This is a genomic window from Candidatus Zixiibacteriota bacterium (genome assembly GCA_029860345.1).
Taxonomy (GTDB): Bacteria; Zixibacteria; MSB-5A5; order GN15; family FEB-12; genus JAJRTA01.
On sequence record JAOUBJ010000011.1, the window covers coordinates 1 to 57,671 of the forward strand.

At 54.0% G+C, this 57,671-nt stretch carries 43 protein-coding genes and 1 tRNA gene (1 of these 44 running past the window's edge); 27 read left to right on the forward strand and 17 right to left on the reverse strand.

What is annotated here, in order from left to right; genetic code table 11:
- Nucleotides 1-160 precede the first annotated feature (160 nt).
- Nucleotides 161-2,734 carry a hypothetical protein gene (locus tag OEV49_11645; protein ID MDH3891728.1) on the reverse strand — a complete coding sequence of 858 codons (2,574 nt, stop codon included), beginning with the start codon at nucleotides 2,732-2,734 and terminating at the stop codon, nucleotides 161-163.
- 349 nt (nucleotides 2,735-3,083) lie between these two features.
- Here OEV49_11645 and OEV49_11650 point away from each other — a divergent pair, with 349 nt between their 5' ends.
- The 11 genes from OEV49_11650 to OEV49_11700 all read left to right on the forward strand — a co-directional run bounded on the left by OEV49_11650 (nucleotide 3,084) and on the right by OEV49_11700 (nucleotide 18,556).
- A complete protein-coding gene (locus OEV49_11650; GenBank protein MDH3891729.1) occupies nucleotides 3,084-3,653 on the forward strand; it encodes a peroxiredoxin family protein in 570 nt (189 codons plus the stop codon).
- Nucleotides 3,654-4,379: 726 nt separating this feature from the next.
- Nucleotides 4,380-4,718 carry an STAS domain-containing protein gene (locus OEV49_11655; GenBank protein MDH3891730.1) on the forward strand — a complete coding sequence of 113 codons (339 nt, stop codon included), beginning with the start codon at nucleotides 4,380-4,382 and terminating at the stop codon, nucleotides 4,716-4,718.
- Nucleotides 4,719-4,804: 86 nt separating this feature from the next.
- Nucleotides 4,805-5,224, forward strand: coding sequence for an ATP-binding protein (locus OEV49_11660; GenBank protein MDH3891731.1), 420 nt, complete (start codon nucleotides 4,805-4,807; stop codon nucleotides 5,222-5,224).
- A gap of 33 nt (nucleotides 5,225-5,257) precedes the next feature.
- A complete protein-coding gene (locus OEV49_11665) occupies nucleotides 5,258-7,519 on the forward strand; it encodes a SpoIIE family protein phosphatase (protein ID MDH3891732.1) in 2,262 nt (753 codons plus the stop codon).
- Nucleotides 7,509-8,081, forward strand: coding sequence for an NUDIX hydrolase (locus tag OEV49_11670; protein MDH3891733.1), 573 nt, complete (start codon nucleotides 7,509-7,511; stop codon nucleotides 8,079-8,081). The genes OEV49_11665 and OEV49_11670 overlap by 11 nt, the downstream gene beginning before the upstream one ends.
- On the forward strand, nucleotides 8,078-9,547 hold the full coding sequence (locus OEV49_11675; protein MDH3891734.1) for an ATP-binding protein: 1,470 nt from the start codon (nucleotides 8,078-8,080) through the stop codon (nucleotides 9,545-9,547). The genes OEV49_11670 and OEV49_11675 overlap by 4 nt, the downstream gene beginning before the upstream one ends.
- Nucleotides 9,522-10,862: a sigma-54 dependent transcriptional regulator gene (locus OEV49_11680; GenBank protein MDH3891735.1), complete on the forward strand. Its 1,341-nt coding sequence runs from the start codon at nucleotides 9,522-9,524 to the stop codon at nucleotides 10,860-10,862. Before OEV49_11675 ends, OEV49_11680 begins: the two co-directional genes overlap by 26 nt.
- Nucleotides 10,863-11,221: 359 nt before the next feature.
- A complete protein-coding gene (locus tag OEV49_11685; protein MDH3891736.1) occupies nucleotides 11,222-12,970 on the forward strand; it encodes a BamA/TamA family outer membrane protein in 1,749 nt (582 codons plus the stop codon).
- A 26-nt stretch (nucleotides 12,971-12,996) separates the two neighbouring features.
- On the forward strand, nucleotides 12,997-13,629 hold the full coding sequence (locus OEV49_11690) for a hypothetical protein (GenBank protein ID MDH3891737.1): 633 nt from the start codon (nucleotides 12,997-12,999) through the stop codon (nucleotides 13,627-13,629).
- A gap of 119 nt (nucleotides 13,630-13,748) precedes the next feature.
- Entirely contained in the window at nucleotides 13,749-15,530 is a 1,782-nt protein-coding gene (locus OEV49_11695; GenBank protein ID MDH3891738.1) for an ATP-binding protein, read from the forward strand.
- A 20-nt stretch (nucleotides 15,531-15,550) separates the two neighbouring features.
- On the forward strand, nucleotides 15,551-18,556 hold the full coding sequence (locus OEV49_11700; protein ID MDH3891739.1) for a tetratricopeptide repeat protein: 3,006 nt from the start codon (nucleotides 15,551-15,553) through the stop codon (nucleotides 18,554-18,556).
- Between the two features lie 333 nt (nucleotides 18,557-18,889).
- Here the strand turns inward: OEV49_11700 and OEV49_11705 are convergent, their stop codons facing one another.
- The gene (locus OEV49_11705; protein MDH3891740.1) at nucleotides 18,890-21,199 is read right to left on the reverse strand and encodes a hypothetical protein; all 2,310 of its coding nucleotides are present in this window, start codon (nucleotides 21,197-21,199) and stop codon (nucleotides 18,890-18,892) included.
- A 242-nt stretch (nucleotides 21,200-21,441) separates the two neighbouring features.
- On the opposite strand from OEV49_11705, the gene OEV49_11710 reads away from it, so the two are divergent.
- A complete protein-coding gene (locus OEV49_11710; GenBank protein ID MDH3891741.1) occupies nucleotides 21,442-23,883 on the forward strand; it encodes an ABC transporter permease in 2,442 nt (813 codons plus the stop codon).
- A gap of 206 nt (nucleotides 23,884-24,089) precedes the next feature.
- On the opposite strand, the gene OEV49_11715 is transcribed toward OEV49_11710, so the two are convergent.
- The 4 genes from OEV49_11715 to OEV49_11730 all read right to left on the reverse strand — a co-directional run bounded on the left by OEV49_11715 (nucleotide 24,090) and on the right by OEV49_11730 (nucleotide 28,105).
- The gene (locus OEV49_11715; protein ID MDH3891742.1) at nucleotides 24,090-24,887 is read right to left on the reverse strand and encodes a class I SAM-dependent methyltransferase; all 798 of its coding nucleotides are present in this window, start codon (nucleotides 24,885-24,887) and stop codon (nucleotides 24,090-24,092) included.
- Nucleotides 24,888-24,962: 75 nt separating this feature from the next.
- Nucleotides 24,963-25,035, reverse strand: a tRNA-Ala gene (locus tag OEV49_11720).
- 248 nt (nucleotides 25,036-25,283) lie between these two features.
- Nucleotides 25,284-26,345, reverse strand: a complete 1,062-nt coding sequence (locus OEV49_11725; protein MDH3891743.1) for a hypothetical protein — start codon at nucleotides 26,343-26,345, stop codon at nucleotides 25,284-25,286.
- Nucleotides 26,346-26,719: 374 nt separating this feature from the next.
- Entirely contained in the window at nucleotides 26,720-28,105 is a 1,386-nt protein-coding gene (locus tag OEV49_11730; GenBank protein MDH3891744.1) for an MFS transporter, read from the reverse strand.
- 165 nt (nucleotides 28,106-28,270) lie between these two features.
- On the opposite strand from OEV49_11730, the gene OEV49_11735 reads away from it, so the two are divergent.
- From OEV49_11735 to OEV49_11745, 3 genes are read left to right on the forward strand one after another with little or no spacing between them, the layout of a single operon-like run.
- On the forward strand, nucleotides 28,271-28,852 hold the full coding sequence (locus OEV49_11735; GenBank protein ID MDH3891745.1) for a sigma-70 family RNA polymerase sigma factor: 582 nt from the start codon (nucleotides 28,271-28,273) through the stop codon (nucleotides 28,850-28,852).
- Complete coding sequence (locus tag OEV49_11740; GenBank protein ID MDH3891746.1) at nucleotides 28,849-29,421, forward strand: zf-HC2 domain-containing protein; 573 nt, start codon at nucleotides 28,849-28,851, stop codon at nucleotides 29,419-29,421. The genes OEV49_11735 and OEV49_11740 overlap by 4 nt, the downstream gene beginning before the upstream one ends.
- Nucleotides 29,422-29,441: 20 nt before the next feature.
- Nucleotides 29,442-30,281, forward strand: a complete 840-nt coding sequence (locus tag OEV49_11745) for a hypothetical protein (GenBank protein MDH3891747.1) — start codon at nucleotides 29,442-29,444, stop codon at nucleotides 30,279-30,281.
- Nucleotides 30,282-30,901: 620 nt separating this feature from the next.
- On the opposite strand, the gene OEV49_11750 is transcribed toward OEV49_11745, so the two are convergent.
- Nucleotides 30,902-31,942, reverse strand: coding sequence for a hypothetical protein (locus tag OEV49_11750; protein ID MDH3891748.1), 1,041 nt, complete (start codon nucleotides 31,940-31,942; stop codon nucleotides 30,902-30,904).
- A gap of 163 nt (nucleotides 31,943-32,105) precedes the next feature.
- Between OEV49_11750 and deoC the strand changes: the two genes are divergently transcribed.
- Nucleotides 32,106-32,765, forward strand: a complete 660-nt coding sequence (gene deoC, locus OEV49_11755) for a deoxyribose-phosphate aldolase (GenBank protein MDH3891749.1) — start codon at nucleotides 32,106-32,108, stop codon at nucleotides 32,763-32,765.
- A gap of 199 nt (nucleotides 32,766-32,964) precedes the next feature.
- Nucleotides 32,965-33,318 carry a VOC family protein gene (locus OEV49_11760; GenBank protein MDH3891750.1) on the forward strand — a complete coding sequence of 118 codons (354 nt, stop codon included), beginning with the start codon at nucleotides 32,965-32,967 and terminating at the stop codon, nucleotides 33,316-33,318.
- Between the two features lie 564 nt (nucleotides 33,319-33,882).
- Here OEV49_11760 and OEV49_11765 read toward each other — a convergent pair.
- Both OEV49_11765 and OEV49_11770 read right to left on the reverse strand, forming a co-directional pair.
- Nucleotides 33,883-34,353 (reverse strand): hypothetical protein, encoded by a 471-nt coding sequence (locus tag OEV49_11765; protein ID MDH3891751.1) that lies wholly within the window; start codon nucleotides 34,351-34,353, stop codon nucleotides 33,883-33,885.
- The gene (locus OEV49_11770; GenBank protein ID MDH3891752.1) at nucleotides 34,350-34,940 is read right to left on the reverse strand and encodes a hypothetical protein; all 591 of its coding nucleotides are present in this window, start codon (nucleotides 34,938-34,940) and stop codon (nucleotides 34,350-34,352) included. The genes OEV49_11765 and OEV49_11770 overlap by 4 nt, the downstream gene beginning before the upstream one ends.
- A gap of 211 nt (nucleotides 34,941-35,151) precedes the next feature.
- Here OEV49_11770 and OEV49_11775 point away from each other — a divergent pair, with 211 nt between their 5' ends.
- The 6 genes from OEV49_11775 to OEV49_11800 all read left to right on the forward strand — a co-directional run bounded on the left by OEV49_11775 (nucleotide 35,152) and on the right by OEV49_11800 (nucleotide 41,881).
- On the forward strand, nucleotides 35,152-35,571 hold the full coding sequence (locus OEV49_11775; GenBank protein MDH3891753.1) for a hypothetical protein: 420 nt from the start codon (nucleotides 35,152-35,154) through the stop codon (nucleotides 35,569-35,571).
- Nucleotides 35,572-35,702: 131 nt separating this feature from the next.
- Complete coding sequence (locus tag OEV49_11780) at nucleotides 35,703-36,245, forward strand: peptidase zinc-dependent (GenBank protein ID MDH3891754.1); 543 nt, start codon at nucleotides 35,703-35,705, stop codon at nucleotides 36,243-36,245.
- 27 nt (nucleotides 36,246-36,272) lie between these two features.
- Nucleotides 36,273-36,707, forward strand: coding sequence for a hypothetical protein (locus OEV49_11785; GenBank protein MDH3891755.1), 435 nt, complete (start codon nucleotides 36,273-36,275; stop codon nucleotides 36,705-36,707).
- Between the two features lie 60 nt (nucleotides 36,708-36,767).
- A complete protein-coding gene (locus tag OEV49_11790) occupies nucleotides 36,768-39,044 on the forward strand; it encodes a DEAD/DEAH box helicase (protein ID MDH3891756.1) in 2,277 nt (758 codons plus the stop codon).
- Nucleotides 39,045-39,899: 855 nt separating this feature from the next.
- Nucleotides 39,900-40,883, forward strand: a complete 984-nt coding sequence (locus OEV49_11795; protein ID MDH3891757.1) for a hypothetical protein — start codon at nucleotides 39,900-39,902, stop codon at nucleotides 40,881-40,883.
- Nucleotides 40,884-40,906: 23 nt separating this feature from the next.
- Nucleotides 40,907-41,881, forward strand: a complete 975-nt coding sequence (locus OEV49_11800; protein ID MDH3891758.1) for a hypothetical protein — start codon at nucleotides 40,907-40,909, stop codon at nucleotides 41,879-41,881.
- Between the two features lie 355 nt (nucleotides 41,882-42,236).
- Here the strand turns inward: OEV49_11800 and OEV49_11805 are convergent, their stop codons facing one another.
- The 4 genes from OEV49_11805 to OEV49_11820 form a co-directional block, all read right to left on the reverse strand.
- The gene (locus tag OEV49_11805; GenBank protein ID MDH3891759.1) at nucleotides 42,237-43,091 is read right to left on the reverse strand and encodes a class I SAM-dependent methyltransferase; all 855 of its coding nucleotides are present in this window, start codon (nucleotides 43,089-43,091) and stop codon (nucleotides 42,237-42,239) included.
- A gap of 477 nt (nucleotides 43,092-43,568) precedes the next feature.
- The gene (locus OEV49_11810; protein MDH3891760.1) at nucleotides 43,569-43,886 is read right to left on the reverse strand and encodes a TusE/DsrC/DsvC family sulfur relay protein; all 318 of its coding nucleotides are present in this window, start codon (nucleotides 43,884-43,886) and stop codon (nucleotides 43,569-43,571) included.
- 506 nt (nucleotides 43,887-44,392) lie between these two features.
- Complete coding sequence (locus tag OEV49_11815) at nucleotides 44,393-44,719, reverse strand: PEP-CTERM sorting domain-containing protein (protein MDH3891761.1); 327 nt, start codon at nucleotides 44,717-44,719, stop codon at nucleotides 44,393-44,395.
- Between the two features lie 228 nt (nucleotides 44,720-44,947).
- A complete protein-coding gene (locus OEV49_11820) occupies nucleotides 44,948-45,571 on the reverse strand; it encodes a PEP-CTERM sorting domain-containing protein (protein ID MDH3891762.1) in 624 nt (207 codons plus the stop codon).
- A gap of 1,063 nt (nucleotides 45,572-46,634) precedes the next feature.
- On the opposite strand from OEV49_11820, the gene OEV49_11825 reads away from it, so the two are divergent.
- Nucleotides 46,635-47,834 (forward strand): hypothetical protein, encoded by a 1,200-nt coding sequence (locus OEV49_11825; protein ID MDH3891763.1) that lies wholly within the window; start codon nucleotides 46,635-46,637, stop codon nucleotides 47,832-47,834.
- Between the two features lie 64 nt (nucleotides 47,835-47,898).
- Here OEV49_11825 and OEV49_11830 read toward each other — a convergent pair whose 3' ends face one another.
- The 3 genes from OEV49_11830 to OEV49_11840 form a co-directional block, all read right to left on the reverse strand.
- Nucleotides 47,899-48,699 carry a hypothetical protein gene (locus OEV49_11830; protein MDH3891764.1) on the reverse strand — a complete coding sequence of 267 codons (801 nt, stop codon included), beginning with the start codon at nucleotides 48,697-48,699 and terminating at the stop codon, nucleotides 47,899-47,901.
- 127 nt (nucleotides 48,700-48,826) lie between these two features.
- A complete protein-coding gene (locus OEV49_11835; GenBank protein MDH3891765.1) occupies nucleotides 48,827-50,977 on the reverse strand; it encodes a T9SS type A sorting domain-containing protein in 2,151 nt (716 codons plus the stop codon).
- A complete protein-coding gene (locus OEV49_11840; GenBank protein ID MDH3891766.1) occupies nucleotides 50,974-54,168 on the reverse strand; it encodes a S8 family peptidase in 3,195 nt (1,064 codons plus the stop codon). Before OEV49_11840 ends, OEV49_11835 begins: the two co-directional genes overlap by 4 nt.
- Nucleotides 54,169-54,170: 2 nt before the next feature.
- On the opposite strand from OEV49_11840, the gene OEV49_11845 reads away from it, so the two are divergent.
- Together OEV49_11845 and OEV49_11850 are read left to right on the forward strand one after the other, a co-directional pair.
- Nucleotides 54,171-54,467, forward strand: a complete 297-nt coding sequence (locus tag OEV49_11845; GenBank protein MDH3891767.1) for a hypothetical protein — start codon at nucleotides 54,171-54,173, stop codon at nucleotides 54,465-54,467.
- Between the two features lie 758 nt (nucleotides 54,468-55,225).
- Nucleotides 55,226-55,657, forward strand: a complete 432-nt coding sequence (locus tag OEV49_11850) for an ester cyclase (GenBank protein ID MDH3891768.1) — start codon at nucleotides 55,226-55,228, stop codon at nucleotides 55,655-55,657.
- A gap of 243 nt (nucleotides 55,658-55,900) precedes the next feature.
- Here the strand turns inward: OEV49_11850 and OEV49_11855 are convergent, their stop codons facing one another.
- Nucleotides 55,901-57,310: a hypothetical protein gene (locus OEV49_11855; protein MDH3891769.1), complete on the reverse strand. Its 1,410-nt coding sequence runs from the start codon at nucleotides 57,308-57,310 to the stop codon at nucleotides 55,901-55,903.
- Between the two features lie 347 nt (nucleotides 57,311-57,657).
- Between OEV49_11855 and OEV49_11860 the strand changes: the two genes are divergently transcribed.
- Nucleotides 57,658-57,671 carry the 5' end (the start) of a hypothetical protein gene (locus OEV49_11860; GenBank protein MDH3891770.1) on the forward strand. Its footprint extends 3,721 nt past the window's final position, so only the first 14 of its 3,735 coding nucleotides appear in the window; the start codon lies at nucleotides 57,658-57,660; its stop codon lies beyond the right edge, outside the window.

Below are 57,671 nucleotides of genomic sequence, written 5' to 3' on the forward strand. Positions count from 1 at the left end.
TGCGTAGGTTCTTCTCTGAGAAATCCAATTCTCGCATGGGCATATCCTCCTTGGAAAGCTGTTAAGTGGATATGCCCTATTTCTTTGTCAAAAATCCACCAATTTACACAAGAAAATTTACGCTAACCGGCCAATAGCAGCATCTGCGACAGGCTTCAACCTACATCAGAATCACCAGCTTACCCATCTGGATGCTTCCGTCGGGAGATTCAACTGTCCAATAGTACAGTCCGGTGGCGATCATCTGAGTATTGCGCGTTACAAGGTCCCACTCGTGGTCGCGCGCGGTCGGCAACGATGCCTCCATATCATGCTGCAGCTCACGGACAAGGTCGCCATCGAGAGAATGAATTCGTATCGTGCACTTGGGCGGTAGATTGGTGAAGTGTATGGCGCGCACTCGATAGTCCGGACGGTCGATTTCATTTCGTCCCTCGAAGCCGCGAGCACGGTAGTCACCATCGATTCGGTAAGGGTTCGGGTATATGTAAATCTGGTCATTTGTCCCTGCTGCCTCGGCCTCAGTGTTGAACGGATAAGCCTCTTGCACACCCACAGTTTTGGATGTCTCCAGCGCATCCAGGTTACTCTTGGGTGAACCGAAGTCAAAGGCTGTCACGTTGACCCAATACGAGACAGTGGGCAAGAGATTGTCGATAGTGAACTCATACTCGAAGAACTTGAGGTATCCATCTTCGGTGTAATCCTCGTCAGTCAGTTCTTCGGACGATAACGATCTCGGATCGCGCTGATTGGGGAAACGTTTGCGAATAGAATGTTCGTCCTCCGGGCGGTACTGATTATAATCATGCTCGACAAAGTAGAAAAGCGAGTCGGTGTGGTCGGGATGCACGTATGGATCACCCGGCGAGTAGAGAAGCGGGAGGAATGCAGAGTCGTTGCATGGTTCCACGCCGCGTCCGTACAAACAGCGAAGGCTGTCAAGCGTGTATGGTATGTCGTAGAGTTCCCATGTGCGGATGGGTCTGCCGTCCTCGTCACGGCGGCTGTCGTCAAATACAAACTTGTCGTAGTTTTCGTTGTCGTACGAAGCGATCAGGGCGAGACTCGTCGCCCGGCTGTCGCGACCGAAGTAGACGCGGTATCCTTCGAAGTCGGGAATGTGCAGAAAGATATCCTTCTCGACTTCGGATCGTTCTCCGTTGAAACGAACATGCACGCCGCCAACCAACGACGTTAGCCAGACATACGGCGCCGGTGGTGGCGCTGCTCCACGCCAGTCGGCTACGCCATCGCCACGATACCACTCCGTGTCGGCAGCGGTGATCAACCAGCCGGAGTCGGTGAGCATGGAGTCATAGACGCAAATACGAGACTCGCCGTAGTAGCCATCGCCGTCGGTGTCGATGCCCGGGTTGTCATAGATCCATTGTGCCCACATTGTGTTTTTGGCCAGATCGGAGAAGTCGAGGTTGGCATAGTATGCGACCGGATCATAGGACGTCGAGCGGAGATTGTTCAGATTGTTGACATCATTGTGAAAGTTCTCCCCGGCCACATAGGCAAAGACAAGCGAAAGTGACTGTCCGGGGTAAAGCGTGTAAGCGCCTTGAGAGAGCAGATACTGGATAAATGCTCCGTCGGAGATGTCGGGAGCCAGTTCCTGATCGGGGTAGAGCCAGGTGGAGTCGAGATCCGAAATGTTGGCTGTGAAGGCCTGGTCATAGTCGAGTTCGTAATTGCTGAGCACGTGATATTTGTTCACGTCACCCTTGGGTTCACCTAACCCGCCTGTGCGGAAGTCACGAAAATTGGCCCGCCGTCTCGGACCAAAATCACGGTTCGGATAGAATCCATTGGGTGCCCACCAGTTGAAGGTAGGTCTGTCGGCATCGCCCGGCGTGTGGAGAAGCGTAGCTCCGGTTACATGGCGGCACGAAGCCTCCAGACTCCCAATACTCCAACGCGGCGGATCGATCCATTCCCCCCGACTGGGGTCACCGTCATTGTCGGCGCACCAGGCAATGTTGACCGTGTCGACAAAGCCGCATCCGAATGGAGAGGAGACGTGGGTCAGGAATCCACAAAGATCATAATATCCGCTATTCTCGGTACCTACGTTTACGATGAAACGCAGCCCAAGGTAGACATCGTTCAAAACATTATCGCTTATGTTGCGAATGTCGAGATCGAACAAGACAAAATCTTCAGCGTATTCGTACGACCATGCATACGAGTTTTGGGTAATCTCAAGACCGAGCGGAATGTGAGGCCCGTGTCGGAAATAGTCTGCAGGTCCCTCTCCCGCGTCCACGTACGTACAGATGCGATCCTGTTCGGAGACAGCATCCGGGTCCCCCCCGTCAGGTCCGTTGATAGAACGCGCCCGGATTTCCCCAAACGGGGGAATTTCCGGAAGCATTTCACGACCAATAGAGACCAGCGTGTCCCGGCCGACGACACTACCGACCCACAGCCAACAGTTATCGAGATACAAGACAGGATAACCCTGGGGGTAGTGACAACCCCTGACCAGACCTTTGCCGGTGATAAAGTCAAGGAGAGGTGCTTCCGCCGAAGTAATCGGGGCACCGCTTCCGATCTGCAGTTGGATCTTGCCGATATCGTGCATCGAGAAATGCGAACTGATATGATGGTCCAGGCTGTGATTAGGACTGCCCTTGTCAGCACGGCTGACTTCCCGCGCCTGCAAAAGACTGGCACCGGATAAGAGCCAGACAACAGCAAAGATGCTAACGAAACGTTCCACCATCTAACCTCCCACTGCCCGTCTTCGAACCACAGAGATCCATCGCGACATACCTGTAGCGCCACGCTGCAAATCCTGCGGCTGTAACTTGTCTCCCTACTATAATTAAGCGAAAGTGCAAAGATAGGTCAAGGCAAAAAACGCGAGAATCGCTTGACAAGGTCTTTCATGTATAGTATGGTGCCATCGGAAGCGTATTTAATCATCAGTGAATTCGACAACATGCAGGGATAGGCGCCACCCACCTGTGTCCAGTAGAGTGCTTAGGTGCAAGCGGTGACTTATGGCTTCCAAGTAACACCATGAACGTCGGATGTTGTCTTCCGACCAACTTGATAATTGGAGGAGAGCCATGGCAAGCTTAGACTTTAAGAAGATCGGTGTAGCTGTACTTATCTTTGCGGCGGTGATTACAGTTGCCGTGATTGTCGGCGTCGAAGCCGGCAACTTTTATAACGAGCGGGCTGCCAAACAGAGCCGAAGTGATTTTACGGAGTATAAGCTGGCCCAAATGCAGACCCTTGGGGTCGGCGGTAAGCTCCAGGACCACACTTTCGAGAACCTTGAAGGTGCGGACGTACGATTGTCAGACCTGGTAACTGACCGCGCTATCGTCCTTTTTTTCGATGTCGCTTGTGGTAGTTGTCTTGTGGAATTGGAACAGATGCAGACGGCCCTGGCGGATTCTCTTCGACGCCGCATTATCCTGATCTCACATGATGATCGGGTCGATTTGCAAGAGGCGCGCACCGCCTACAACATTGATGCGCATATCTTGTGGGATCAGGACAACTTCTACGCACATAACCTGGAAATAAACAACAGACCGTTCAATGTCATGATTGATTCGACCCTTACGATCAAGAAGATTGTAGTCGGTGTGATGGAGGGCTCTGAGTTCAGCGACTTTATGAGTGATTAACACGCAAATACATAGGGTGACTCTCTAACGGGGTTGTTGTTCTGGAGAACGTCTTAATTCACGGAGGTGATGTTATGATCAAGAGAATTGGTGAGGTGGCCGTACTGCTCTTCGTAGGTGTGTTTGTCCTCAGTGTGGCCTTCACAATCACGGCAAGTACTACTCACGCCCACATTTGTGGCTGGTTGACTTGTTGCGAGTGGACGACTCCCTGCAGCGCGGGAAAGGGTATCGAGTTCCATAAGGATTTTCCCGGTTATCCAGATAAGTGTGGTTGCTCATGCGCCCCCGAACCCCCGCAGAACCCCAATAATTGCCCGTTAATCTGTCCCGATATATGTTGATACCAGTCTGATTTAACACATATCCCTGTTTAGGAGTCTCCCCCAAGGCCCCCACCCCGGGGGCCATTTTGTTGTCGCTCCTGATCATCCGCTTGTTAGCTTATCCTTCGACTCCGCTCTGGGTGACATGGCAGAAAGGGTGCTGCATATCGCGCCCAACCTCTTATTCAACAAGACCTTAACCTGTAAGCCGCACCAAAAAGGCCTTGACTTGCATTGATCAATTCTGGTAATTGGTAAATTGAAGTGGTACATCGTGCGATGACGCCGGTGTCGTTACAATCGATGTGATCGAACGAAAGCGATCACGCGCCGGGAAACTCGGCGGTAAACGAAAACGTAGAAAGAAACGTAAGCTTTATAAAGCGGAGGCCCGACTACGATGAAACTATCCGATCGTGAGCAGGACGGAGTGATGATTTTAGAACCCAGAGGCAAGATCATGGGTGGACCGGATGCAACACTGCTTCACGACAAGTTGTACGAGTTCATCCAGCAAGGCAAGACTCGCGTGGTTATCGATCTCTCGCGTATCGAGTGGATGAATTCGACCGGTCTGGGAATCCTTATTCAAGGCTTCACAACACTGCGCAACAGTGACGGCCAGTTGAAACTTGCCCAAGTGACCGAAAAGATCCAGTCACTGTTGACAATAACAAAATTGGGCGCGGTGTTTGATGCTTATGACTCGGTCGAGGATGCCATTGCATCGTTCAACTAACGACCAACACGTCAACTGAGAGAGTTGTTCATGGTAATGGGTAGGTGCAAAGGCAGCCTGCCTGTTTTTTTGGGAGACCGTCGTATATGATAAAACCCGTTATTAAAGGCAACAGCATTGCCATCCCCTCCGACCAGGAATTTCTGCCGGACGTTGATATCTTCATCGAAGGTATCCTGCGCGGGTTCGGCGCCGACGAATCAATCGTAGCCGATATTGCTATCTCCGTTTCTGAGTTGGTAAACAACGCCATTCTTCACGGCAATAAATCGATTTCGGATAAAGCGGTGACCGTTACGATTTCGAAAGGGAACGGTGAAGTCGCCATCTCGGTGGCCGATCAGGGAGGCGGATTCGATCCGTCGGGTGTAGAAAACCCGATAGATGACGCCAATCTGTTGAAGGAAGTCGGGCGCGGCATATTCATTGTGAAGTCCCTGATGGACAAAGTAGATATCGATGCCTCCGATATAGGCACGACCATTCGGATCACCAAGGAAATATAGTGAGGTCTTGACCATCACGACTGAGGCAGGACAATGAGTGCAGAGTTACTGAGAACACTGTGCTACTTTCTTACCGGTGGCTTTCTGATATTTCTGGCTATCACGATAACTCGTGACAACTTCAGGAGTCGACTGAACCGGATAAGCGGAGCCATGCTGTTTTTTGCAGGCTTGGGACCGTTGTTCATGGCTATGGGCTCCATCCTCGCTTCCTCGGCCCCCGATCCGGCGGTCTTTGAAAACTCGCTCGTGTTCAAGCTGCGCCACCTGTGGGAGTTCTTCTTTCCGCTCCTGCTGGTATTCTCGTGGCAGTTTCCTTTTGATCGTATGGAACGTCTTGGTCACCGCTATCTCAGGCTGGCGATTTTCCTGCCGCCGCTTGCGCATCTTGTGATCGTACTGGGTTTCGATCAACTCTCCTCTGCTCTTAATCTGTTCGATGTAGCATCCACCGACGAGGGATTGTCCAGTCTCATCGTGAAACCACTCTCGATACTGTTCTCGTGGCTGAAACTGATATTGAATGTGCTGCGCGGCTACGAACAATCGATTTTCAGCGCCGTAAATCTCATCTTTGTCGGTGCGGCCGGCTACTTTCTGGAAACCGGCAAGCGGCATGTCACCAATCCCAGGATTTTCACTCAGACCAAATGGGTCATGGCCGGCATGCGTGTCGGCCTGGGTCTTTTTGCGGCGGTCAAACTGGGCGAACTGTTGGCACCCCGGTTGTTCACCGAACCGGTGACCTCCACCCTGTTGGTGTTGGCCCTTCTCTCAGCCTCCGCACTGTTGATTTTCGCCACTATACGGCACCAGTTCCTGGACGTCCAGATGGTGTTTCGGCAGTCGTTCGTCAATACCATCACTTCGGCTTTGCTGGTCGGCGTCTACATTGTGGTGGTGGTACAGAGTCGCAGTATCCTGGCGGCCATGTTCGGTGTGGAGGCGGAAGTGATCAGCTATGGTTTGATAATTCTGCTTCTGTTGTTCTTTCAACCGATCAATAACTGGATCGACGATTTGATTCGTTCGATGTTCATGCGCACACGCACCGATCATCGCAACGTGATTGAACGTTTTTCACGTCAGGTTATCTCGATGTTCGACCCCAGAAAACTGCGACAGATTATTGAGGAGACATTCAAGACAACGCTTCTGGTTAACCGTGTATACTTCGTTCTCTACGACGATAACATCACCGAGTATGCGGTGCTTCCCAGCGATGACTATGACCAGCGCATTGTTGTCAGCCGACAGGACCTGATGTTAAGAGGCATCAACCTACTGGACGCACCTACATACTATCACAGTCTGTCCGATTACGCCGTCAATTCCGAACTGGCGACGCTCCTGGAAGAACGCGGTGTGCGGATGATCCTGCCGATGAAAGACGCCGATCATCTACTGGGATTCGTGGCCCTCACAGACAAGGCGGCCGGTTACCGGTATTCTTCGGAGGATCTCAATCTGTTGGGCGTACTTTCCAACCAGATGGTTTCGGCATTGACCAACGCCCGTCTCTATGTCGAGTCGCTTGAGCGCACGCGACTGCAGGAAGAGATCAACATGGCTCGTCAGATTCAGCTTGATCTATTGCCTTCGGAACCGCCCGCTTTGGGTTGCTCCACGATCTGCGCGCACTCGACGCCCTCACGCACGGTCGGAGGGGATTTCTACGACTTCATCAGAGTAGACTCGGACCGAATCGGCATGGTCATTGCCGACGCCTCCGGCAAGGGGATGCCGGCTGCCTTGATGATTGCGCAGACTCAGGCGATAATTCGCAGTGAGGTCAACAACGGTACGCCCATTCATACCATGCTGAAAAACGTCAACCAACAAATGGCCGATTCTACGTCGTCGGAAAAGTACGTGACTCTGTTTTATGGTGAGCTAAACACCAACACCGGTCATTTCCTGTACGCCAATGCCGGGCATAACTATCCCATCCTGGCTCGGTCCGACGGTTCGGTCGAATTGTTGAACTCCGGCGGCACGGTTATCGGCGCCCTGCCTGACATGGAATATGAATCGGCCACGGTGAAACTCGAAGCAGACGATATGCTGGTCCTGTTCACCGACGGTCTCTCCGAAGCCATGGATGAAAGCGAAGTTGAATATGGTGAGCCCCGTCTCAGACAACTGGTCTCGAATCATCGCAGCAAAGACGCCGACAGCCTTATGGACATGGTGCTCGACGATGTACGCTCTCACGACCCCACCTATCCCCCGCGTGATGACACTACTATGGTAGCTCTCAAAATGAACGGTGGAATCTCAAGCCATGAGCAATAAGCACGACCAATTTGACGAAACCGCCCTGACCGCTTTGAAGAATCACCATTGTGGCTACCACTTTTGCCCCAAGTGCAGCCGCCCCCTGGTCGAGCAGGATGTCGAACATCGCCTGCGCATGATCTGTTCGGATGCCCAATGTGGCTTCATCTTCTACCAGAACCCTATCCCCGCCGCCGGGGTGGTGGTCGTGCAGGATAATCAGGTCCTGCTGGTCAAGCGGGCGCATCCGCCGCGCATAGGCTGGTGGTGCATCCCGGCCGGGTTCATGGAGTGGGACGAGCACCCCAGAGAAACAGCAGTGCGTGAGTTGGCCGAGGAAACAGGACTCGACATCCGGCTGACCTCTATCTTTGACGTTTACCACGGCAATGACGATCCACGAACCAACGCCGTGCTTGTACTTTATCTCGGTGAAGTTGTTGGCGGCGAGTTACGGGCGGCCGATGATGCCCTGGACGTTCGTTGGTTTCCACTTGACGACCTGCCTGAGAAACTCGCTTTTGTGGCTCACCACCAGGCTCTGCGAGACTACATCGATCGCTTCAGCAATGTAAAATGATGGATACCGGCTTCGGCAAGAAACTGTTCAGGTTATTTCTGATGTTCTCCCTGCTGCCGTCGGCCGTGTTGGCCCTGTTCGGATACTACCTGACAACCGAGACAGCCAACATGCAAACAGCTGAAAAGAGTGTTGAGTCTATCGGCGTCGCCGACTATTACAAAATGTTCCTGTACGCCAGGATTGATTCCGCCTTGATCAACTACTCTGCCGACCTGTCGCCCAACCTGGTCGGACTGGATTTTCTTGTTTTTCGGTCCGCGAGTGCCGACACGGTGCTGTGGGGTGATTCGCTGGTCCAAGCGGTCACCGATGACCTGTGGACGCACGCCGGCAAAAAGGGATACGGCATGTTCGAATCGGAACACGGGCTGCTACAATACAAGTGCAGACTGCTCGGTGAGTCCACGCAAGTATGCGGTGGGTTCTTTCACCTGCCCGACTTTGCTCGGGTAATGGGCACCATGCAGAGGGAACAAGCAGGACGCTCGGCCGGTAAAGACCTTCGCCCGCGCTACCTGCTCTTTTTGGCCAGCCTGTTTCTGCTGGTGGGCGCCGTCACATTGGTCGTGGCTTACATCTTTTCGGCCAGACTGGCCCGCTCTCTGTCGCGCCCGTTGACCCAGCTCAGCGTCGCATCGAAAGAGATTGCCCAGGGTAGATTCGGCCAAACCGTTCCGCCGGCCGGGGTCGGAGAAATACGTTCGTTGATCGACAACTTTAATCGGATGTCCCGTCGTTTGGAATTCACCACCAATCGCCTGGCCCAATCGGAACGAGTTGCCGCATGGCGTAGCGTGGCCCGACGATTCGCTCACGAACTCAAAAACCCGCTGCAGCCGATCATGATTTCGCTGCATCGCCTGCATACGATGCTGGCTGACTCGGAGCAGCATACTGAGGCGGCTGAACCGCTCCGAGCGGCTTCGGAAGAACTGAAGCATCTGGTCGAACTGGCCGACCGGTTCGCCCAACTGGCAAAACTTCCCGAGCCGACCCTTGAGATGGTGGACCTCACCGAATTGCTTGAAAGCATCGCGACCCTCTACCGTGACCGCATGGAAAAATACCAATTCGAAGTCGATCTTCAGGACCGGCCGGTGACAGCGCGGATCGACCCCACCTACTTTCGCGAAGCGCTGCACAACCTGTTGCAAAACGCCGCCGACGCCTCGTCCGAAAACGGCAGGATCCGTCTGGCCCTTTGTTTGCGCCGGGATGAGATCGATATCGCGGTCGAAGACTTCGGCAGCGGCATGTCGGAAGAGATTGTTACGGCCTCCCGGTTGCCCGGTTTTACGACCAAGACGAAAGGGAAAGGGCTGGGCCTGGCCGTTGTTGAAAAGGTAGTAACCGAGATTGGCGGGCGGCTTTCTATCGATTCGCAGCAAGGCCGCGGGACCAGGATAACCATCACCCTCAGGCAGGAAACGGATACCGATGCGGCCGCGGATTCTGATAATTGACGACGAGCCGAATATCACCAGTTCGTTCGCATCGCTGCTGGCCGACGAAGGATACTCAGCCGACTGTGCCGCCGATGCCGAGAACGGTCTCAAACTGTGTGACGGTACGGCTTTCGATCTGATTCTACTGGACTTGAACCTTCCCCGCCAATCGGGAATCGACTTTCTCAAACAGATCAAAAGAACCGCTCGCCCGCCGCTGGTACTGGTCATCTCCGGCCAAACAGAGATACCGGTCGCCCTGGATGCAATGAAACTCGGCGCCGTCGACTACTTGGAGAAACCGGTGTCAGCCGAGCGATTGGTTTCGTCGGTGCGCGCTGCCTTGATGCTGGCCAAGGCCGAACAACAACGGGCTATAATGGCCGATGAGGTCGATGCGCATTCGCGAATAATCGGTCAATCAAATGCTCTGGACAGTTTGCTGGGTACCATCGACCAGGCCGCACCCACCGATGTTACCGTCCTGATAGAGGGCGAGAACGGCACCGGTAAGGAACTTGTCGCCACTCGTATCCACCTCGAAAGCAAGCGGCGGGATCGACCCTTCATCAAAGTCAACTGCCCCGGTGTTCCTGAAACTCTGTTTGAATCGGAATTGTTCGGCCACCGCAAGGGAGCCTTCACCGGTGCTGTGAGAGATTTCCCCGGTAAGTTCGCGCTGGCCGACTCAGGTACCATATTCCTCGATGAAGTCGGCGACCTCCCGCTGTCCTGTCAGGCCAAATTATTGCGCGTACTGGAAACAGGCGAGGTGGAAACCCTGGGCGATCCCGAACGTCGGCGGGTCGACGTGCGCGTGATCGCCGCTACCAATCGCAATCTGTCAAAACTGATTGCCGAAACCAAGTTTCGCGAGGACCTGTACTATCGGTTGTCGGTCTTTCCCGTAAAGGTACCGCCGTTGCGTCAACGGATTGACGATGTGCCCCTTCTGGTGGGTGAGTTTTTGCGACGATTCGATCCCTCCGGCGGCACTACGCTGTCGAGTGAAGCCCTGGCCTATTTGACAACCCTTGACTACCCAGGCAATGTGCGCCAGTTGAAGAACATCATCGAACGATTGACTATCGTATGCAGCGGTAGCACGGTTGTTCTGGACGATCTGATTCTGCAACTCAGCGCTGCCGGTCAGGCCTCTGTCTCTCCGAGCGGGAATGGCCTGAATGTGCGCCTGCGCATATTCGAAAAGCACCTGATCCAGTCTACCCTGGCCGCCTGTGGCGGAAATATCTCGGAAGCGGCTCGACTGCTTGAGGTCGATCGGGCGAATCTCTCCAGGAAAATCAAAGAGTTCGGGCTCAAAGACAGCTGACCTATTGCGTTCATCCTTCGACTGCGCTCAGGACGACACGGCCAAGCCGTGTTTCTTCCCCTTCGGGCCAGGGGGTTCGACCTACAAGAGCCGTCGCGCGAGGTCGCACAACGGCACGGCAGAACGTCAGTCTTGTTCGTGCCCGGCAGATGTCCACATCTGCCGCATAGTAAGGCGGGTCCGTCTTCGCCTGCGCGGGAATGACAGAGTATTGACTACCCCACAATGAACAAAACCAAGGCAGGGGTGTGTAAAGATACCACGCTTGCAGGCTTCACATCGCTGCAAACAGGCGCGGAATCACAACTTGACTCGTTGGCACGGAATTTGTTTTATGCTCCTGAAAAACGGAGGACGTAATGACCAAACGGATAATTGTTCACATCACAATCGCAGCGTTAGCAGCGGCTTTCTGTTCCGCAGCGGCTGTTGCCGGAGACGACGATTACCAGGACTACCGGGATGCCAACGGCTTTGCCGAACTGTTTCGCATTGTCTATCACGAAGATGATATCTCAATTCACTTCACCCAGGGAAACAAGGAATACATGTCCCGCTACGCGCGCGATGACATCTCGATCAGGAACGGTGTCGTCGAGGTGAGTGGCGAGACTGTTTTTGACAGGAACGGTCTCATCATCGATGGTGTCAGGCGCGACTATGAAAGTATTATAGACGTCACCATACTCGATGACGGTGATTTCTTCTCGATAACTTTTCTGACATCCGAATCCGAGTCTCGGCGTGTCGACCGCCTGCGCAAGGGAAATCGAATCAGTTTCGACCAGAACATGGTGGTCGAAGAGGACGAGTTCGTTCGTGGGCTGGCCCTCACCGTTATCGGAAATGCCGAGATCTATGGCGAGGTTAACAAGGATGTTGTCTCGCTGTTCGGGGACGTATACATCGGACCGGCCGCGGTGGCCCGCGGCGATGTGACCAGCCTTACCGGACATGTCGATGTTGCGCGCGAGGCGACCGTGTACGGAGAAATGTTTACCCACGACAAAAAACGGGTGACACGACGCCATCGCTTCCGCCGGCGTATGGATCGTTTCGATATTGACTGCGATCTGCGGTACAACCGCGTTGACGGTTTGCAGATCGGTCTCGGCGGTATGTTTGAAGACCCCGATTCGCTCTTGCCAAGCATCTGGACAGACGGCGCCTACGCCTTTGCATCGGAACGATGGCGCTACGATTTCGGTCTGGAGCAGACCGTTCTGCGCAACCCGGCCCTGGCCGTCGGCGGCGAATACTATCGTCACCTGGTGTCCGAAGATGACTGGCTTTTGGACAATGACGAGAACACAGCCTTCGCGCTGGTGGTGGGCGAAGACTACAAGGACTATTATGAGGCAGAGGGGGGGTGGGCGTACACCCGGCTCAAACCGACCGATGACTTGCAGCTACAGGTGGGTTATACCTACGAGGAAACCAAGTGGCTTGACGCCCACCATAATCTCTGGCATCTCTTCGGCTCCAAGAAATTCGGCGACAACTACGAAACCGTCCCAGCCGGTTTTACCGATACTTTAATGACTGAAGTGGATTCTTCCACCAACGCCTACCTGACCGTGGAGGCCGACTTTGATACCGGCGACCCCGAGGAACGTTTCGCCTCTTCCGCCTGGAAGGTCTCATCGGCCCTGGAATACGCCCACCCCGATTTTTCTTCGGACTTCAGTTATCGCCGGTACACTCTGGCCGTGACCCGTTTTCAGAAAGTGCATAGGCGCTCCATGTTGATTATGCGCGGTATGTACGGTGGCAGTGACGGATACTTACCCATTTATAAACGGTACTTCCTGGGTGGATTGGGCACCCTTCGCGGCTATCGACACAAGGAGTACATGGGCACCAGATTCTGGATGGTCAATACTGAATATCGTACTCGCTTCCCGGGTTCCGACATCTCCGCCTCCCTCATCTGGGACCTTGGTAAGATCGGCAACGATACGGCCCTTGACTCAGATGTCGATCTCAAGCATTCGCTGGGCTTCGCCTTGACTCTGGGTGATGACTTTCGTATCAGCATCGCCAAACGCCTGGACCGCTCCGAAGATAACGATCCGAGAATCTACGTTCGCCTGGCACAACCTTTTTAGGAGGTCGGTTCCAAAAACGAGCCGTCATGTCAAAGTCGAATTCCTCGTATAAAACCCTGGCGGTTGCGGTCGTTCTGTCCGCAGCCGCTTTGGTCCATGCAGGCGAGACGCCCGACTTCGGTGTCATGGATGCAGAGCCGAATCTGGCCGCATGGCTGGACCTGGCTCCGCTGATGTCGAATTCACGAGTTGAAAAAATCCGTGACGGAGTCGATTTCATCATCGATTTCAATTTGATCCTCAATCGACCGAAACGGTTTTTCGGCGCCGAAACAGTTGTAAAACGACATGGAATTGTCCAGATCGGATATCGAATTGTGACCGAAGATTTCATTGTCCGGATGGGCGGCGAAGGTTTTCAAAGAACCGGCAAGTTTGCCAACCTGGCCGAGTTACATCGATATCTGACCGACTCAATAGTGGTCGACCTAATCGACTACTCCGAGCTTGACAGCCTCAGGCGATACCGCCTGAAACTGGAGTTGGCATGTATCTCCATGTCCGGACTTAATTTAGAGCCGTCTCCGGATTCGTCGACAGAGGATGAGTCCGCGCTCAAATACCTTTTCAGGCATTTTTTGAAACTCACCGGTTTTGGCCGTGACAGCTTTTCCGGCCAGACCCTGCTTTTCTCACCGGCCGAAGTACGTCAAAAATAAGCTACTGCGGCTCGTATCAGTCAGGCATTGAGTCCGCCGGGGGTTAATTCATTGCCTCCTCTCGCCGATAATATGAATCAGTGTGAACCCCTGACTGAAAGTCCGGCTTGATGGCAACTATGCACGATAAGACGACCAAGGAGCACTCAGTCGGTGATCTAATTGCTGAGGACGAATCGGCAGCAAAGAAAATCACCGGGGACATCTTCGCCGATCTGGAGGCCACTCTGAACGAAGTGGCGGAGACCAATCCCAGAATCAACCTGAAACTTGCCGACGGCAACAAGACCACGACCGACCTGCAGGCGCTGCTAACGGTGTCGCAGGCGGTGAACTCATCGTTGGTTCTGGATGACGTGCTGCAGATTGTCATGCAAAAGGCAATCGAATTGATGCAGGCGGAACGTGGCCTGATAATGCTTTTGGATGACGACAGCGAACTGCAAATCCGCACCGCCCACAATCTGGGTAGGAAAGAAATGATGCAGGAGGAGTTCCGGATATCCAACTCCGTCGTTACCAAAGTGGCCAAGACCGGAAAGTCGATCTATGCCTCCGACGCCCAGAGTGATGCGCGCTATGCAGAACAAGCCTCGGTTGTTGAACTGAACCTGAGATCAATCATGTGCGTACCGATCAAGGAGCAAGGTTGCGTGATCGGCGTAATATATGTCGACAATTCCAATCAGACCCGCATGTTTCTCAAGTCCGACCTCTACTTGTTTGAACTATACGCCCAGGCGGTTGCAGGCGCTCTGCGCAACGCTGCTCATTACGACTCACTGCTTAAGCTCAAAAAGTACAACGAATCGGTCATCAATTTGTCACCGATCGGGATGGTGGTTGTCGACGATGGCTGCAATGTGGCTACCATCAACACGACTGCCCTGGAGATACTCGAAATTAATATCGATGAAGTGACGGCGCTTGGCGATGAAGAACCGCTGACACCCTTTCTGGAACTTTTGCAGCCGGATGAACGATCTCGCTGGCGCAACATGATAGATACCGCCCTGAGCACCAACGAGGATTTTTCGGACCCCCGGTATTTTCATAACACCGGTTATATCGAGAAAGTGTTGTCGATTAAAATCTCGCCTACCTCGGCCTTGCCCAAGGGTGACACCGGCCTGATAATCACTATCGAAGACATTACAGAAAAAGTACTGATGGAAAAGTATGTTATTCTCTCGGAGAAACTTGCCGCCAAGGGGGAGATGGCGGCATCTATCGCTCACGAGTTGAACAACTACCTGGCCATTGCCGCTACCAACGCCGAGTTGATGGGCATGAATCTCGACCGGGATAAGTTTGACAAGGCCCGCTTCAACGCCAAATCTATCGTCGACAATATCTTCAAGATCAAGCGGTTCGTCGACAATCTGATGGCTTTCGCACAACCCGAGCCGGAGTACATCAGCTACGATATCAAGCACCTGATTGAGGATATGCTGTTCTCGCTGCGCGTGCAACCACGTCTTAAACGAATCCACTTCACAATTGACCTGGGGCGCGCTATCCCCAATCTCGAAATGGATGTTGGTCAGATTCAGCAGGTGCTGATGAACCTGCTCAACAACGCCGCCGATGCCATTGAAGAAAGGGCCATCGCCGAGCAAGCAGTCGGAAATGACTTCAAGCGGGAGATCGGGATAATCGCAGGCTACAACGAACGGTCAGGACTTGTCTCGATTGACGTCACCGACAACGGTGTCGGCATGGCCCAGGAGATCCTAAGCAAGTTGTTCACTCCGCACTTCACCACCAAGAAGGGCGGGCACGGCCTTGGACTGTCCAACTGCCGAAAAATCGTCGAGAGCCATCAGGGAAAACTTACAGCCAAATCGACTCTCGGCCACGGCAGCACCTTCACCCTGACTCTGCCGCACAAGTTGACCTAACCAACCTGCACGAGGATGACATGAAACCACCCCCTCTGCCGAAATGCATTCGGTATCTGGGCCACCTTGGTCGCGGGGGAACGGCAGAAGTCGGTCGGGTGCGTGTGGACGGCCTTCCCTTCGACGTTGCGCTGAAATACCCTGCCACCAATGACAACGAGGCAATCGCCGCTTTTCGCCACCTGGCCGATCGTGAACGACTTCTCATCGGCGACCTTGAATTCCCCGGGCTGGTGCGAATCATCGATCACTCTGAGTTGGACGCTCACTACCTGTTGCTTGAGTTGTGCGAAGGTCCCACCCTTGACGGTGTGGGAACAACTCACGATGTCCAAAAGGTGCTGGATATTCTGAGCGCCCTGGCCCTGAATCTGAATTTCTTGAACATCCATCACCGCGTCCACGGTGATCTCAAACCTCAAAACGTCTTCCTGCCCGCATCATGGTCCGAAACAGGGCTGGGCCAACTGTTCTACCTGAAACTTTCCGACTTCTCTCTTGGCCGGCGCCTGGATGAATCTGAAGGTTCTCGGGCCGGACTGGGCACGGTGGGATACATGGCCCCGGAAACATTGACCGACGAAATCTGCGATCACCGTTCCGACCTCTTTGCCCTGGGTGTGATCGCCTGGCAGTTAACAACCGGCCATCACCCCTTCATCGATCCGAACGACGCCGACCCGGTGCGCACAAATAGCCGCGTCTGTGAAGCTCAACCGTTTTCCCCGGGTGAAGTACGCAGCGAAGTGCCCAAGAAAGTAACCGAACTCATGGCGGCTTTGATGGAGAAAGACCCGAGTAACAGACCGGCCTCGGGTGGAGAAGTTTGCGCTAGTCTGAGGGAGGCCGGCGCCGCCTACCCGTATGAAAAGGGGTTGAGACCAAAGCACCTGATGACTGCGGCTGGTTCCTACGCTGAGAAGATCGACCAGTCGCTGCACCTGAACTCAAGTCGGCGCCAACGCCTGGACCGTATCACCAACCACGATCATCAGTGTTTGAGGATGGTCCTGAACGCCAATTTTCTAAAGGGTGCGCTCGTTCTCAAACAGGATCGGTTTGAGTTTACCAGGTCCATATACCGGCCACACCGCTTACGACGGCATTGGCTGAACCACTACGCCTCCGCCGATATGGGAGCGCGTCGCAAAATCATTCAAAGGGCGGTGGTGGGCGACCAAACGATGGCCGAACATTTGGGCTTGTTCAATCCCGAGACCAAGGCTCCCCCGGACGGGCTGGTAGAGATGATCCTTCCCCTTCTGAAACCGTCGACGGTGCGGTTACTAACGGCCCGTTTTGCTCCCTCAGCGGAGAAACTGAAGTTGTACGCTGCGGCCGCTCGGTATTACGTTCAATCCGGCAATCTTGAAGGCGCCGAACGGTGTGCTTTTCAAGCCGCTGTGGCTTTGAATAAGAAGCATCAGAACGAGGCCGCCCTTCGCCTGTTGCAGAGCGTCATCCGGTACGCCCGCCTGACCGACCGGACTTTTGAAGTGAGACAACTGTTGATGAATCGTGGCGACATCCTCAAAGAGATTGGCGACGCTGCCCCGGCCATGGCCGCCTACGATGAGATAATTGCATTGTACGAAGGGCAACCGGCCGACAAACTCCTGGCCGAGACCTACAAAGACATGGGCGACCTGTACAAAATCAAGCAGGAGCCGGCTGCAGGTTTGTCGGCCCTTGAGAAGGCGATGAGGATTTACTCTGAACTCGGCGATGAATTGGAGATTTCGCACACTCTCAACAATATCGGTAACCTGCATTGGGTGGGTGCAGACTATCCGGCGGCTCTGAGATCCTACCGTCGCGCCTTGAGAATTCAGCGACGGCACAAGGCGATGGATAACGTTGCCTCAACACTGAGCAATATTGCATCGATACTGGCCATCCGTGGCAAGTTGGTGCGTGCCACCCGACTTTTCAGTTTGTCGATCGATATTTGCCGCGAAACCACCAACCAACTTGAGGAAGCACGCATCCTCAACAATCTGGGCTACGTTTACCACCTGCGCGGCATGTCCGACGAAGCGGTAGACAGCCTGGAGAGTTCGCTGGAAATAAACCGAAAGATAGGCACCAAAAAGGAGATTCTGTTCAATCTGGAGAATCTGACGGCCATCATGATAGGCGCCGGGCAACTTAGACAATCGGTCAAGTATCTGCAGGAAGGCATGACCCTGGCCACCGAGCTTGATGACACCGCACACCTGGGCGCATTCACCGGCGATATGGGCAGGACGCTCAAGCGCATGGGACGGTTCAGTGAGGCCGAAGCCTTGTATAGTGATGCTGCTTCTCTTTACGAAGAGGTTGAAGATCCCATCGGTCGCGCCCGTCTGGAGATCAGCCGGGCAGACTTGCGAGACAGGATAGGTGATGCCCAAAGCGCCGGCCAGATTGCCCTTGAAACCTTGAAGCAGCGAGCGGCGGTGAACGATAAGCCCCAGGAACTGGAAGCGCTGTTGGTGTTAACCAGGGTCACCGACTCACCAGAGCATCTTGAGCGCGCCCGTGAATTGGTGGCCGAGTTGAAGTTGGAGCGAGAACGGGTTGTGGTCGAGTTTAACGCTCTCAGCAGGGCCTTGCGACGAGGCGTAACCAGGACGGAGATCGATCCGTACACCGAGATTGTGGAAACTCTGGACACTATTAAGAACGATATCGAATTGCCGTGGATGTGCAGCCTGGCCGGCGAACTCATGATAGCCGGCGACCGCCATTCGGATGCACTAATATACCTGGAGCGCTCGCTGAAACTGGCCGAGAGTTTTGGACTGCTGCCCGAACAGATCGACAGCCAGACGCTTATCGGCCGGGTTCACCTGCATGCCGGGAATTATGAATCGGCCTATGGCTGCTTTCGCATGGCCTTTGAGACGGCCCGCACAATATCGGGACAGATCAGCAACCCGGATGATCAGAATTCGTTTCAGAACCTGCCGACGATTAAGTTTCTGGTGGTTGAAATAAAGCGGCTGGCGCAATTACTGGCGCCACAAAAACGGGCAGGTGCTTGAGACACCTGCCCTTAGTCTTACAGACCTCGAAGGTCTTAAGGCTTACTGTCCACCCTGGCTGAACGCCGGAGCGATGCGAGCTTCTAAGACCTCGATTGTGAGTTTGTAATCTTTCATTAACTCACCTCCTTGCAGTCCTATCGGTTTACTCCGGAGCGAGTGCTATCCAAACACCCTTAACATCAACGTACTATACTCCAGAGCCAAACAAATATAACGAAAGCCTGTAATCTGTCAAGGCCAAAATGGGGTCTAATTAGCCATAATTCTACGCAGAACCTGCTCTCGGATCGGCAGTTATGGTAGGAAATAATTCACCGGACGCGGAAAAGATTACCACCAGGACCAAAACTCGACACGCATCTCAGATGCTATTTTGCGGCCGATAAGGCTGATAAGAGACGCCTTTCCACACTCGATCTTGGCAAATCCTGTCATCCCTCTTCGCAGCCTGCCCTCTTTGTTATCTACGATCACGGACACCGGGAAGACGGCTTCGTGATCGGTATACTGCGCGCTGAGCGGCACCAGGGCAACACGCCCGAGGAAAACCTCACCGGCATGCGATCGTACTTTGACTCGGACAGTCTGTTCGCACTCAACCAGATTGACATCGAAATCAGAAACCGGAACCAGCAGTTCGACCTCATGGTCATCAACAATTGACAGGATGAGTTCGTCGCCCATGCCCAGATCGACACGGCCTGACATGGGAGCACGAATGGTCTGGGCCGCCTGCTGGGACCTGAGAAAATCCAATTTGGCTTCCTGTTTGTCGATCTCCGCCTGAAGGACGGCGATCTCCTCAGGTTTCGGCCCGGAAAGCAACAATTGAAGCGATGCCTCCTTGGTTTTTAGCTCGGCCGCCGCAATGCTGACCGCGGATTCGGCGTCCTCCAGTTCGCGCTTCGGTTTCATCTCTCTGGAAGCCAGTTCGGAGGCGAGTTCCAACTCGCGGCTTCGCTGTTGATGATTGATACGGGCGGCGGTCACTTGCGCCTGGGCTTCGGCGACCGCATCCTTCTTGGGTGGCGCCCTCAGCAGGTCCATCTGGGTAAACACTTCGTCAAGCACCGAAGTCTCGGCAATGATTTCCTTGGCCACCTGGTTGGATACGAGCACGGCCACCGAGTCTCCCTCGACTACATACTGACCTTCTTTCACCAACCTGAGCAGGTTAAGCGAGGCCATGTCGGTTGAGGCTGTCTGCAGAAAACTTGTTTTACGGTCGGCATCTTTACCGCCACGCCGGTAGACCGTTTCCAGCAGGCCCAACTCATTCAGGCGCAGTCGACATTCGGCGATTGGACGAACCAGAACCTCACCGGTGACCCGCCGAGGAAACGGAACGGCCAGCATGAGTACAACCACGGCGGCGGCGATGACAATATTCCCGACAAGTCGCCATGGTTTTCGGTAAAGGGTCTTCATAAATCTCAGGTGCTTCAGGATTCCTCTTGCAAATCCCATAAATGTTTGTCTCAAGGTAACAAACAGAAATGTAGCCAACAACAACAAACCGAAGCCGCCGGCCACACCGATCAGAAACGAAGCAATCACCGACAACACCCAGACCAGCAAAACACCGGTGTACATGACGGCAAACACCGAGTACCAGAGGAAAACTCGTTTTTCCCGTCGACTTACATCGATCGATTCGACAGGCCAGCCGAGCAGCAATCGTTTCAGCCAGTTACCCAGGTAGGCAAACGATTTCCGGCGCAAGTTGGGAATGTCCAGCCAGTCCGACAATAAATAGTATCCATCCAGCTTGATAAGCGGGTTCAGGTTGACCAGAAGTGTGACCCAGCTGATGATGACGATAATCCGGAATAGATCGTTGGGTACGCCGCCGACCACGGTGATTCGCCAGGCTATAGCCGCGACAGCCATAAGTATTAATTGAAAGTAAGGACCGGCGGCGGTGACGGCCAGGCGGTGGCGCTTTTTCTCAAACAGCCAGGCATCCGACAGGTCGCAGTAGAAGGCCGGTTGAAAATAAAGCAGCAAGAACCCCATCTCGCGCACCTCTCCCCCGTGGTAGTGACAAATCACGGCGTGGGCGAATTCGTGGACGACAAAGAACACAAATATGGCGGCGATCACGACAAGTATGGAACCCAAATTGAAAATGCTGTACAGACTGACCGTGAACTCAGATGCATTGGTCATGAGGACCCAGAGTCCCAACAAGATTGCCGCGGCCTGCACGGTAAACCCGAAACGGTTGTGGAAGGGGCGATAGATTGAAGTGAGCCGTTTCAGAAAACCGCCCGGAGAGAACGCTTTCAGTTTGACAAACAACAACCTGGAAAACAAAGAACCCTGCTTGTCTATCAAGTAACTCTTACGCGACACCGCCTGCTCGGCGCGGGCATTGTCGAGAAAGAAGAGTTTTTCCAGAGCCTCAACAAACTGCCCGACGTTCTCGGCGCTGATATTCAGGTCGAATTTCGCCTGGAAGCGCTCGGCGATCAGATCGTATGACGTCGTGCCGTCGAGCTGTTGCACCAGCCAGTATTCCGGTTCGCGCAATCTGAAGTAACTTCCCCTTATAGGGTCCTTCATGTTGTAGACCGTCTCGCCATCCACGGTGGCCGGCGCCACGACCAGATCGCTGCGCAACTTGGCATAAGTAGACATGATACCAATCTATGTGCTGTGAACTTGCGGAACAAGTTTGAAGCAGCGTGGTGGGCTTTTACCAGAGAATCGTAGCTTGATGCTGAAGCAGCTGGCAGGCGGGGTCTTTCCCGGTACCCCGGCGTGACTGCTCACGCCGACGACAAAGCAACTTTTCAGGGCATAATTCGTCTCATACAGTATGGACAGACAGGACCAATACCATCCTCGGCTATGACCCAGCAGTAACGGAGACAGAGAACATGTTCGCACACTATTTTCGAGCCGCAGCCCGCAGCCTGGCCAGGAAAAAGTTCTACACATTCGTCAATGTATTCTCCCTGGCCTTTGGCTCGGCCCTTTGTTTGGCCGTCATGGGGCACTTCAGCCATGAACTGGCTTTTGATCGCTTTCACTCAAATCTCGAACGCATACATCGCCTGGAATGCGATTATGAGTCCGGTGAAGAGTCGTTTTCATCGGCTCAGGTTATGGCGCCGTTAGGACGAGCCATGGTCCAGGAGATACCGGAGGTGGAGAATGCCGCCGTTTTTCGGATGATGCGTCTAACCAGTGTCAAGGTTGGCGATGAGCGCGCTCGGATTGTCGATGAAAACAGAGGTGCTGCCTATATACATCACCCCGAGGTGTTGTTCACCGATGGCAGTTTCTTTGATGTCTTTACTCTGCCCATCTATCGCGGCGACACTCGTTCGGCCCTGGTTCAACCCAATTCGGTGCTTATCACGCGTCGAGCCGTGGACGAGTACTTTGCCAACGAGGACCCAATCGGACAGAGCGTACAGTTCAATGATGAGTTTGAATGTACGGTAACCGGCGTCCTTGAAGACATTCCGCAAAACACTCAATTGTATACGGATTTCGTCATTTCATATTCGACACTGGAGCATCTTGGCGAGAACGTGAGTTCGTGGAGCGAGTTCAACGGCTACGACGGTGGAGATTATGTCTATCTTCTGATGCGGGACCAAGCCTCTCCACAGACAATGCTGGGCAAGATACCCGCTGTCGTTGAAAGACACCTGACCGCCGAGGAAGCAACGAAGTTCAAGTTTCGCACCAAATCTTTCGGTGATATCTATTTCGAGACCTTCTACTCCGGCAACCGTGGCGAACTCACACCCGGTGGCGAATGGGATGTGCTTATCGGATTCGGCATGGTCGCCTTGTTCATTCTCTTTCAGGCGATTGCCAACTTCATCAACCTCTCCACCGCCCAATCGGCCGATCGCATGAAAGAGGTTGGTGTGCGTAAGGTTCTCGGCGCCGACCGGCCGAGTCTCATCAAGCAATACCTGGGTGAGTCGGTGACTATCGCGGTGGTATCGGCGGCCATCGGCGTCCTGCTGTTCGAGGCGGGCAAGGCGCTACTTGCCGATCGGTTGCCGCGTGAGATGCTGGTTGGTGTCTACGAGCATCCGTTGATGCTGGTCACACTGGCCGGCCTCGTACTGCTGGTGGGAATACTGGGAGGATTCTACCCAGCCCTGTTTCTTTCGAGATACCGGCCAATCGAGGTTCTCCAGAGCAAAGTCGGGATGAAGTCAACGCGCTCGGTGTTGCGCAAGGGGTTGGTCGTTTTCCAGTTTGCCGTCGCCGCTCTAATGATCTTCTGCACCACTGTTATCATGCGACAAACCGACTACATCTCCTCAATCGAACTTGGATATGATCCCACCAACATGGTTATAGTCGACTTTGAAGACTCACCGGAAGCAGCCGACAGTTGCCGAATTCTGAAGGACGAGCTCCTTTCCACCGGACAAGTTCTCGCCACCGCGGCCGTGAACGCTCCACCGGGACGGGAAACATACCGTTACGGAGCGTTTTATCATACCGAGGAACGTGACGACGAGAAGCGATTGGTGGCCAAGACGTACTACATCGACGATGACTTCCTGACAACTTTCGGTTTGACTATAGTAGACGGAACCAGCTTTGGTGACAATCTAAACGTTGATGCGTCGACGGCTGTTATCATCTCTGAGTCGGCTGCCAAGGAACTTGAACGAGAACATCCGGTCGGCACGCTTGTCTATGGCGGAGAAGACAGATTCTATGAGATCATCGGCGTAGTCGAAGATTTTCATGGCGCCTTCCACTACGGTTACCGACCTACTGTTGCCCTGTTGTGGCGGCCTGAGAAAACGGCCAGTCTTTGCGTCAAGCTTCCGACCGGCGATTTCACCGGCGGCATGGCCGCAATCAGACAGACACATGCATCACTCTTCCCGGATGCCGACTTTCGAAGCATCTTCCTTGACGACGAGATTGACAAAAACTATGCAGAAGGCCGCTCACAGACAAAAATGTTCGGGACCTTCTCCATCCTGGCTATCGCTATCGCCTGCCTGGGTATCTTTGGATTGGTGTCTTACACGGCCCAGCAACGCACGAAGGAAATCGGCATTCGTAAAGTCCTTGGCGCTTCCGTGACGAACATAGTCGCCCTGCTCACCAAAGAATTCATCCTCTTACTGGTGATTGCCAATGTGGTCGCGGCGCCGCTGGGATACATGCTGATGACCGATATGTTGTCTTACGAGCCCTACCGGATAGACCTGGGCTTCGGCCTCTTTGCCTTCACTGCGCTGGTGGGGCTGACCTTCGCCATGCTGACCGCCGGGCTGCGTTCTATACAGGCAGCAACGGCCAACCCGGTCGACTCGATGCGGGATGAGTAGCAGGCAGGCGGGGTCGCCTGCCAGCACCTAAAGGTGTGCCTGGCAGATGTCCTCATCTGCTGCGCTCTCAAGGTTCGAATAAGTTCATGGTTCGACTCCGCTCACCATGACACGGTCAAGCCGTGGTTCTTGCCATTCGGGCGTTTCGTGCATGGGCCGGAATGTGCGACAAGGGGCCGCGAAGCGGCCAGAGAGCCGTTTCTGGCCTACACCTTCCGCGCTACGAAGATCAACTCGCCGGGGTCCTTGGAACCAAACGCAGACTTGTCATAACCGGCGTAGAGATGGTCGACCTCAAAACCGCACCGGACCAACAGATGCTCCGCCTCCCAACGGAATAGATAGTGCATCCTGAACTCGTGCACCAGCCGTTCCTTTTTGCCGCTTGGGTGCGTAACGTAGTAAATAATCTCTACGTCCGAAACCTGGCTAAAGTGGTCACGCTTGGCAACGCGCATCCGCCTGAGCACTTTGCGTCCGTCGGCCATAGTAAACTCCGGTTCGTCGCCAGACTCTATCAGGGCCTTGTCATCCACGAGAAACTTCAACGATGGATTAAACAGATCAAGAATCAGCTTCCCGCCCGGTTCAAGATGGCGATGGACCGTTTGTAAGCACTGAATCTGTTCGTCGACAGTCTCGATATGCTGAAAGGGTCGGAACGGCATAGTGACCAGACTAAACTGTTCGTCAAGATCGAAGTTGCACATGTCCCCTTCTACCAGACTCACTCGCGCCTGGACTTCGTCCGGTTCTTCGGCCAGCACGGTTCGACACTTGTCCATCATTCTGGGTGAAAGGTCCAACCCGACGATCTCACAGCCGGCCTGCGCTGTTGGGATCAATACGCGACCGGTGCCGCTGCCCAGTTCGAGCGTTTTACCGCCGGACGTTTTGGAGGATTCTACAAAAAACTGAACATCCTGACGTTCTTTGTATGGCACAGTGTCATCGTAGAATTCGGCTACGAATGGAAAGGCCAGGTATCCGCCTGATTTGTCCATCTGAGTCTCCTTAACTGTTGGCAGAAACAACAACCCCCGTGGGCTGAGGACAACCCACGGGAGTTTCGGAATTTGTGGAGCCAAGGGGGATCGAACCCCTGACCTCTTGACTGCCAGTCAAGCGCTCTCCCAGCTGAGCTATGGCCCCAATCGGCGAGTATTCTACAACTTATTTCGGCAGCTGTCAACCGAATAGTTAGCCAGTCAAGCTGGCTCTTTTGCGCTCCGCGCCTCTCTATTGTCACCCCAAATTGTCACCCCGAGCGCAGTCGAGGGGTGAATCTATTATGCTGACTTCCGCCCCAAGCAAGGCTTGAGACGGCCACCCGGCGAGCATCTTCTGTCCATGGCGTGCCCGTGTGATCTTCAGATCGCGCGGGATGGCATAGCGGAATTCTAGGGTCCCTGCTCAGCCGGTGTCATCAGAATCGGCGCGCTGTCGAACTGTCGATCGTAATAATACCAGGTCTCCCGTAACCGTTGATGCACGTCAAAGTGCCCGGCGATCAATCCTGTTCCCTTTGCGAAATAGAATTCCCAATAGTCGTTTTCGCACCTGGACACATCCTGCCCGCTGTCGCCTCGTGGTTGGTCGAATCTTACCATCAGCAAGTCTTGGTGGAGTACTCCATATATCTCCAGGTCCTGGTCTGTATGAACGGTTTTTCGGAGTGTTACGTAGCCGCAACCAGACCACCAACGTGGCATGCGGGTTGTGTCGACTGTGTTGTTGCCGTAGTACAAAAGACGAAGCCAGGTGTGCGCAGTGGTTCCAATGAGGCCGCTGTCATCGAGTATGAAACCCATATTGCTGTTCGAGTCGGGCCATTCGTGGGGCTCCGGTTGCCAATGCTGTACACCGGAATCAGTAGTATACCAGAAAAGGGAATCGTTTTCGACCGGTTGGTATTCCACGCCGGTGGAGTCTTCGTTTACGATACCCCACTTGACGACTTTGTGACGGAGATTCGACAGGCTGTCCCACCGACCATTGCCGTTCAGATCACAAAACGGCATCCATGTCTCATAATGACGCTCCGGATACCAGCCTAGAGAATAACAAGAGCGTTCCCCATCACCGTTATGGTCATCAAAAGGTATACCCGGTTCCCACGGGTCGTCCGGCCCGTCGTGTTTGCCATTGTGGTTATAATCCATGTTCTCTGGTCCGACAGCCATCACGAAAATGTCGATACCTGGATCGTAGACACCATTGCCGTTCACGTCGGTAAACGGCTCACCCAGGCTGCTCTCGCACGACAGATACCACTCCACCCAGCCCAAGCCTATGGTTGATCGCTGGATCATGAACCGCGACGTATCGAAGCGGACGTAGTCGTCGAATAATATCGGTTCGGTGATTTGGGGTACAATGGGTTTTGAGAATTCACCGCAACTGACTGCGATTATACAGATCAAGCATGCTGCGACAGACAGAAGTCTCAAGATGTTCTTCACGTTGACCTCCCGTGGTTTGCGTTAATATAGCAAACTCTATCCTGTTGTCAACTTTGGTGTGGACTGTGGGCGGTGGTTTACACCGTGCGGTTGGGGCGGGTGGGTTTCGACGCTAAGTACCAGTCCGTCATGCCGGACTTGATCCGGCATCCTGTTTGAAGTACAAAGACTGGATTCTGGCCTACGCCAGTTCTTAGTAGGGCAGGATCCCTGTGATCCTGCCAATCTTTGCCGGCATCGCAAGGATGCCGCTCTACTAAGAGGAAGATGGATTCCCGCCTTCGCGGGAATGACACCCATAAATGGGTCTTATGGTCTGCCCCGGTGTCAACGTGGCGCACGAGGACGTACACCACGCACGAAGAGACTCACGCCTACCGATTACGGCGGGTGAAGGAGATCACGGCGCCGGCGAAAGCGGCGATCACGGACAGGATGGCGACCTGATGAAATGGTGTCAGGAAAGCTTCGGCACCGTCGGAGAGATGCATCCGGTTTTGCAAGAATGCGAACAGCCCGGTGGACACAGCGATGCCGATAGCCATACCGAGGTTGCGTGTGGTGGAGACGATGCCCGATGCAGTCGCCCGCTGTTCTTGCGGGATGGCACCCATCACCGCCGAGGCATTCGGTGTCCCGAATATCCCCACACCGAACCCGATCAGCACCAGTGACAGAGCGATGTATACCGGCTGGGTGGCAACTTCGAACCATTGGAACAGCGCGAACCCAACCGACACCAGCAACAACCCACCGGTGGTCAGGATGCGATAACCAAACCGATCCGACAACCAACCAGCCTGACGCGCGGTGAAAAACATGGTGACCGGCAGAATGGTCAGGTATAGTCCAAGAGTCCGTGGCGACAGTCCTTTTACATTCTGCAAAAAGAACGGCAACAACACCAGACTGCCGGCCAGCGCAACGAACATCAAAAGCATGGCCACAAGTCTGAGCGAAAACTCAGCGTTGTGAAAAATGTCCAGTCCTATCAGCGCCCGGTGTGGCCGGTTTTCTCCCACAATGAACAGCGTCGCGGCAATGACCATCAGGGTCCAGCAGCCACCGACCTGAAGACTCCAAAACGGATACTCATCGAAAAACGACAACCCTAACATCGCGGTCAACAGCGCGGTCGCCAAGGCAGCCGCCCCTGTCAGATGCATCCTGGCAGTCGTTGTGGGCAGAGGAAACTTCCGAAAAAACATCTGGCTCAGGACCAACGCCACTAAGCCAATCGGCAGATTGATTATGAAAATCGATTGCCATGGGAAATACTGAAGGAGAAAGCCTCCAATCGGCGGCCCAGCCATAAGACCGGCCGAGACCATCATGACCATCGTGCCAATCCCCTTTCCCCGCTCTGAAGGCGGGAAAACCTCGGTGACCAGCCCTATGCCCACCGCCTGGAACATGGCTGCACCCACACCCTGAATGACACGCCCGGCAATCAACATATTGATGTCGCGGCTGAGAATGCAAACGGTCGACCCGAGCAGGAAGGCGGCGTAACCAAACTTGTAAGCAAAAGGATATCCCCGCCGCTGCGCCCAGGCTCCGAAAACCATCATAAGTGCAACCAGTGTAGCGGCATAGGCCATCACCACCCAGGCAACCTGATCGATCCGACAGCTCAAATCAGAGGCGATAGTCGGCAAGGCGACATTGAGGATGGACCCGTCGAGAGTCCCCATAAAAGTCCCGATGGCCGCTATAGTGAAAAAGCGGTAGCGATGCGCCTGTACATAAGCCTGAGTCAATTGACGGTAAACGCCTGTAAGTTATTGGCTTGAAAAAGATTGACAATCATCTCGAGTTACCATAAGCTACCAGAATGAAGCGGTCAACTTGTTTTTTACTTCCTGTGATTGAACAGAATTCGATGTTGAGCGTCCCTATAATAGCAGAAAGTTGATTTTCGGGGTATGAAAAAGACGATCCCCGAGTTAGTAGCGAGTTTTGTGGCCGGTGATCAGCAGGCTTTTGCCGAACTGGTCAGCCGATTTCAGAAGAAGATATATACGCTGGCGCACCATCTTCTGGGCAACCATCTTGATGCCGACGAAGTGGTTCAGGAGACATTTGTCAGAGTATATAAGAAGCGTAAGGAACTCAGAGATGTAAATTATTTCTCGACGTTTTTGGTTCGGATCGCCACCAACTATGCGATCGACCTGCTCCGCAAACGAAAAGGACATCATGGAATTGCGGAGGATACGTCATCGCTGCCGGGGGAGGTTCAATTGGATCTTTCACGGCGAGTGTCGACACCGAGCGAAGCGTTTGAGCAAAAGCGCTTGATGGAGGAGATTAACCGGGCGCTGGACCTTTTGCCGCCAAAGCAAAGAATGACAGCCGTTCTTCACGACGTTGAAGGCTACAGCAAAGCAGAGATTGCCGACATCTTCAACTGCCCCCAGGCCACCGTCCGATCAAACCTCCATATTGCGCGCATAAAGCTGAGAAAGATACTAAGGCAGCGACTCAGATTAAAGGAGCAAAAATGATCTGTCAGCGCGCTTTGTCGCTTCTGGATGACTTTCTGGACAACGAACTTGCCGAATCGGTCAGCCAAGAGGTCAAGAGCCACCTTGACCAATGTGGTGACTGCCGCCGGGAGTTCGAGGAGTCCAGACGTCTCAAGGAGCTTCTCAAACAGAAGGGTACCCGCGATCCGGGCGAGGACTACTGGCTGGAAACCTCACAACTCGTTCTGGCCAAAACTGTCCAACAATCTGGCGGGTACGAATCTTATGCTTCCAGTGACACCGAAGCCGACAGCAAAGGACCGTTCCTACAGGCGTTGGTCTCACTGGCCGCATCACTGGTGATACTGGCATCAGCGGTTATCGTGGGCATGAATCAGGGTCATGCCCCCGATGCCGGAGTTCGTGGCGGACCGATCTTGTTTTCAAGCTCGGCCGGCCGGCAGCTTAACGCCACCCACTCAATTATGACCAATGACGAACGTCAGCGACTGGCCAAAGGAATGTTGATTATGGGCCCCCCCGGGCTCTTGGGACATTTCGGCGGCCTGACTGAGTTGCGCATGGTCATCACTCCGGAACATCACTGAACGAACGCAGGAGAACCAAATTGAAAACCCTCACCACCGCCCTCATGTTTGGTTTGGTCTGTCTTCTATTCACCGGTTGCGTCCAGGGGGACAAGAAAGTCACCCTAAGGTTGAAATACCAACCGGGCATGAAACTGGTTTACGACCAAACTTCCAAAAGCAGCACGCAAGTTACGGCCGGCGATTCGCTCATTGAAGAATCGTCCCATGCCTACGATGTCGACATTGTGTTTCACATCATATCGTTGGCTGAAGACAGCACCGCCGAGGTGCTGGATACCTCCACCTGGTCCTACGAGGTCGCATCAAAGGAAGACAGCACCAAAATGACAACCGTGGACAGGTCGCGCATATCTACGCTGTTCGTTCAACCGAACGGTCGATACACCGACCTGGTCCTATCGCCGGACGAAAAATTGAGCACGGTTACCTGGCTGAAAAGTTATTTCGAACAGGGCATGCCGGTCTTCCCCGATGGTGAACTTACTCCGGGATACAGTTGGACCCAAAGCACTAAGGTCCTGCTGCCTGAAGAGACAATGGACGCCTCCACTACCTATCGGATAAAGGCGTTGGCTCGTGAAGCCGGATATGATTGCGCCGTGATTGAGTACGACGGTAACATGGTGATACCGGTGGTGGAAACCGAAGTCGACAGTTGTACGCGTTCGGGCTATGATGAAATCAGGATCAGCGGCGTGACATACTTTGCCTACAAAGAGGGGATCGTGATTATCGAACGGCAGAACTGGCAGGTAGAGGGTCACCGCACAAAAACTTGCGATGGTATCGTCGACCGTTACCGGATCAGCACCAACTCAGACCTTGAGTTTATGCTGGCCGAGTTCGTCAAGCCGTAGGGGGTTGTTCACCGGCTCTAATGAGGAAGTAATCAGACATGCCATGCAGAAAACTACTTACGCCAATTCTCCTGTTGGCCTGCCTACAATTGAGTTGTACGAAGTATAATACTCTGGCTTACCTTATGGTCGGCCAGGATATACAGCACGCTGGTGGTACGCACTCACCCGGGTCATCCTACGGTCTGCATTGCGGTAAACACATACTTCACCCTTCGGTCCAATGCTTCAGAAACTCAGCACGGGCACCTCTCGACGAAGATTTGCCGATGGGGATCAGTATACGGGTTGCTGGTGCCGAAGGAGTAGAACTCATACCGTATCGTGATAGGATGTTGTTTGCTGCAGACAGCTTGGCTGTGATCTTTCACAATACAGGTGAGGTTGTTTATGCGCAAAGAGAACCCCCCACCTCATTTCCAGTAAACAGAGGCAGTGTGGTCCACCGGTATGGTTCCCTGATAATTCCAGCCGACGCTAAGCGCATCACGTTGATAGTCACCGGCTATGCAGACCCAGTCCTCAACGAAAGCCTCAACTGCGATTCGCTCATTTTTCCTATGTACCGCTATGAGGAAAGCAATCTGTCGGTGTGGGTCGGGTGACCTGTGTCGCCGGTGTCATTCAATCATGGGAAGGGGGAGCGAGTCAAAGCGCTGATCAAGGTAGAACCACTCGCCCTCACCTGACGAGTATGCGGGGAGGTGAAAGGCCAGGAGACCGAGCGCCTTACTGAAGTATGCACTAAAGAAATTGCCTTCAGGATTACCGCCTCCGCCCATTGTCGTATAGTCGTCGTATGCAACGACCAGTAGGTTGTCGAATTGTCTGCCTTCGATAGTCAGCGATTGCCCGGTGTCGATCGTCCGTCGATAGCTGGCCCCGGGATTTGGAAAGGTCGAGGAAACACGAATAGTGTCGAGTAAGATGGTATCAGACTTGAACACTGTGAAGGCAACCAAACTCAGGTACGGCCGATGTCTCAATACGTTATCTCTTATACGGAAAATTGATTTCCCGATCATACTTGAATTCGTGAGCACGTCCGGATACCAGTAGAACAGTCCTGAATCAGACTGGATACTGAAGATTGAATCTTCGGGGAACAGGGTGTATTCGACCGCGATGGAGTCAACCTCCGACATTCTCCATCGCACGGCCAGATACAGGTATTGCGGCTGCTTGTCCCACTGTCCGTTGTCGTTGAGATCGCAGTATGGCACACCCGGCTCACGGTTGGGCAGGCTCAACCAATTCGAGTCACAGTCCCTATCACCGTCGCCGTCCAAGTCGTCAAAGGGCACTCCGGGTGACCAGGGGTCCTCAGCCCCGTCGTGTTTGCCGTTGTCATTAAGGTCCTGGTTGTCTGGACCGCGAGACATTATGAAAAGGTCTACGCCTGGATCGAAGACACCGTTTCCGTTGTTGTCGATGAACGGTTCGCCCACACTCTTTTCGCACCAGACATAGGCCTCGGCCGCAGGTGGCGCCATCGTCGTGCGTAGAATCATGTATGAGGTTGTGTCGAAATGAACATAGTCCGCAAAAAGCACGGGCTGGGGTGCCTGCGGTCCGTTGGGACTTGTATCTTCGGTGCAGTTTTGAACCACCACAATGACCAAGCACGCAGCAGCTATCAATAGGATTATACGGTTACTCATCATTCCTCCTGGCTACCCCCTAATGTAGCAATTGTGCTCCGTATGTCAACGTTGTCCGCCGGGTGAGCCACAGCTTGCCCTGGGATCGGTAGTCTATGCGATCTCCCAACTCCCTCTTTACAAGCGAACATGTTCGTCCTTTATTGCTCGAATGAGTGATTTCATGAATAAACTCAATCGACGGTTCGACCACGCCGCGCTGAAACCGGAAGTGGATGAAGCCGCTGTCCGTACACTTTGCAAAGAAGCTATCGAGAACGACTTCTACTCGGTCGCTATCAACCCGGTATGGGTGCGGACGGCAGCCGACGAGTTGAAAGGCAGTGCGGTCAAGATACTTTCGGTGGCCGGGTTCCCACTGTCGGCGGCGCGAACCGATGTCAAACTGTTCGAAGCAATCAAAGGCGTCGATGACGGCGCGCACGAAATCGATATGGTGGCCAATGTCGGCTGGATGGTATCGGATCGTTTCAAAGAGGTAGAGACCGAGATAGCCGAGATTCGAAGTAAGCTGCCGTTCAATGTAGTGCTGAAGGTCATTATCGAAGCGGGCAAGCTCACGACCGAACAACAGATCGAAGCAACAAAATGCATCATAAACGCCGGCGCACAGTTTGTAAAAACCTGCACCGGCTTTTTCGGCGGTGCGACACTCGAGCAGATCCGAACGCTGCATGAAGCAGCAGCCGGGCAGATCGAAGTGAAGGCCTCGGGTGGTATCCGCACGCTCGAACAATGCCGCGAGTTCCTGGCCGCCGGCGCGACACGGCTGGGCAGTTCATCGTCGGTGGCGATTATGGGAGAGTTGAATGCAGTCTTGTAGGGCAGGACCCCTGTGGTCCTGCCGATCTTGGCGGCTACGGGGACTCCGTCCCAAACAAGGTTTGAGACGGCCACCCCGAGTAAAGGACGGATTCCTGCTTTCGCAGGAATGACAAGTCGAGCAGGAATGACAAGTCGAGCAAGAGTGACAAGTCGAGTAGGGCGGGACCGCCGAACCATTTACGAGAGGAGAATGCGCCATGAGTCAGGCAGATCAGGATCGTCGCGTCGATTACATTGAATTCCCGAGCACCGATATCGAAAAGACAAAGAGGTTCTACGGGGCCGTATTCGGATGGAAGTTTACTGATTATGGTCCGGAGTATACCAGTTTTAACGATGGAAGATTGGGCGGTGGATTTGCCAAATCGCCGGAAGTTGTGTCGGGCGGACCGCTTGTGGTGCTTTATGCCACCGCCCTAGAAGAGATCAAGGATAAAGTCAGCGAGCATGGTGGTAAAGTCGTGCGGGATACTTTTGAGTTTCCGGGCGGACGGCGGTTTCATTTCAGCGACCCCAGCGGCAACGTATTGGCAGTCTGGTCGGATAAGTAGGGAGAACTGAAGCGGACAGTGGGGGGCCTATGCATACCCCGAATCCCACAGCAAGCTGTGGGGCACCCAGTCCCGTAGGTTGGAACCCCCTTGTGGGTTCCGACTTGCCAGTCACTCACATAGTCAGCCACACACTACGCATCCGGATGAAGAATCACACGAAGCGCGTGATGTCGGGTCTCCAAGAGAAGAGAGACCCAACCTACTGTTAAAAAGCAATAGCAAAACTACCGGTTCTGTGGGCCACCTATGTCATGGTGAGCTCAGTCGAACCATGAGCCATGAAAGCAGGAGCTCACCCCTCGACTCCGCTCGGGGTGACACGGCTAGTCATTCTGGCGAAGGCCACAATCCAGTCTTCTCTTCGGGTGGCCGTCTCAAGCCTTGTTTGGGACGGCAGGCAAGCCTGCTCACTGCGCTTCGCGCGCACAATACGTGAGCACTGCGTGATAGCATCACAGGCCGCGAAGCACAAGAGAGCGATTTATCGCCACCCCCAAAGCGGCTTTGAGGGTGCCACCCGACGGAAGCACCGGGGCACAACCCCCAAGGATGGTAGCCCGATCAGTCAGGCGTTTTGATCCAGAAGTGCACTTTATAGTATGACTTCCCTGGTCCATAGATGCCCTGGCCAACCTTGGTATCGTAGGTCGCCCAGTCCGATACTTCGGTTGAGGAACGAGAGCGAACACTCCAGAGATAATCTGTATCCGGCCTGAGTGGATTCGGAAGGACAAAGCTCGTTCCCACAATCCCTTCTTCGTAGAAGACTTCGGCCCCTGGGCTCGGGACCTTATCCATCAGCGGTCCGGCGCCATCCACCATCACCACCTCATAAATGATCAAGTCATAACTCTGGTCCGCGTTACCCTCCCAGCGAAACTGCGGCTGGAGACTTGAAACCTTTGTAGGCCAGTAAGGGGACCCAGCCGCGGCCTTGGGTTTCGGCTCAATCGGCTTGATCAGATGATAAGTCTGCGAAGCACACCCCACACAGATAAGCGCCAAACACAAAAACAAGGGAACTCTCTTCATCGCGGCTCACTCCATTCCATTAGTTGTTGAGTCGGATCTACGCCTTCTACTTCTTTGGCGAGGGCCGGTGGTAAAATGTGAAACTCGTCGACCACCTGAGCCTCGTGTATAAAACGATCTTTGCTGGAGGGATCGAACGCAAAAGTCCCTATGTAGACTACATGCGCACCTTCCGGTACAGTGAACGTTGCCCAAATACGGCGGTTTCTTGAAACGTGCTTGGGCCTTGCCGTCCAACTTCCCTCGGTCATACCTTCCCACCTGATTGTTTGAATCACATAGCGACCCGGCCTGAGCCGCCAGCGGAACCAACCGTCATCGGCAGGTTTGATTTGGAAGTACGCTTTGAATTCGGAGTCCGTCTCACTTCCGACCAAAACCTCAGCCTGGCTGAATTTGTTCAACTCTGCGAGGTCACTTTTGGGATTCAACCGGCCCAACACCGGCACGGCATCCGGTGGAGCTTCGCTCGGACTTCGCAGGTTAACGCCCCTGCCACCGCATCCTCCCATGATAAACACGGTGCAAAGAAGGACAGTCCAATCCTTGAATCGTGCGTGGTTCTCAGTTGCAATTGTGTTCTTCATGTTTGCTTTCGTCTGTCGCTGGGTCTAGTTGAATCTGCGTCGAATTTCGACACTGGAATGGTCAACTGCGTTTGTGCATTGAGTGTCCTGAGCCGAGGTTTCCAGGGTCAAGAGTTTCAAAAGCTCAGCATGTTCCTCTCTGTTTGTCTGAGTATGCAGAGTCTTCTTGGCGGAGTCAATTGTTTTCACGATTTGGTCAGTGATTGGTCCTGTGACCACGAAAAATGAACCCACCAGCCCATACATGGGTCTGATGCACGAAGCGCTCTTGGTGGGGTACCTTGAAGAATCACGCGAAGCGCGTGATGTCGGGTCTCCAAGAGAAGAGAGACCCGACCTACGGTTAAGAGGCTGGGCGCGAAGCGCAAGGAGTGATTTATCACCAAAAAACTTCAACCCGGTATTGGCAATCGACAATGATCTGGTTATTATGTTTGCGATAATGCAAGAGAAAGCACCCAGCCGCCGACCGTTTCTGGGAATGCACTTTAAGTGCTGTAAACTGTATTCCCGGATCTATCTGAATAAGAAGCAGACCGCCTTTGTCGGCTGGTGTCCAAAGTGTGCCTCAAAAGTGGAAGTGAGAGTTTCCCCCACCGGCAGTGACTCGCAGTTTTTCACCGCCGGGTGAAAAGATGAACGGGCAGACCGGGAGGTCTGCCCGCGCACGAATTGAGTAGGGTGGGTCCGTCTTCGCCTGCGCGCTGCGGCGTGAACCCGCCAAGGGGCAGACGAGGGCGTCTGCCGCCCACAGGAATGAATATGGCCTTTTTGAAATCGAAAATAGTCGTAGTCCCGGTCGGCGAGGTCGACTTTTCGGTGGTCAATAGATTGGCCGCCGAGATCGGCCCGGTGTTCAACCGCTCGGTCGACATTCTCAAGGGGATGAAGACACCGGATGAGGCCCACAATGTCGTTCGTAACCAGTATTACGCACCGGTCGTGCTGTCCAAGCTGGAGCGAATTAAATCCAATGCGCGCGAGAAAGTGATTGCGGTTTTCGAAGAAGATTTGTATTTGCCTGATGAGGCATACATACTGGGATATGCGGACTGTCTGGCCGGAACGGCCATTGTGTCGCTGTTTCGCATCCGTTTGGAGTTTTACGGCCTGCCGGAGGATGAAGCCAAGGTCTATCCGCGCTTGTTCAAAGAGGCCATTCACCAGGCGGCGCACTTGTTCGAACTGTCGGAGTGTCGCAATCCCAAGTGTGTGAATTATTTTAGCCAGATGATGTTGGACATTGACACCAAAAGCGACAAGTTCTGTGACATCTGCCGCCGTCAGTTGACGGGGGTGGTGTGAGTAGAAAAGGCGCGGGGACATGAGACTATGGCGGAGAAAAAACCACTAACACCAGTTGTTCGTAACCGATTGCTGCGACTAGTTCTGAGGGCATTTCCGTTGCCGTTCATTCCTGTTCCTGAGTTGTATGACCTTTTTCTCGATCTACGTCGTTCCGAGGGCGACGTCGATCAGCAGGTCACTGAAGCTATTGACTCCCTTAGAAAGACCACTAATCTAGTAGATAGACTTGAAGGCGGGCTGAAGGAACGCTCTGAAAAACTGGCCCGCCTCCGCGAGGATTACAACAAGCTCTCAAGCTTGGCAAACATCGAACGTGAGAACGCAGAAGCCTTTGTAAAACAACTTGAAGAAACAGTGGGCAAAGGTAAATCTAAAGATAGGTGGCTTTCGTTGGGGTTCAGCCTTCTTTCAGGACTCGTATTCTTCATACTAGGAATTATATTCGCCAATGCCTTTTGAAGATTGCGGATCATGCGTTTTTTTGGGGCGCTGTGGATACAACTATAAGTAGCTAGAATCATGACACTTGACCAAATAATCGACCTGCTTAAAAGCGACGATGACTTCCAAAAGAACATCGTCCAGTGGAAGACCATCCCGGCGCGTGAAGCTATTACCGAAGACTTCCCCTCCAACCTTGATCCGCGAATAGTCGGTACGTTGGCTGAAAAGGGAATCGAGAATCTCTACACTCATCAGGCTGAAGCAGTCCGGATGGTGCAGGAGGGTCGTGACATTGTTGTTGTGACGCCGACAGCATCGGGCAAGACGCTGTGCTACAACCTGCCGGTGCTGAATCGTATCCTTGCCGAGCCAGAGACACGCGCTCTCTACCTTTTCCCCACTAAGGCACTTTCACAGGATCAACTGGGTGAGGTGCATGATTTTATCGAGAAACTTGATGTCGACATCAAGACCTACACCTTCGACGGCGACACGCCCAACTCGGCCCGCCGCGCAATTCGTTCGGCCGGACATATCGTTATCACCAACCCGGACATGCTGCACACCGGCATCCTGCCGCATCATACCAAGTGGATCAAACTTTTCGAGAACCTTCGGTATGTCGTGATCGATGAGGTGCATCATTACCGCGGTGTTTTTGGATCGCATCTGGCCAATGTCGTCAAGCGCCTGCACCGAATCTGCAAGTTCTATGGTTCCAACCCGGTGTTTATATGTTGTTCGGCGACTATTGCCAACCCGGACAGTCTGGCATCACGAATCATCGGACGCGATGTGGCGCTTATCGACAACAACGGCGCCCCTTCGGGTGAAAAGCACTTTGTTATTTACAACCCGCCGGTGATCAATAAGCAGCTCGGCATTCGCAAATCGGCGGTCAACGAAGCCTCGCGGTTGGCCGCTCGCGTTTTGAGGCACCGTATTCAAACGATAGTGTTTGCTCGCTACCGGCTTTATGTCGAAGTACTGCTGACCTACTTGCAGCGTGAGCTAAAAGGAGACTTTGGGCGCGGTATCAACATCGCCGGTTATCGTGGCGGCTATCTGCCGAACGAACGCCGTCAAATCGAACGCGGACTGCGCGATGGTTCCATCCACGGCGTGGTGTCCACCAACGCGCTGGAGTTGGGGGTGGACATTGGCAGCCTTGAGGTTTCTATAATCGTCGGCTACCCCGGCTCGATTGCATCGTTGTGGCAGCAGGCCGGACGAGCCGGACGACGCAACGCCGGCTCGCTGACTATCATGGTGGCCAATTCTTCGGCTATCAATCAGTTTTTGTGCGCCGAGCCGAAGTATATTTTTGATCGCACGCCGGAGTCGGGCATTATCGATCCCGACAATCTGATAATCAGAACCAATCACCTCAAGTGCGGCGCCTTTGAACTTCCTTACGACGAAGAAGAGACCAGTATGTCCGACGGCACCGTTGAGATTCTCGACTACCTGGCCGAGAGCAATGTGATCAGGCAATCGGGCGATCGCTATCACTGGTCGTCGGAGATCTATCCGGCCCAGGAAGTATCGCTGCGCTCGGCTTCGCCTCAGAACTTCGTCATACTGAACGAAAGCAAACAGGCGCAGGTGATCGGAGAAGTGGACTATTTCTCAGCGCCGATCTTTCTGCACCCGGAGGCTATTTACCTGCATTCAGCCAATCAGTATCAGGTTACCAATCTCGACTGGGAAGGACGCAAAGCATACGTCAAAGAGGTCAAGGTCGACTACTACACCGACGCCGAGACCAAGACCGATCTCAAAGTGCTGGCCATTAACGATGAAACCGGGTTCGGCGATTCTCTGATGAACTGCGGAGAGGTATCCGTTACTTCGGTCACCGTCATGTTCAAAAAGATCAAGTTCCAAACGCATGAGAACGTCGGCTCGGGCAAACTGGAGCTGCCCGAACTGGAGATGCACACCAATGCCTTCTGGTATGCCTTCCCTTCCGACGTCCCGAATCAAGTGGGGCTGGACGGTTCCGCCTTCGGCGGCGCGTTGCGCGGACTGGCCAATATCTTAGGCAAAATAGCTCCCTTGTGGGTGATGTGCGATCCTCGCGACCTTCGTTCCATCTCACAGGTTCGCGCACCGTTCACCGAGCGACCGACTGTTTACATCTACGAGAACATCCCCGGCGGAGTCGGGCTTTCGGAAAAACTGTTCAACGAACACGAGCCGCTGTGGGAATCCTGCCTGGACCATCTCAGGCAGTGTCCATGCAAAGACGGCTGCCCATCTTGTGTCGGCCCGGCCATGGAAGTGGGTCACGAGGGCAAAGAGGGTGCTATCCGTCTGATGGAGTTCATGCTGGCTCACGTTCCGGTCTGACCCATGAATGGGCTTCTTGCGCCGCGCGGTGATAAATCACTTTCTTGCCCTTCGCGGCGATAAATCGCTTTTTTGCCCTTCGCGCGCATCCATGTCATCCCGAGCGGAGTCGAGGGGTGGCACTTTTCCGGGGCGACACAAGGCCGCCCCCTACAGAAGAACCCACTTGGCGCAAAGCCTCCAGGTGGGGTACCGAAGTAGAACCTATCACTCGCGTAGCGGCGGGGCTTGTCTCCGCCGATCAAGTCATCCTGAGCGCAGTCGAAGGGTGGCACTTTTCCGGGGCGACACAAGGCCGCCCCCTACAGAAGAACCCACTTGGCGCAAAGCCTCCAGGTGGGGTACCGAAGTAGAACCTATCAGTCGCGCAGCGGCGGGGCTTGTCTCCGCCGACCAAGTCATCCTGAGCGCGGCCGAAGGGTGGCACTTTTCCGGGGCGACACAAGGCCGCCCCCTACAGAAGGACCCACCTGGCGCAAAGCCTTTAGGTGGGGTACCGAAGTACACCTATCCCTCGCGTGGCGGCGGGGCTTGTCTCCGCCGACCAAGTCATCCTGAGCGCAGTCGAAGGGTGGCACTTTTCCGGGGCGACACAAGGCCGCCCCCTACAGAAGGACCCACCTGGCGCAAAGCCTTTAGGTGGGGTACCGAAGATGGCGGGTCTGCCAACCCGGCCATATTGTCGCACTGCAACATGGCGTCTTCGGTCGCATATTTTGCGCCGGCCAATTCCGCCCTTGTATAAACAAACAGTACACTCTATCTTAATAGGCAAGCACACACTGTAGCAGGGTATCGCTACGCATTTGAACAAACCAGGTTGGTCCCCGTCCAGCCAAGGATGGAGGAAGAGTGATGAGGACACGTTTTTGTGTTTTGACCGCGCTGTTGTTGATGCTGCCGTTCAGTATCGCCACGGCGCAGGAGCCTCAATGTGGAGATGCCGACGGCAACGGATCGGTGGCTGATATTGGCGATATACTCGCTATATTGGAGTACATTTGCGACAACGGGGACATCGATACGGTCAACGCGGACTTTGATACAAGAATCGGAGTTACCGTAGCCGACGCCTCGGCGATGTTTCATCTCGAATCGAAGGCGGGCAGCCAGAGTCAATGCAACCCAACCGAAGCATACAGTTTTGATCCTTCCCCTGCGGACACTATTTATGTCCCGTACATCAACGGCATTTCAAACGATGCCACGCAAGTCTTTCTGCCGGTGGGAATGACTCTCAGCCAGGCCTACAAGACCTGTTTCTATCTACCCATTCTCCACCAGGCTGACGGTTCAAACAACACGTTTGAGTACAACCGAGCATATTTCTTGGGGGAAGGTCTTAGTTTTATTCCCTGGGGGAGCGATCCTCCGCTGGCGGACACCCTGGTGCTCGCAGGCTCCACCTTCTCGGGAGGGGTGGCGGGCAACCACATCTGGTTCTCGCTTGAGTACCAACGAACCGTCGCCGGTGAAGGAGCTATCGTCACGTCTCTCACTGATCGGTACAACCCGCTCAGGTACGCTGTCGGTAGGTCTCTAGGCGGAATCGGTGGAGAACGAGATTTGGACCTCTTCCGCCCGGTGGTTGTATATGTCGATGTATCATTCCCGATGGGTGACTGTGATTGTAGCGGCGAGTTGGATATTGCCGATCTGGTCTGTGTTGTCGATCATATATTCAACTTTGGTCCGACCTGCCATCCGTACATGCAACCGTATAGCGTTCATATTCTGGACGCAGACTGTTCCGGCAGCGCCGATATCGCCGACCTGGTGTACATTGTCGACCACATGTTCAACGGCGGACCGGCGCCGTGTAATCCGTTCGCACCGTAGAAGAGGAATACTCGGAGGACAGCATGAGGATGCTGGTTTGTGTAGCGATTGTGGGGCTGGCCTTGGCCGGACCGGCTGCTGCCCAGGAGATTCTCTGCGGCGATGTCAATAGTGACGAAGCAGTCGATATCAGCGACTTGCTCGACTTCATGGATTACCTGGGCGGCAACACCGACATAGACACGGCAGCGGGTGAGTATGACCATCGTGTCGGCGTATCCATTTGCGACCTCTGGGCTATGGTTTTTTACTGGGTGGGTCCCAAGGCAAGCTGGGGTGATTGCAATCCCACCGAACAGTACGGATTCTCCCTGTCGGCTACCGACACCGTCTATATCCCATCCGTCAGCGGCATCCGCGAGGAAGTCACAGAGGTTTTTCTTCCGGTCGCCATGACCTTCGAAGGGGACCGTGGTTCCTTCCATTGGCCACTGCTCCACCAGGCAGCAGGTTCAAACGGTGTGTTCGGCCTGACTCAGGCTCTTTCCCACCACGAAGGTGACTCAACAGGATTGCTCCTGGAAGTTAGTGATCCTTTGCTGGGTGATACGGTGGCCCTGACCGGGCTTCTGTTTCTGGAGATCGGTAGTCCGGAGGGCAATCACATCTGGTTCTCGCTGCACTACGAACGCACCGGAAGCGGCACCGGCGATATTGTGACAGAGTTGACGGATCGCTATTACCCTCTCAATTACACTGTGGCGCGACAGACAGGTCAGACCGACGCAGACCTCTTTCGCCCGGTCGTCGTGTCGGTCGATGTCTCGTTTCCCATGGGAGACTCAGATTGCAACGGCCAGTTGGACATTACAGACTTAGTGACTATGGTCGACCATGTGTTCGGAGGTGGCAGTGTCTGCCGCCCTTATGTACAACCTTATGGTCTGCATATCCTGGACATGGACTGCTCCGGCAACTACGACATTTCGGATTTGGTTTATACGGTGGATTACATGTTTACCGGTGGCCCAAAACCATGTAACCCGTTTGCACCATAAGACGGTTTCCGACCGGCGAGAGCCACGTCTACCTGGCCACAGCGGGATGAGGCGATTCCCTCGAATCGGCTGCGGCCAACTGAACGACCGTTGCTGAACAAGGAAGTTTGGCAACGGTCGATTTTTCTTGGCTTTTCATGTCTTGATTACAACTGTATAGTGGTGATGTCATGATGACGCTCGACGTTGCGTTGGGGTGAGGGACTCGTAGGGTGGGTCCATCTTCGCCTGCGCGCCGTGGCGTGGACCCGCTAAGTCGTCAGGCAGGTTTGGTAGGTCAGGTCCTTTATGGACCTGACGCAGGACAACAAGTCAGGACCACAAGGGTCCTGACCTACAAAGGGCGCCATCCAACCTACATGACTCTGCCAGTCTTCTCGATGATCAGGTACAGCCGGTTCGTCTCGGCGAGTGGATCAGGGCTGCAATCCAACTTGTCCCATAGCCCGACCTTGTCCCAAGTAAGCAAGGGATAGTTGCATACGAATCCTGAAGGGCTGGAAGCTCTAAGTGTCCACAGTTTTTCGATCGGTCGAGCCAGGGCAACAGTGTCTCCCGCAAAAAAGAACTCGGAACGAAACCGGACATCCGTCGATTCCAGTGAAACCATGAGATTACAGCAGTCGTTTTCATCGACCAGACCGTTCACCAGATGCTCTTTCAGAAACGGATGATCAGTGTGGAATGCCCGGCGATGGAGGTCGAACAGCCTTCGTTCCAGCTTAAGGTGCAATTGAGACTTGTACGGCGTGGACAAGAACAAATACCGGCTGGTTACCCGCAGCACCTCCTTCAGGAAGTCACTGCGTTGATCCGGAGGAACATGCTCCAGGACATCCAACGAGACCACGCAGTCGTATTCGTTGTCCGCGACCGGAAGCGTCTTGCCATCGTAAGTAATGTCCGCCTTTCCTGAGATATTGGCCACATCGATGGAGGAATCTGAAGCCTTCAGAAAGTGTCTAAGTTTTCCCGATAATCCGCCCAGATCCAGGATGGTTCTGCAAGCGTGATACTTGATAAAGGATGCAGCCAGATAGTGTCTCTCGAAAGAATCGAAGCCGTTGAACAATTTGTATGTGGCGGCTATGAGGTTACCAAGACGGTTGCCCTCAGCCGCCGCCCTGTCAAAATCGAATAATCGAAAACCACTCCCCCGCTCGGGTACCGATTCGCGGGAATGAAGTGTGTCTTTGAACGAGATGTTCATCCAGCCCCCCGGTTCACACAAGATATGAGACTCCTCTTCAAAAGAGGATCATGGTTGTACTAATTATTGTCGTCAGTGCTTCGTGAGCTTATAAGGGTAACACAATCGTCGGTCTCCAGTTTGTGCAACATTTGTGCAATACTGACTCCGGGCCCCTCTAACCGCCAACCTGCCTCTCCCCTTGAGGCGTTTTGACGGAGTTCTCAAACAGAGTTTCGGTGGGTCTTGCCCAGCAGCGCAGGCTGATTCGTGTGACCCGCCGCTCATGTCTGACGCGCACTTAGGTGTCAGGTCACAATCCCGCTGGAGCGAGATTAAGACCCAACACCACGGCACACCGGGTTTTTCAACAAGCCTCTGGGCCGGTATTCCATTGTCCGCTGAGATCGCGGCGAAACGGCTGGAAACGACAAAAGCCGCCAGGCTATCTGCCCGGCGGCTCTGTCACTCTCTGTCGGTCTGCGTATTTTTTTGCGCCTACACGCACCCGGTTGGCTTGGCCATTCCCGCAACTTTGCAAAGCCCAAGGGCCGGACCCGACGGGAACAGCTCGTATACTCTGGCCAGCTTGAAACCGGTCTCCAGGCAGAGCTTGCGGATCAGCGGGGCCGAGTCGAATCTCAGGTAGTAGGCGCGGATATATTTGATCAGTTTCCAATGGTCGTCGGTCAATTCGTCGACCCCTTCGCTTGTGGCCAGCGCCTTGGCGACTTCCTCATTCCATACTCCCGGATTTTGCATGAATCCGAGTTCATCTATCTCAAACTGAATATCGCCTTGTCTCACCGTCGGCACTTGCAGTTCTCCATCGACCATTTGCCGGCTGCGCTCTTCGGGGCCGCTGCTCAGCCGGGCTGTCGTGTTGTTTTGCTCCCTTACTTCACAATATCGGCAGACTTTGTGAAAAAGGTAACAATCTCTTTGGGGCCAATCTAAACATTATCTCTGTTTTGTCAAGAGGTTTTAGCTGATGCAGGACTAAAGAGGTCACCTACACCCTTTTCTCTGTTCTTGACAATGCCAACCTTAACATGTATTATATAGACCAACATAGTACGATATCAATCGTGCTCGTTTGGTCTGCCCGACCGGAGGTTACAATGTTCAAGAAGTCCGCGCTCCTGTTTGTTGGCTGCATACTATTGACATATCTGACCTGGTCTACCTGGTGGACTTCATGTTTTCAGGCGGTCCCGCCCCGCCGGGTTGTTAGAGGGTGTACGAGAGTATCAGACCGGACTTTGCTTCCCATAGAAAAACCGGCGCATGGCCGGTCTTCCAGAGCTTTGAATCTGTATCTTTCAGGTAGTCTTGTTTTGTCGGTGTCGCTGCAGCAAGCCGATACCGATCAACCCGGCAATCATCAGGGCGATGGTAGCCGGTTCCGGGACGGACGTGACGGCGTCGGTCGGCGGCTCATCGGTTGCAGACGACGTCTTGTATAGGTCGGCACCCATCGGTCCGTTGCTGTGGAAGTCGCCATAGCCGCCGTTGGTCCACTGGTTAATATTCTCAACATCGCCACCAAGATTCGTGTGAGGGGCGGGAAATCCGAACGACGATGATACTGTCGCTATCAGAATGATGATGGTGGCAATTGACGAGTATTTTGTGAAGTTGCTTTTCATTTGCACGCTGCCTTAGCTACTAGTTAACTCAAACGACATAGTAGCAAAACCCTTACCGAGAGCGGCAGTACTGCCGGGCAGCAACTTACGAGGATATTATTGTCCAGTTTGCACAGAAGGTGTGCTCTTGGTGCACTTTTTGAGAAAAGCGATCTCACGCCACACTATCGAAACACGAAAAAACCGGCCCGAAGCCGGTTTTGGAAATCGTCAATTGTCATGGTAGAATCAGGAGGCGTTGGCCTGACGTCGTCGACGCTGAAGTATGGCGATGCCGAGCAGTCCGAGAGCTAACAAAGCCAGCGTGGCCGGCTCCGGAATCGCGGAAGTATCCCCACCCTCATAGTCCATCATGAAAACGGCCAGATCTACCCTGAGGTAACCATCACCGGCATCCAGATCAACGTTGAGTGAACCATCGGTCCAGTGTACATGCTGAGCAATATCCGGCGCCCATTTATTTGAGTTATCCAGAAAACGCTGGTTGGTCGGGTCCCAGCCCAACAATCCTTCGATAGCTGTTTCGCTGCCGTCGTTGGAGACCCAGACACCGTCGATATAGAGTCGAGCCCGCAGGATTTCGTCGGTCGGCAGAGGCATCACTGTCGGTGTTGAGTGACCCCAATGAAGCCGGTCGGTGTACTGGTCGGAGCTTTGATCCAGCGAACTCAGGAATTCATCGGTTTGTGTGTATGAGAAATCGACCACAGAGGCAAACATATACTCATGCTGGTCCAGAAAGAATGTCCAGTCCTCCTGGATGTTCTCTGAGTAATGCACGGTCGGAAAGGCCATGGCCAAAGATGCTGATAGCAGCACAATAACAGCAATCATTCCAAGAAGTCTATACATACAACAGCCTCTGTAGAAACTACGTTTTCAATACACTATTCCGCAAACAATGAAAGCAAAAACCGGGCCGCCACACACGTTGTTGCACAACAATAACTTACAAGCCATCGATAAGCACGATGCTGTCCATGTTGTTCATAGTTTGAGCACTTAGTTGCAAACCGCTTCACATATACCTGATTGGATGGGGCTGATGAGGGCGGTCACATATGGCTTCAGGTTCAAGTGCCAGGGTGGCACCCTCAAAGCCGCTTTGGGGGTGATGAATCACTCTTTGCGCTCCGCGCCGATAGTGACAGCATTCATAAGTGAGCTGGGCAGTGCCCGCGAAGCGCGAGAAACAGGCTTGCCTGTCGCCCCAGACAAGCAGGCTGTGTCGCCCGGGCAAGTTCCTCCGGTTCCTGCGTTCGCCGAAGGCAAGTGTTTGAACCGGAGGTTTCAAAGGGATCTCATCCACACCGCCTTAGTGAGAATCGCAGGGTCACAATCCCGACTTCGTCGAGATCAGGACCCTGCGAAACCACATTATGACACAGCCTCAAGGTCTGGACCGGAGGAAATCAGCAGGAAAGATCGATGGTTCGACTCCGCTCACCATGAGGTGATGAATCACCTTCTGTGCTGCCCTGTGATAAATGACTTTTTCGCGCTGGCCCCGTTAGCAGTCCGGCCCTGAGCGCCCTCCAACCTCAGCCTGATCGCCATCAATCCCACCCGGCCCAAAGCCTCTGGTTGGGCTACCGTCGTATTCAGTTTGCAGGTGCTGTCAGGCGACTCGCCTGACGGTCTTAAGGCTCGTGAGCAGGCGTCGGGCGGGGTTGTCCAACGCCACCTGACAACCAGCAAACCGTGGGAACGAGCACCCGGCCCAAAGCGAAGCAACAGTCTTGATGACGGACGTTTGAGCATGCCGCCCCAGCCTCTACGAACCCACTGGTAGCTATCCATAGCCTGAATTCTGAGGCTCTGAGGCGCCAAACCCGTTGCAAAACGGCCGTAGATTGCCGATATTAAGGCAGATGGGAAAGTCTTGCCACGGTTCACCCGTTGGAAAAGGAGAATCATGCCGCAAATTGCAAGAATGCTGCGATTGAACTTGCTCACCCTCACCATTTTGATCTCCCTCTGGTCGACCGGTCACACGGCGACGGATGCGATCAGCTATCAGGGACGGTTGACCATGGCCGACGGCAATCCCGTCTCCAACGGTCAGCATTCGATCCAGTTTGCCATTTATGATGACTCCCTGGCCGGCCAGCAGCTATGGAGCGAGACGGCGACTATAGTAACACTCAATGGATTGTTCACTCATCTGTTGGGCACGATCAATCCCCTGCCGGATGAATTGTTTAAGAACCCTGATCGGCTTTACCTTCAGGTCGTATTTGAGGAGGAGTCGATCGAGCCGCGTTCGATCCTGACCGGTGCTCCGACCGCAGGCGTCGCCAGTGATCTGATCGTAACCGACCACAACGACACTCTGGTGATAGAGACGGATGCCCTTCAGCGCCGCCTGTCCCTGTTCGATCAGAAGGGTCAGGAACAGGTCAAACTTCAAGGCAGCGGGGCCGGTGGGCAGGTGGTGCTTAACAACCAGGATGGAACCACAGGAATCAGTTTGCACGGTGGGTTGAATGGTGACGAAAGTGTAGTGTTGCCTGATTCGTCGGTGAGCAGTTCGGAGATCATCGACGAGACCGGCTATGTGACCTGGATCAATGTCAATCCGGTAACGATGGTCACGCTTGAGATGACCGACCTGATAAACCTGGAGATTGAGACCCCGGCTGACGGCTATATCGTTCTTGAAGGCAAATGCTATGTGGAGCTGAGCGGGACCACAGGCCCCAATGTGGCACTGGTACAAATCGATGCAAGTGAGGGGGGCGGCTCGCAGTTTCCGTATTACACTCTGGCCGGGCTGGGTGGCTATGTAAACACCAACGAATCATATTTCCCCGTCTATGTGACCCGTGTTTATTGGAGGCAGGCCGGAGTACATTATTTCCGCATGGAGGGTCGCGCCAACAACGCCGCACCGGCCCTGGCCCGTAGTTGGGATCATATCCTGACCGCGGTGTTTTATCCCACCAGCTACGGTGTGGTCAGTAAAGTGTCGACGACGCCTGACGGTCACCCCAACGCCACACCGCATGACATCAAAGACCCTCAGGACCCTGATGGTCGCTCTCGCTTTTACCAGATGGACATGCGCTACTTCGAGCGTCGATCGAAGGATACTACCGATAGGTCGAATAAGTAGGTTGGAACCCTCTTGACCTGAAAAACCGCACACGGGACACATTTCCAACACAAGGGTCACAATGTTAATCATGCTCGCCACATGGCACCGGTGGCGGTCCGCCTGAAAACATGAAAGCATTCAAGTAGTCAACATCATCGTCGTCAATTAGACCATCTCCATTGACGTCGGCTTGTTCCAGGCATGGCGGCGGCGGTCCGCCTTCGTTGACGTATTCGGTCAACCAAACCAGATCACCGATATGGACGGGTCCCGCCCCTTTGTCCTCCACATCGCCTCGAAAGCGACAGCACCAGGGTGGTCGGCCGACCGTGAAACAGTGCGGCCCGTCCCACGATGGCCAGATGCGGTCCGAGTTGTCATTATTGGCAACCCATTGCCACACATTGTTGGGCGGATAAAAACTGGAATCCAGACAGACCGTCTTGCCTTCGTGCTCTGCATCGATCGGACCGATGCTCAGAGTTATCGCTACGGCATCGAAATATGGGGGAATGCCGGTCGATTGGTCCCAGTATATCCCGGCAAACCCGACTGTGTCGGCGCCCGAACCGGTTACACCGTCATAGACGACCCACAACATCTGGAACATGGTAGTGTCGATAGCCCCGGTCCAGTCGCCTGTAGACGTACTCCAATGGGCGCCGCTATTTGAGTAGATGCGAAAGCCGTTGCTGATACCCTTGCATCCGAGTGAGTCGGTGGTCATACGCACCCGGAACATGATGCGCTGTCCCCAGGCAATGGAATTTGAGTCGTGCAGACCGTCAACATAGTCCAGCGAAACCGCTTGTCCGCGAACCATGGTTGCACTGATGAGAATGGACACCACGAACACCAAGCCTAGGATCACCACCGTCCTCATACACTCCTCCGATCAAGTTCGTACATCATTCGGGTAAGACCTGGCATCCCACAAAAAGTCTACGGTTGTGTCCAATATACGCAGTCGGCAGAGCAGTGTCAAGGTCGGGTGTGTTGCGCCGGAGCAGCTAGCGCATCAAGAGCATCTTCCTGGAGGCACGCTGATCGCCTGCGTTGATGCGATAGATGTATACGCCGCTGGCTACCGGTTGGCCTTGATCGTTCTGAGCATCCCAGGCCACAGTGTGGAGTCCGGCGCCTCGTTGGGCATCAAGCAGGGTCCTGACCGTCTGGCCGAGCAGATTGAAAACTTCCACGCGAACCTGCTCAGGCTGCGGCAAGGTGAAATCTATAAAAGTAATCGGGTTGAACGGGTTGGGGTAGTTCTGCGACAGTCCGAAGCGATCAGGTACCGGTGGTTCAACATGCACCTGATGGATTCGATCCCGGTGCAGGTAGTACAGGTGAATCGATCCCCCGCCCGAGGTAGCCACGACCCGGCCATCGGTGGCCAAAAACTCCCCGGCTCGGCCGCCGTGCGCAACCAATCCGGGCGGCGATGTGGCAAGATCATAGATGGCCACACCATCGACGCCAACAGTGTAAAGACGATTGTCGTACAGTACGCCATCGGTTACCGGCAAGGTCAACGGAGTTACTTCCTCCACGACCGGAAAGACAGGGTCGGAACAATCAACGTAGGTCATATCGTCATAAGTAAAATAGGTCAGTCGGCTGTCCCGGACGTGCAGTTGGAAAGCCGGGATAGCCAGATCGATCTGTGAAAGCCACATCAGGGAGAGATCGTCGTTCACCCGATAGATGCTAATGGCATTCTTACCGGTTGACACATAGAGAACCGAATCGGCCGTGGCTACCGAGAGCACTTCTCCAAGAAACGGCCAGGTTGCTGCGTGCAAAATGCCGGTGGAATCATTGATGGGATATATGCTGATCGAAAAGGCTCCTCTGACCATCACAGCCGCGCCGTCGTTCAGCCAATTAGGAAGGTATTCCAGGTCGACCGCATCGTTGGCATCGACCGAGACCGAACCCTCCAGATAGTATTCGTCCGGATCGCTGCTTGACGTAATGAACGCGATCCTATTTAGACCGTGATATAGAACAATCAAACTGTCACCGTTATGATCCAGCGCGGCCACGTTCTGGAGACCGGGGTATACGGTAAAGTCCAGTCGTGGTGTCCGGCGCCAGCGATCAAGGCTGAAAACATCGATCGGATTGGATTGTCCGCCGGTGTACAACCGATCGGCGTGCAGGGACATACCGCGAACGGGACCCGGTCGATCATAAGCGATGCGCGACTGACCGGGATCGGCAAGCGAATACATCACCAGTCCACCGGTCCGGCCCGGCAGAATCAGATATGGCAGGTCATCGAGATAGAACAGGTCGCCATCCGGGCGATCATCGTCGATCTCGAAGGTGGTGCGTTGAGAATGATCTGCGCGGTCCATTAACTGAACGACGCGATCACCGACCAACACGAACTGGCTCTCAGTCATCAGGACCTTGACGACCGGCACTCCCCCATCGACTGACTCCACGATTCCTGAACCGGTCTGGCCGAAACGTCCGAACAGGATTCCATCGTTGATCGCCGCGATGATAAACTCCTCACCGGCTCGACCGAACAAGGCGGCGCGCTGAGGCACAAACAGATAATCAACAAACCGCCCAAAGCCCGCACCGGCCAAATCGTAGCGTATAACGCCGTTGTATTCATCGAGTCCGTATAGCGTGTCGCCGGATATTTCCAGTTGTGTTACCAATACCGGTTTCATGCTGGAATCGGCGAACCGGATGTCGTAATGTTCATCGATGCTGTACCTGAGGATACCTGAGAACCAGGCCGACACGTACAGGTCTTGTTCGTGAATGTCAAAATCGGACAAGGGTATGCCGACATCAACGGCGCCCAAGCGGGACAGACTGGGTAGATGACTGATATCGACTATAAGCAGGCTGTCACGCATGGTGTGAACGAGCAACAACCCATCGCGCACTTTCATCTGAACCGGCTCGTCGTCAAGAAACAACTGCTGGACCTGCACGAAATTCGCGTTGCCGAGGTCATACCGGCTGACCACAATCCCCTCCGGCGACAGGGCCAGTGCAAAACTGTCAACAATGGTCACGGTATGGAAACGGTTCCACAACAATGTCTGGTCGGGCAACCGGTCGATCCCACCGGCGTAGGCGGTCGCGGTCATGACAATACAACCTGCAACGACCAACCACCAGCGACGGATTTTCATTTTACGAGTACCATTTTTCTAGTCATGGTTTTATCGCTGGTCTTCATACGGTACAAATAGACGCCCGTCGACAATCCCGTGGCATCGAAGGGTACGCTGTATTCACCCACTTGCATCTGTCGATCAAGTAGAACGCGCACCTCTTGACCGAGGATGTTGAACACGCGCAGATCGACATGAGTGCTGCGCGGCAGACTGAACTCGATGTTCGTGACCGGATTGAACGGGTTTGGGTAGTTCTGACTAAGGGTGGCTCTCACGGGAAGACGGGTCGGTTCGTCATCGACGCCGGTCGGCAGAAGCGAAGGCGGAAGGATACCTGAGTTACGATTATCAACGAGAAAGCGGCCTGTGTTCAAGCCGTCGTCATAGGCGGCGTCGAAATCCCACACCAGGATTTCCAGGCCGTCGCTCACGATAATCAGTTCGACCAGGCCGTCGCCGTCGAGATCGTCCACCAAGGGCGCATAGCGGGACGAAAACACCTGGGTCGGACGAGTGGGAGTTGCCACCGGCCAGTCTGGAAGCGGTTGGGCCAGATGATCGAGAATGAAAATCTGCTCGGTACCGGTTCCCGGCAGGATGTGCCCGGCGCGAATCATGATCTCGGGAAACTCATCACCGGTCAGGTTGGCTACGGTGGGCGTACCGAAGGTCACCGCTTCCGTGAAAGCCGCCGCACCATTGTGTGCTTCGTCGTCTATGTAGGGGCTGCCGTCGGACCGGTATATATAAAGAGACGCTATGTCGTACTCAAAGAACGTGCAGAGTATCTCCGGTATGCGGTCAAGGTCAAGGTCGGCCAGAATCGGATAGGAACCTATCCAGAGTTCGACCCCCGGAACTTTCACCGGCCAGCCGGGCAGATCGTCGACGCCGTTGGTCTTGACCCACATGGTCATATCACCCAGCGAGTCGCGCCCCAGCACGACTACTTCCGGCAAGCCGTCGTCGGTGAGGTCGCCCACCGCCGTGCCGTAGACTCTCGGTGAACTTTCAATGGTCGGCGCCAGCATATCGTAAGCAGGCAGGCCCGTGCGGGCGTCGAACAAACCCAGTCCGGTGGATGGCTCCGGTGAACTATAGGAAGCTACCACCTCGTTTAATCCATCACCGTTCAGATCGGTCGAGGTTACAAAAGGCGAGGTGGGACCGCCGTGACTGTAGGAGTCGGATATCCTTGGGTCAAAGGATGCAAACAAACCGCCCAACGAGTAGAAATACGGATCACCGTTGAATTCATAGGCCATGATCTGACCTATCTTGTTCAAAAGCACGATGGCTGAATCTTCCCCGATCCCCAACTGTGTTACGGTCATATTTGGATAAGCATAACCGAAAGGTATCTGCCCCGTAAATACTTCCACCGGCCAGCCATCGGCGTAACTTCCGTCGTACTTGAAGACATGTAAACCGTCGCGACTGGTACAGATGATTTCGTCCTGACCATCCCGGTCGACATCGTAAATGGCCGGGACGCACCGAACATCGGACGTATCGGCCACCGGGTAACCCTCGACCAGGTCGCCGTGCGCATCAAACATGTAGAGCCCGGCACTGGTGGGAATCACGATTTCACGCACACCGTCCCTGTTGAGATCGGCACAGGCGGCCGTAACTCCGGGACGGCCGGCAATACTACGCGGCCAGCCGTCGGCGAAGGCTGAGACGACCTGAATGGTCGCCGAGTCGATCTGTAGACCGGAGGCGAAGTATCCATAGAGATAAACGCGGAAGAGACCGGTATCCACTCCGGACACCGACCAATCGAACAACAGTGAGTCAAAGTACTCACCGGTGGAACCATCCAGCCGCACGAACGGTCCGGGCTGTTTGCGGTAGGCAACAAACATGGAATCAAAATCCGGACCATAGGCGCTGCCGATTATAGGTATATGGTATTTGAGTTCGTCGTCGGTCTGTGGCGAGGTTATCTCAAGCTTTTGACTGCGCACATGAACACAATTGGTGAATGAATGGTTGCCGTACTGATCGGTCAGTTTGAAATTGATGAATCCCTCCAGAGTCGGATCATCGAACAAAAAGGCGACAGAATCAGGCGGCAACTCCCCCCCCGAGGCCAGGTACTGCCAGTCGTCGGAACCCTGGCCGATTGAGAAGTCCAATTGCCAACTCCCCTCGTATCCAACCACTCCGGCGATTCGAACCGAGAAATCCTCGGTATACCTTTGGCGCCTGATCGGCGAGATCATTTGAATGCCGCCGTGCCACAAAAGATCATACGACGCCGACAGGTCGAGATAACCGTAGCCTGAGATCGTATCGGGACCGACCAACGTGTCACCCTGGTCAAGTGGGTCCAAAAGATCAATCGCGCCCATTCTCAGAATCTCTTCGAGTTCAGCCAGAGACAGGTCCGGTCTGGTGCCTCTCAGAAAAGCAGCCGCCCCCACTACCATGGGCGCCGCCATTGAGGTTCCATCGGCCAAATAGTAAAGACTGTCTTCACCGACTATCCGAACATCCGGTTCGCCGATGGCTGCATACATGTCCGTTCCCTCGGCGCGCAGCGAGAGTATGTCCAGGCCCGGCGCTACAATATCGACATGGGCGCCCCAGGTTGAGAAGTCGGTCATGTTGCCCGAAGAGTGACCCGCAGCCACAGTAAAGGTGGAATCATAGGCGGCTGGGAAGAATCGGGTGTTGTCGCCGGTGTTGCCGGGAGCGACGGCTACGAAGACGCCATTGAGACGGGCGAATTCCATGGCCTCTTGCAGCAAGCCGGACTCGAACGGTGTACCCCAACTTATGTTGATCACCTGGGCGCCGGCATTAACGGCGTATATGATTCCGGCCACACCAACCGCCGTGGTGGCATTGGGTCGAATTTTGACGGCCATGATTTTGGCAAACGGCGCTACACCGGCGACACCCAGCGGATTTGAGTTGGCCGCAATAATTCCGGCAATATGTGTGCCGTGGCCGACCTCGTCGGTCGGGTCGTTATCGCCGATGGGATTGAACAAAGTCTGGACGTCTCCGGACACGTCGTAGCCCAGCGTGTCATCGACAAAACCGTTGTGATCGTCGTCGACCAGGTTGCCCGGGATTTCGTCGGCGTTGACCCACAGACGTCCCTCCAATTCCGGATGCAGCAAATCCACACCGGTATCGACAATCGCCACCACCACTTTGGTCGTCTCGGCCGGGGCATCCAGTAGAACCGCCACATGTGCAGGTCTACATCGGCCAGCCCGGACTTGAAAACAACGGTGTCATTATAGGTGCCCTCACGTCGGAAGATTCCAAGATAGCTCTGGCCCTCATTATAGAGATACCATTGGTTGTCAAAAAACTCGTCGTCCGGCATCGCGAAGAACTCCAAGTGATAATCCGGCTCCACATATTCCACGTTCGATTCACCCAACATGCTTTTGACATCGGCCACGGCGGCCGCCTTGCTGTCGGTATAGAAGATGTGTACTCGCTCGAAACCGGCGCCTTTGATAAGCTGGGGTTTCATCTGTAGCCTGGTAAGCGGCTCCAGCCGGTTGCCTTTGCTCAACCCTTTTGATACTACATCAAGACGAACGTTGGATTTCAGTTTGACGATGAATTTGCCGGGGATGGGACCGGTCGGGCCGTTTTCACGGTAGACGGCTTCGCTGCTGGACACGAAAACGGCAGCTAATACCAGTAGATTAATGAGCGTTCTGATCACCTTGTACCTCATGAGCTTGTAATCATTAAACATTGCGCCGTGAGGGGCCGGCGTCAGGACCTTTCATGTACAAGACGATCTGCGCCATCGATTCGTTTAACCTCCATAGTACTTGTAAGATACCGGCAATCAAAAAGTTGTCAAGGCAGAAAGGGCCGGGGCGGCTTGCGGGTGGGGAATTCAGTAAGGCGACATCCCTGAGATACCGCCGAATCGCCGGGAGCCGCGCGGTGTCAGGTCCTTTCCTGCCATTGGTGAGCCAGCCGCTTAACCCGGAGCCCGAAGGAAAAATAGTGTCAACACTGAATTCTCCGAAGGAAAAACAGCTTTGAAACAGCATTGTATACAATTGTATTGTGAAGACCAAACTATGCCGTCTGTCGGAAAACTGTGATGAGCATCCGGTCCTTTGGCAGCAGGGCCGCCACAGATCAATGCACTGGGTATAGTTGTAACAATCAGCTGCCTCGGGCCGGCTCACGGAGGAGGATATGGTAGCAGGAATTCGATACTTGGTGGGAATGTTACTCTTGGCATCACCTCTTATTACAGGATGCGGATCAAGCATGGAAACTGAACTGGAACGTAACAAAGATCTCGTTCGTCTTGAGAGCGAAGAGATTGGGAACAAGGGCAATCTCGACATAATTGACGAACTGTTCTCTGTTGACATCGTTCGCCATTTCCTTCCAGATGGTTCCCAAACGAAAGGCCTTGAAGAATTGCGCGAGCGTATAGCTCACCACCGCAAGGCATTTCCAGATTGGGCAGAAGAAATCAAGCTGATCGTTGCCGAAGGCGATTATGTTGCGATTCATTGGACATCCACTGGAACGAATACGGGTAGGTTCCGTGGCAGCCCACCCACTGGGAAACGGATTCAAACAAATGACATGTCGATCTTTCGAATTGTTGATGGTAAGATTGTGGAGCAGTGGCTCCTGCCGGATGTGTTGACCCTGAATCGACAACTCGGCCTCATTCCGCAGTCACCGTAGGTCGGAACCCTCTTAGCGGGGCCGACATCAGTCATTGGCAGAACCAGAAACGGTTCTGCCCTACGATTATTGCTGCCCCGTCTTATTAGTGTGCAAGTGTTGGAGTTTGGCGGCTCCGAAGACGGACCGACCCTACGGCAGAATCCACGTGTGGCACCCTCAAACTTGGTATGGAGCGGCTCTGGATACCCGCCCCAAACAAGGTTTGAGGCGGCCACCCGACTTGGGTGTCCGACAGAGCGCTTAAAGACGGTACTTCTGGCGGTTCAGTTCGAGTTGTGAATCGCAGGCGATGATTTCGCGGCGAATCGAGGCTTTGAGGTCATCGAGGTTATCAGCATCGGCCTTGTTCATGAGGTAGGTGACTATGGCAAAGAACTCGGCGGATGGTATCAGACAGATATCCGCCTGTCGGGCCAGGTCCATGCATTCTGGCTCGAACCAATCGGTGCGCTCTTCCGGAGGGCGGCCTCGGTCGGCATTGCCGATCAATACACCCTTGGTGGCCGCTCGGGAGTTTTGCTGATCAACCACTTGTTTGAAGTTATCTACATCCGACGACGTGATAGGGCCCTGGTCCGATGTTGCTGCGGCGAAAACGACTCGATGCCCGTCGTTCTCCGTCTCCACAGCAACCCATACACTGCTATCATGTTCACAACTGAGCACATGAGTGGTAAAGCCGAGCTTGCTCAAAGCAATCTCTATAGCCGAGGCCATTTGATCACGTTCCCTGTGCAACATATTGGCCAGTTGTCTCAGGTCCTCATGCTTGTGCTGCAAACCAGCCAGTTGCCTTTTGAGAGTCTCGATCTGGGTCTCGGCCAGATCGATCCCGGCCCGGAATGGACTCAGATCATTCAACTGTGTCTCGTACTGGCTGATCCATTTGGGTCGATCGGGATTGAGTCGGTGACGTTTATGCACCTCGGTGAAAGCGCTGACCAGGTGCGCGGCTTCCCCCTCGCTGCTGAATCTCGGCACTACATATACCAGGCCCGGCCAGTCAACACTGGTCAACCGAGATACAATCGGGTCTTTGAAGTACGGTCCACCGACTGCGATAATCTCCCGTCGCCCCTTGTCCATGACGTTTTGGGTTTGAATACAGTCGACGGCTCCCCTGCCGAACAGTTTGCTGACCGGATCGTTCGGCGCCAGGTAGCGGACGGCCCTCAAGTGGCAACTTTTGAATGAGTATTTCCCAAGAATTTCTTCCAACCAAAAGAAAGCCGACAGCAATGACTGCGTGTATGTTCCACCGCCGGCCGTAGTTCTCTTGCGAACTTTGATATGCGAGTTTGGTATCTGTGATCTTAGCACCAGAACACCACCACGATTGAGCAGCCCCAGCAAACCTGTCGACGCCTGCTTGATGCCGACAAGGTACTGACCAAATTCGCGCTCATCGTAGGGGAAGTACTCAGTTTCGGATAGATCGCTTGAGTTGTTCCGCAAGCCGTGAGCCTCAGCGAAGGCCAGGGGATCAAGGAACAGAATGTTGTAGTCGCTGAAATCGTCACCGGCCAGCAGATCGGTATGGTTGTAAGTCTGCTGATCGACAGACCAGTTAACAAACATCACCTTGCCTGCCGCCTTGGCGTCAACGGCGGTCAGACCTTTGTCATCGGATGTGATTGTCCGTGTCACCATAACTTACTACTTCGTCCAGGCAGTCTCCTAATGCCTGAGTTCATCAACCGGCTTGGCTCAGCCGGCGCCTTCCCCCTGGTATGGCCTTCATCGCCTGCACATCAAGGATGCAGCCCATGCCTGTATGATCGGTATCTGGGGTGAATGGTTGATAAGAATCCTGAAATATCCACCATCCTCCAGGTCAATCGGGGTGCCGGTAACCCGCTTTCTGGTTGACAAAACAGCCGGTTCGGCTATTATGAGTGGATAGTTACAATCAGTATTACAATCCGGAAGTCGACTTCATCAGTTCAAGTCATTGACGCCACCGGACGCAAGAAGAGACAACCAGGCTGAGGAGTATCATGAAAAAACTCTG

What these genes read in the sequence shown, in the direction of transcription:
- OEV49_11645 (MDH3891728.1), bottom strand. Translation starts at nt 2,734, where the DNA reads ATGGTGGAACGTTTCGTTAGCATCTTTGCTGTTGTCTGGCTCTTATCC.
- OEV49_11650 (MDH3891729.1), top strand. Translation starts at nt 3,084, where the DNA reads ATGGCAAGCTTAGACTTTAAGAAGATCGGTGTAGCTGTACTTATCTTT.
- OEV49_11655 (MDH3891730.1), top strand. Translation starts at nt 4,380, where the DNA reads ATGAAACTATCCGATCGTGAGCAGGACGGAGTGATGATTTTAGAACCC.
- OEV49_11660 (MDH3891731.1), top strand. Translation starts at nt 4,805, where the DNA reads ATGATAAAACCCGTTATTAAAGGCAACAGCATTGCCATCCCCTCCGAC.
- OEV49_11665 (MDH3891732.1), top strand. Translation starts at nt 5,258, where the DNA reads ATGAGTGCAGAGTTACTGAGAACACTGTGCTACTTTCTTACCGGTGGC.
- OEV49_11670 (MDH3891733.1), top strand. Translation starts at nt 7,509, where the DNA reads ATGAGCAATAAGCACGACCAATTTGACGAAACCGCCCTGACCGCTTTG.
- OEV49_11675 (MDH3891734.1), top strand. Translation starts at nt 8,078, where the DNA reads ATGATGGATACCGGCTTCGGCAAGAAACTGTTCAGGTTATTTCTGATG.
- OEV49_11680 (MDH3891735.1), top strand. Translation starts at nt 9,522, where the DNA reads ATGCGGCCGCGGATTCTGATAATTGACGACGAGCCGAATATCACCAGT.
- OEV49_11685 (MDH3891736.1), top strand. Translation starts at nt 11,222, where the DNA reads ATGACCAAACGGATAATTGTTCACATCACAATCGCAGCGTTAGCAGCG.
- OEV49_11690 (MDH3891737.1), top strand. Translation starts at nt 12,997, where the DNA reads ATGTCAAAGTCGAATTCCTCGTATAAAACCCTGGCGGTTGCGGTCGTT.
- OEV49_11695 (MDH3891738.1), top strand. Translation starts at nt 13,749, where the DNA reads ATGCACGATAAGACGACCAAGGAGCACTCAGTCGGTGATCTAATTGCT.
- OEV49_11700 (MDH3891739.1), top strand. Translation starts at nt 15,551, where the DNA reads ATGAAACCACCCCCTCTGCCGAAATGCATTCGGTATCTGGGCCACCTT.
- OEV49_11705 (MDH3891740.1), bottom strand. Translation starts at nt 21,199, where the DNA reads ATGTCTACTTATGCCAAGTTGCGCAGCGATCTGGTCGTGGCGCCGGCC.
- OEV49_11710 (MDH3891741.1), top strand. Translation starts at nt 21,442, where the DNA reads ATGTTCGCACACTATTTTCGAGCCGCAGCCCGCAGCCTGGCCAGGAAA.
- OEV49_11715 (MDH3891742.1), bottom strand. Translation starts at nt 24,887, where the DNA reads ATGGACAAATCAGGCGGATACCTGGCCTTTCCATTCGTAGCCGAATTC.
- OEV49_11735 (MDH3891745.1), top strand. Translation starts at nt 28,271, where the DNA reads ATGAAAAAGACGATCCCCGAGTTAGTAGCGAGTTTTGTGGCCGGTGAT.
- OEV49_11740 (MDH3891746.1), top strand. Translation starts at nt 28,849, where the DNA reads ATGATCTGTCAGCGCGCTTTGTCGCTTCTGGATGACTTTCTGGACAAC.
- OEV49_11750 (MDH3891748.1), bottom strand. Translation starts at nt 31,942, where the DNA reads ATGAGTAACCGTATAATCCTATTGATAGCTGCTGCGTGCTTGGTCATT.
- deoC (MDH3891749.1), top strand. Translation starts at nt 32,106, where the DNA reads ATGAATAAACTCAATCGACGGTTCGACCACGCCGCGCTGAAACCGGAA.
- OEV49_11760 (MDH3891750.1), top strand. Translation starts at nt 32,965, where the DNA reads ATGAGTCAGGCAGATCAGGATCGTCGCGTCGATTACATTGAATTCCCG.
- OEV49_11765 (MDH3891751.1), bottom strand. Translation starts at nt 34,353, where the DNA reads ATGAAGAGAGTTCCCTTGTTTTTGTGTTTGGCGCTTATCTGTGTGGGG.
- OEV49_11770 (MDH3891752.1), bottom strand. Translation starts at nt 34,940, where the DNA reads ATGAAGAACACAATTGCAACTGAGAACCACGCACGATTCAAGGATTGG.
- OEV49_11780 (MDH3891754.1), top strand. Translation starts at nt 35,703, where the DNA reads ATGGCCTTTTTGAAATCGAAAATAGTCGTAGTCCCGGTCGGCGAGGTC.
- OEV49_11785 (MDH3891755.1), top strand. Translation starts at nt 36,273, where the DNA reads ATGGCGGAGAAAAAACCACTAACACCAGTTGTTCGTAACCGATTGCTG.
- OEV49_11790 (MDH3891756.1), top strand. Translation starts at nt 36,768, where the DNA reads ATGACACTTGACCAAATAATCGACCTGCTTAAAAGCGACGATGACTTC.
- OEV49_11795 (MDH3891757.1), top strand. Translation starts at nt 39,900, where the DNA reads ATGAGGACACGTTTTTGTGTTTTGACCGCGCTGTTGTTGATGCTGCCG.
- OEV49_11800 (MDH3891758.1), top strand. Translation starts at nt 40,907, where the DNA reads ATGAGGATGCTGGTTTGTGTAGCGATTGTGGGGCTGGCCTTGGCCGGA.
- OEV49_11805 (MDH3891759.1), bottom strand. Translation starts at nt 43,091, where the DNA reads ATGAACATCTCGTTCAAAGACACACTTCATTCCCGCGAATCGGTACCC.
- OEV49_11815 (MDH3891761.1), bottom strand. Translation starts at nt 44,719, where the DNA reads ATGAAAAGCAACTTCACAAAATACTCGTCAATTGCCACCATCATCATT.
- OEV49_11820 (MDH3891762.1), bottom strand. Translation starts at nt 45,571, where the DNA reads ATGTATAGACTTCTTGGAATGATTGCTGTTATTGTGCTGCTATCAGCA.
- OEV49_11825 (MDH3891763.1), top strand. Translation starts at nt 46,635, where the DNA reads ATGCCGCAAATTGCAAGAATGCTGCGATTGAACTTGCTCACCCTCACC.
- OEV49_11830 (MDH3891764.1), bottom strand. Translation starts at nt 48,699, where the DNA reads ATGAGGACGGTGGTGATCCTAGGCTTGGTGTTCGTGGTGTCCATTCTC.
- OEV49_11835 (MDH3891765.1), bottom strand. Translation starts at nt 50,977, where the DNA reads ATGAAAATCCGTCGCTGGTGGTTGGTCGTTGCAGGTTGTATTGTCATG.
- OEV49_11850 (MDH3891768.1), top strand. Translation starts at nt 55,226, where the DNA reads ATGGAAACTGAACTGGAACGTAACAAAGATCTCGTTCGTCTTGAGAGC.
- OEV49_11855 (MDH3891769.1), bottom strand. Translation starts at nt 57,310, where the DNA reads ATGGTGACACGGACAATCACATCCGATGACAAAGGTCTGACCGCCGTT.